The organism is Empedobacter brevis NBRC 14943 = ATCC 43319 (genome assembly GCF_000382425.1).
Classification (GTDB): Bacteria; Bacteroidota; Bacteroidia; order Flavobacteriales; family Weeksellaceae; genus Empedobacter; species Empedobacter brevis.
This window is the reverse complement of record NZ_KB908299.1, coordinates 116838-164617: the sequence shown is the minus strand read 5'-3', so window position 1 is coordinate 164617 and position 47780 is coordinate 116838. Positions and strand designations below refer to the sequence as shown.

The window sequence follows — 47780 nt, the reverse complement described above, 5'->3', positions numbered from 1 at the left end:
AACCATTATTATAAAGGGTTTGAGAAGAAATTTAGAAATGAAAAAAAAAGTAAAATCCGATAGAAGTTGAGTTTTCTATCGGATTTTTTTATTCCTAAAATAATTCTAATTGTTGTGGACCTGTTGGTAAATCGGTTTCTTTTTTGGAGAAAAATATTTCCATTTGTCCAAATTGTTTATCTGTAATACAAATAATTCCTACTTTCCCAAATTCAGGTAATTTAGATTTGGTTCGTTTTATATGTACCTCAGCATTTTCTCTACTTGGACAATGTCTCAAATAAATCGAAAACTGAAACATAGTAAATCCATCGTCAATCAACTCTTTTCTAAAGCGAGTTGCCTGACTTCTTTGCTTTTTTGTTTCTGTTGGCAAATCAAACAAAACTAAAACCCACATAATACGATAAGCATTATAACGACTAAAACTCATGTCATTTCAGGAAAACGAATCACACGCTGCTCCCCTGTCATACACTTATACAAAGAACTTGTTGTAGAGCTTATCGCTACCAACAAAGGTCTTTTCAAACCATCTATTTTCACATCTTTTGTTGCTATTTGTAATAAATGTGCTTTAGCATCTTTACTCATTTCAGTCGGTCGAAAAGGCTTATTCATCCATTCTAATACCAATTCATCAACATAAGGTCAATATGGTTCCATTATATCATCAGCCAAGCAATACGGATTGTATTTATTACGATGAAAAATACCAATGGTAGGATTTAATCCAGAACTCACTAAAGCTCTTGCAACCATACTTCGAAGAATAGCATATCCAAAATTCAGAAAATTATTAGGAGCATCACCATCTCGTTCTCTCGTAAAATTGTCAAATAATTGTTTCCAATAATATTGCGCAGCAATTCCTTCCATATTCGTGGAATCTCCAGATTTTACATTCGTTAAATAATTCTGCATAGGCTCCTCTACAAAACCAAACTTACTCAACAATGCTTTCTGTTGATAAATTTTAGCTTCTATTGTTTGTTTCCACAACTGTTTGCGCAATGGTTCCGAAACATTAATCTGATGTTTCAATCGCTCACTATGCTCTACATGTCCATTCATTGGCAACATCAAGCCCAAAGGCATATGACTATCGTCGCAACTAATAATTGCCACATTATTTTGTTGTAATGTCACTATAAGTTGATGACTAATGGTTATTTGATAATGATCCAATACCAAAAAACCCAAATCTTCAATAGGTACAGAGCCTTTGATTTCTTTGGTTATCACATCTTCTATTTTTAATTGATTGTCTTTCAATTTCAAATAAGATGGATTGCCAATGTAAATGGTACGTTTTAGCATATTATTTAAATTTTAATGAGCCATCCATTTTCATTTCAAAATCAACTCCGTCAATTGCAAAATTCCATTCACCTTGTCTAATTCTTAAAAAGATACTTGGATTCTCAAAGTTAAAAGATGCCCCTTCCTTATTTTCTTTCTTTAAATCAGTGTCTATTCCTGCTGCCATATGATTTCTAAACTTCATACGACCATCACTTTCAAATTGATATACTTTATATAAACGTTTTGTTAAATCAGAATTATCTAATTCTTTTAGTTCTTCAATACTATCTTTATAAAACAATACTTTTTGCCCAGAACGTAAAACAGCATAAAGCGGTATTTCTTTTATTTTTTTTCCTTTTCCTATTGATTTTGTATTGTATTCTGGTTCTAAAAAATAAGAACGATCGTTCTTAAATTTTAATTGAGCAACATCAGAAATACTTAATATCTCCATTGCTTTTCCATCTTCGTTTTTATAAAATAAACAAAGTGCGTTTTCTCCACTTTTTGCTAATGTTGTTTTTTTATAATCGAATTTTGAAGTAAAAGCATGCGTATGCACTTTCAATGCTGTATTATATTTCATTGAACCTTTACAGCGTATTCTTCTTATTTTATTTACTTTGTTTCCTTGCTTATCAAACATCCAAACACCTTTTGTTAAAGCTTCTTTAAATCCGACAGCATCTTCCACTTGCATTTTTATCATTTCAAAAAGAGCTTTATCGACTATTACCTTTTCAACTTCTTCAAGCGTTTTAAATCCTGGAGAATCTGCATTTTGTTTATAAACTAAATCTTTTCGAATAACCAAAATTGGCTCTTCAGTAAGTTTCATTTTACCATTATCATCAAACAAAATTTTATTTTCTTCGTTTCTTAATGGTAATTTTATTGCTCCATACAAAGATTCATCATGTAATTGCCCCCTTATAGTATCTCCTTGAGCAATTCGTTTTTTATCAAGTGATTTATCTTCCCAAACGATTTTTCCTTTTTTGCGTACCACTTTATAAGTTGGAACAGTAGTTCTATTTTCAACTATATTGTTAATTAATATAACATTCTCGATTTCTTTAATATAACTTGGGGAGAAATCTTTCCAATCTTTAGGTTGTTCGTGATAAATTTTACCCGTATGATTGTCTTTTTCTTCGTTATAAAGTTTAAGAATTCTTTCGCGATCAAATGCTGATGGTATTAATGTCAAAATACTTGCATCACCAGCGTGATGACTATGAGTTGAACGATTTTTTTTATCACTTAATAATTTTACATTATATACTTCTTTAAAAACATTTACAACACTTGCTTTTTCTACTGACACTCTTTTAAATAAGGTTTTTAAATATGGCAGAGCATATTTTGTAATAATTTGAGTATCTCGCAACTGGCTATTTTTCCAGCCTGACTTATATTCTTCCAAAATAAATGTATTGTATTTGTAACTCCAATAATCTAAATCCATTTTTATGAAATGATAACGCTGAATACAATTATCCTTTATTTCCTTAGTAGATGCATACGAAGCTTTATTTTTCCATTCTTTATATAAATCTTCCAAATGCTCTATCTTTTCTTTCATAAACTGGATATTATTCAAAATATCTACATGATTATAAAGTTGTGACGGATATTGTTTCTTTTTTATATTTCTATTAAATTCCGTATCAGTTAAAGTCAAATTTCGTAACTCATTATCAAAACTTATACTTGCAGGAATAGTATGCTCTAAATCGTATTTATTTCCATCTAAAACATCACAAAGTTTAATCAATTTACCTGTGTAAAGACAAGTTTCATTTTGTTCTTCCCATAATCTTATCTTACGAAGAAGCGTTTTATCACTTGGATTAAAAGTGGTGTTGCATTCTTTATTTATTTCAATAATAGTTTCACTGAACTTTAGATTTTCTTTTTCTCGCTCGTTATTCCATTTTTCAATAGCTTTTCTTCTATTGGCATCGTTAAGTTCTCTTGCTATCTCAATCACAATTCGAGTGTCCTCATCTATTTTACCTTCTTGCAAAAGGAAATTGATAAGCTGCTTCATTTTGTGCATTGTTTTTAGAGCCATTGGGTTTTTTAATCCTTTGGTAACAGGTTCTGGACTACCTAATAACTTTAAACTTCTTCCTTGAAATTCAGCATCTTTATTATTTTTAATAAAATTCTCTCTATCAATTTGTTTAATATAAACAGGTTTACCATTTAGCGTAAAATAATCATATTCTTCGGCTTGGGTATAATTTTCTTGTTCTGATGGATGCCATAAAAATTTCTTCTTATCCTCTGGTATGTCATATTTTTCAGCAATTACATTGAAAATTTGATCATGAATTCTCTCATTCTCCATGAATAAATTAGTCTTTGACAGGACTGATTTTCTCAAAAACTCTTTGTAATATTTGGCTACATAATCATAAGATGCTGTTTTTTCATCATCAGATAATAAAAGCCAAGTTTTCTCTCCAAATATTTCAATTAGTTTAGCATTAATATTTTTCTTTTCAGAATCGTCTAAATCTCTGTCATTTTCAATTGAATAACGATATTTACTGTTTAACTCATCTAAAACCAAACTATTGACAACTGTATTTAACAATCTTGTTTGTTCGTTACTTTTTTCAACTTCTCTAAATTCCTCAATGAAATAATCGATCATCGTATCAGAAATAGTTTCCATTCCCAAAACTTTATAAAGATTTGCCAAGAAAACGGCATAATGATAAGGAATACCTTTTCGCAAAAAAGGAAGTATTTTCTTAATTGCAGACAAACTCATTGTTGCATAACCTTGATTTAGTTTGATTTTAGAAAACTTCTCAGCTTTCTCATCATCAAGATTTAATTTGTTCAAAGCAAAATCTTTTAAATTTTCTTGGCTATCAAAAGTTTTAAGAACGTGCCAAATTTCATCATAATTAAAAGATGAATTCTGTTTTTTAGATGGCTGACTATCTCTTTCATTAATATTATCCCAATGCAAAAGCTCTTTCCAATTATCTCCAAAAATATCTTGAAACGACTTTAATAGCTTAGCAGAAATTACTTTTGTTTTTTCTTTAAACTTTGAATCTATTTTACCGCCGTCTTTTTTAAGTTGATTAAGAATAGTTTTTAGTTCAAAATCATTTGATGACTTAAAAAATAAAGGATAAATTTTTTCTTGAATATAAGTCTGTTTATCAACTCCAATAGGAGGAATAATTTTTAAATTATTGATAAAAGTCCATGTTCTATACTCCTCGTACAATGGATGGCTTACCTGTACACGTTTTTTGTTTTTTTCATAAATACAATAACCAACTAAGCCTTTTTGCGTACGAAGAGGTCGTTGCCATATAATGGCTTTCCATAGTTTTTGATAATCCTCATCATTAATATCATATAGCTGACATAAAAGCTTTAATTCTGCTTCATAATCCTTTCTAAGATTGTATCGTTGTCTAATTCTTTCACCTGTTTCTTTTTGATAATAATATAAAGCAGCTCCTAACGTTTTATGATTTTCGATAAATTCGGCAATATCATCTCTTCCTTTAGTACCATTTTTATCACTACCTTGCAACATCGTCTTTGCTTCTTCTTCATCTCTTCCTTTAAAACCACGTCTTTGTACAAGTTGATAGAAAATTCTTCCAAGTAAATATGGATTAGTTTTATAAACAGAATGAAAATTAGGATCAACAGCTAAAGCTCTAAAAGCAAATAAACTATCATGTTTATTTTTTCCTATCAAATGAAAATCAGGTTTCCCATCACCGTCAAAATCAAATCGTAACCAATTTAAAAATAAATCATTTTGTGGATATTTACGTTTTGTTCCCTTTTTATAATTTTTCCATTTATTAAGCTCTTCATGTGAAAGTGGGCACATATTATTTTCAATTAAAAAATATAATAAATCCCATTTCCTATACTTTTCAGCTCGATAATTATTTCTTTTTCCTCTACTCTCTGTTCTTTTTTTAACTTTAGGAAATTCATTTCCTTTTTCAGAAGCAACTCCTTTTTCAAAAGTAAGAACCCCAAAATCTATGATTTGATTATTTATAAATTCTGTATCTCTAATGGACCAGCCAAGGCTATTCGTACCAGCGTCAATTCCTAATATTCTCATAGTAATTTATATTTCTTGGTTTTTGATATCTCAAAATTTTTTATTTTATTCTTAATTATATTGTAATTTAATAAAAATCCTTATATTTGACTTTGAAATCAATTCACAATAAGGCTTTAAGCCGAAGTAAAAACTTATATCCTGCGTACTCCGTGGGATTTTTATTTAACTCCTAATTACATCAAATATAAATAGTAAAGTATAAGATTAATTACGGAAAACCGTAAATTGATTTAAATTTTTTATCTTAATTATTTATAATGAAAGATATTTTTAGAAAATTTTCGCCTCGACTATCTTCGGGGCTTTTTTTATTTTTCTTATTTTGTAAACACAAAAAAACCTCTCTAAAAATGCTTTTAAAGAGGTTATTATTTATACTATTGTATCTTTGTGTCTAAAATAGGAGTTGTGCAACAATTACCTACCTACTGTATTATTCTCTAAATCCTGTTGCTCTAAAATCATTCCCTGTAATTTCGCTTGAAATTTCGTCAATGAATTGTAAAGGAGACTTATTTATGAATTCTGTTAATAACCAACTATGATTTTTTTCTAGATGTTTTAATAATGACTGTGGTTCATATCTAGCCATTTCACTTAATCTGTGCATAGTTGCAAAAATTAACACAAGATTACTTCTATCTATTATGTGTGTTGAAAGATTTGTTCTCTTTATATACCATAAATTATTAGGACCATATATCGTTCGTAATTGTTTTCTTATTTTAAAATGGTATTTATTTAATGCTATTAGGCTATCATCTGTTGGTTTATTTCTAAAGCAATCCCATTTAAAAGTTTTATTACGACGAATTACATAGTTTGTCTTATTTTCATAGTTCTTGTCTAAACCAAAACCAATAAGATTATTATTTGTCCTATTATTTGAATGTTCACATTCAAGTTGAGCTTCAAACCATCCAACTTTTCTATACTTATCAAAAACATATCTAGGGTTAATAATCGGTACAAAAAGCTCAGGATATGAGGGGCTTGGGAATGTTAATTGAAAAGCTCGATGTATAAAAGAAAGATTGTAAAAAATATCTTTTAAAGAATGGGCAGGTTCATTATTTTTGATTGGTTCACCTAAGTAAGCACATAGCCCAGAAAGTACTCCTTTCGCTTTTATGGTTAGTGTTTCATTTTGTAAAACATATTGGCCATCTTTACGTTTACCCGTTACACCGTGTTTTAAATTGAAATTTTGGCCTTTAAATCTTAATAAAGCTTTAGTTGCGTTTAAAAAGCAATAATATATTGTCAATGGAGATGATACTATTGATAAAGATTTTGAAGCTTCATAAAAGTTTTTAGCTTGTTCCCAATAAAATAATGCCTCTTCCGATTCTCTAGTTTTAAATTGTTTCAAATAAATTTCAACATAATTCCAAGTTGAATCAGTTAAAATCGTTTTAGATGTAAAATTTGGATTATGATGACACTTTTTTAAAACTATTTCATTTTTGCTAATTTGTAAGATTGGTCTTTCAATTCTTACTTTTAATTTTTCATTAAGTAGTTTTATTTTATCCTCAGACTTTTTTAATCGTTCTTTAATTTTATCTACTTGATTATTTTTTGTTGGCATTTTGCTTTTTTAGATTTAATATTGCAGGTAACATTGTTATTTACGAAACTACTATAGCTTTAGTTTCGTAAACAACAAATATATAAAACAATCTAATCTATATCCATTGTTGTGTAAAATACTATAGAATAACAAAAGGTTCTATATGAACCCCTTTCCTTATATTTATCTGAAGTATTTATTTATATAAAAAAACTCTGGAGTTAATCAAACCTTATAAATTAACTCCAGAGTACTATTACTAACTTTAACCATGCCTACTGGTTAATCTTACTAATTTAGGTATTTGATTTTAAACAAAACGTTTTTAATTACTTAATGTCTTATATTTTTTTAAACTAAAAATCAAGATTATTCTCTTTAATATGTAATGGTGATTAAATTATTTTTTTAAAGATTTTATTTCAGTTATTATAGATTGTTCTTCTAATTTGTTTAGTTTAACAAATAAATTATTTATATCAATCTCAAAATAATTACAAATTTTTACAAGAGTTTCAAGTGTAGGATTACTCTCAGCTCTTTCTATCCTACCTACTTGATTAGCAGATAAATCTATTTTAAGACCTAATTCAAATTGAGATAACCCTGCCTTTAATCTATTTAGTAAGACAATTCTACCCACTTGTATTTTTAAATACTCAACATTATTTTTAGCCATTAAGTAAAATTTGTAAAGTATTTTAAATTATTTCAACACATATATGTGTTGTGTTGATTTTTTTTATTATATTTGTTATCAGATAGATAAAAAATTAAAGTAGAAATACTTTTTTCTTGCATTAGAAAACTGCCAATTTTTTGAAACCACAAGAAAATAAGTAAATTTGCTCACGACCTAGGCGTGGGCTCTCTTATTGTGGTTATGGTATGGCAGTACCTCTAATGCTTTAAGATGAGTTCCATGCCTTTTTGTTTTGGTCGTTTCTTCCATTACAAATAGCACAGAACTTCATACAATAAATACACTTGGTTTTATTCCTCTACAAATCAAGTAAAATACAACTCTTTATAAATATGTATTTCTATAATAGAAATACACAGATGGTTATTCAATTCTTGTGGAATTGAAAAGTGATAGAAAGATATTTTGGAATATCATATTGGATGAGGTTCTGAAACGAGTTCAGAAAGACAGAAAAGAAAAGACATATAACATAAACAAATACTCACACAGTTATCCCCCGAAGACACCCCTAAGAAGAAAGTAAATGATCTTCATAAAGTGATTAGTGTTAATTTTTATTTCATTTATTAATGTAATTTTTAAAACTGTCGGAGGGGGATTTTTGCAGAAAAAAAACACCCCTACAGTCCCCTCAAGGGGACAATTCCCCTCTCGAGAGGGGTTGGGGAGTGTTACTGAAAAAAGCTTAGAATGACAGAAAAGATTTTTTACCACATAGGTACATAGAACTGGGTGGAGAAAATAAAGAGCAATAGAGAAGATAAATCTATTAAACAGAGTAAGAAGATTGCTATGGTTCAGTTTACTGAACTATAGAATCTCTAAAAAAAGTGACAAATAGATTCTTCGATAGGCTCAGAATGACAAAATCCGTTATAAAAAGTGGATCTGAATTAGAAAAAGGATGAAGAAAATGTCATATGATTTGGAGGCGAGTGTCAAAAAGTTGAAAGTCATGATTAAAATGTTTTACTGTTTGCGGAGCAAATGATTTAAAACATTGAATGTCTGAAACTTATTTTGACTGTCGAAAATCAAAGACTTGATGTTTTGTAACTTTTGCATTAAGGTAAAAGTTAGAAGAAAAAAATGAAAATAAAGAAAAGACATTTCGATACTATTTTCTTTTTCTATGAAACGAAAATCACTCAATGTGACAGTAAGTAAGAAAAATACGTAAAACGTTAAGCGTAGAACGTCAAACATAACAAAAAACCCCTTTCCCAAAAACAAAGTTGGCGCGATGTACTGGAAAAGGAGTGGCTTTTAAAACTAATGTTGAATTTTAAAAAACTTATGTAAAATTATGAAAATATTTTACTTTAAACTAAATAGGCATACAATAAGTGTGCTATTGGGATTGGTTTGTGCTACACCCCTATTTGCACAAACAGGAAAAACCGTGACTGGAAAGGTGAAAGATCATAACCATTTGCTCTCTGGTGTGGTAGTAACAGAAGAAGGTACACAGAATAGTGTGCGAACTGATGCGAATGGATACTATTCGTTGACCTTACAAAATGATGATGCTAAACTAATTTTCGAGCAATTGGATTTCCCTATTCGTGAAGAAGAGGTACTGAATAGAAGTGTGATCAATGTAAGTTTCGCAAAAGAAGATGACGAAATTCAGCTAAAAGATGTGGTGATAAATGCAGGGTACTATGCTGTAAAAGATAAAGAACGTACGGGTTCTATAGCACGTGTAACGGCTAAGGAAATAGAGAATCAGCCCGTGAATTCTGTTTTAGATGCTTTGCAAGGTCGTGTTCCCGGTTTAGAGATTACACCAACTTCTGGAACTCCTGGAGGTGGCTATACCATTCGGATAAGAGGCCAAAATAGTATTGCTGCGGGGAATAATCCTCTATTTATAGTAGATGGTGTTCCATTTGATACCAATTCGATGGGAGATACTTCAACCTCAGCACAAATCTTTTATGGGTCAACTATAAATCCTTTAAATTATATCGATCCACAATCTATCGAATCTATCGAAGTTTTGAAAGATGCTGATGCTACTGCTATTTATGGATCACGGGGAGCCAATGGAGTACTATTGATTACTACAAAGAAAGGAAAAGCGACTAAAACAAGTATTTCTATAGATGCTTCTACCACTGTTATTAACCCTACTAAGTTTCCTAAACTACTTAATACAGAACAATATCTAGAAATAAGGAAAAAAGCCTTTGCAAACGATGGTGTAACGACGTATCCTACGACAGCCTACGACATAAATGGAACATGGGATCAGACCAGATATACGGATTGGCAAAAACTACTTATTGGGAATACAGCTTTCAATCACAACATTCGTACGTCTATAAATGGTGGAAATGAGCAAACTAATTTTATGATAGGTGCCAATGTAATGAAAGAGTCTTCTGTTTTCTATGGTAATTATGCGTACAATAAATTCAGCTTTTTTTCGACACTAAACCATAAAACAGCGAATAACAAACTAAAATTGCAATGGACAACTAATTATGGACAGGATAATAACTATTTACCTGTACAAGATTTGACAAGAATTGCAAGAACACTTGTTCCAAATGCTCCGCGGTTGTTTAATGAAGATGGTAGCTTAAATTGGGAAAACAATACTTGGACCAATCCACTTGCGGCACTGAATGCTAGTTACCGCAATAATACACGTAATCTAAATACAAATCTAAATACAAATTATCTGTTGATGGACAATATTGTTTTACGATCTAATGTAGGATACAATCGATCAGATTTAGATGATATACAACTTAATCCACATACCATTCGCAATCCTTCTTTTGGTGCTACAAGTCAACAATCTAACATGACTAAAAATTCTGGGCAACATGAAGGGTGGTTAATAGAACCCCAATTGGATGCTAATTTTAATTTAACTGCTTCGAGTAAACTAAGTGTATTAATTGGTGGGACTTTGAATAGCCAAACAACAACTAAGTTGGTGATTATGGCAAGTGGTTTTACAGACAACCAGTTAATGAATGTATTAAGCGCTGCTAAAAATGTGACGATATACAAAGATACTGAAGAGCAATATAAATATGCTGCTCTGTATGGAAGAGTAAATTATAATCTGCACGAAAAATACTTTTTCAACTTAACAGGACGAAGAGATGGATCAAGCCGATTTGGTCCTAATCATCGGTTTGCAAATTTTGGTGCAGTTGGTGCCGCTTGGCTTTTTTCGAAAGAAAGTTTTCTACGTGAAGTATCATGGTTAAGTTTTGGGAAATTACGAGGAAGCTACGGGGTAACAGGAAATGATCAGATTGGAGATTATCAATACCTAAACACCTATAACATCAGTCAAAATGGATATGATGGGAATATACTATTGACAACAGCACGTTTGTATAATCATGATTTTTCGTGGGAGAAAAATAAAAAGTTGGAATTTGCCTTAGAAACAGCATTCCTAAAAAATAGAATTAACCTAACGCTGAATTATTATCAAAACCGATCAAATAACCAATTGGTTGGCTATAGTTTACCCGCTATAACAGGTTTTACCTCTATACAAGCAAATTTGAATGCTGTAGTAGAAAATAAAGGTTGGGAAATGGATTTGCAAGTTGTTCCTATAAAATCTGCTAAATTCAACTGGTCAACTTCTTTTAATCTTACTATACCTAAAAATAGATTGGTGGCATTTGATGGTTTAGAAAACACCTCCTATGCAAATATGTATGTGATTGGAAAATCATTGAACAGCAAGAAAATGTATCATCTGCAAGGGATAAATCCAACAACTGGTTTGTATGAGTTTACAGATTATAATGATGATGGAAAGATAACCGCAATAGAAGATAAACAACAAGTTGTATCATTAGATCCTTCTTTTTATGGTGGATTCTCCAATTCTGTTTCCTATGAAAACTTTAATATCGAGCTCTTTTTTCAATTTGTCAAGAAAAAAGGATTTAATGAATTCTATGGGACTACTATGCCGGGTACAATGAATAATCAGCCTGCTTCTGTATTAAATCTGTTTCCAAATGGGGTAATTCAGAATTATTCAAGTGGCTCTAATTCCGCAGCGACAGTTGCTTATTCTAACTTTAATAACAGTGATGCAATGGTAACCGATACGTCTTTTATTCGATTGAAAAACGTGTCATTGTCTTATAAACTTCCTCTAAGTAAAAATCAGTCCAATCAATATGTGATTTATGCTCAAGGTCAAAACCTATGGACATGGAGTAAGTATAAATACGGTGATCCAGAACAAACAACTGGTTTTCTTCCTCCTTTGAGAAGAATTTCGATAGGGTTTAAAGCTAATTTTTAATCACACAATTATGAAAAAATATCAAAACATAGTAAGCTATTCTTTATTCGTTTTCCTAATAGGAAATACGATAATAAGTTGTGAGAATTTTGTGGAATTGGATTCTCCAAAAGGACAAATGAATCAAACAGATGTATTTGAAAATAACCAAACAGCACAAGCCGCCGTTACCACTTTATATGCATTATTACGTGATAACAGCTTAATTGCTGGGAATTTATCTAGTGCTGGTTTTTACATGGGAATTTATTCAGACGAATTAGACAACTATACTACTGCTAACAGCGTGACGGATTTATTTTACAAACATCAAATTATCCCTACAAATAGTGGTGTGAAAGAGCTTTGGACAAGTTCCTATAAAGTAATATACGAATGCAATGCGGTAATAGAAGGAGTAGAAAAATCAAAAGGATTGACCAATGAGCAAAAGAAACAATACAAAGCTGAGGCACTATTTATCCGCTCGTTAACTTATTTCTATTTAACCAATTTATTTGGAGATATTCCATTTACTACGACAACAGATTATACGATTAATCAGAAGAGTTCAAAAACAAGTCATCAAAATATACTTCTTAAAATTGAGGAAGATCTTATTGAATCTAAACAACAATTAGGTGAGCTTACATCGGTTACAAGTAACCTTAGGGCGAACAAATATATCATTACCGCATTATTAGCACGTCTATACATCTACCAAGAGAAATGGGAAAAAGCTGAAAGCGAATCTACTGAATTGATCAATTCAGGTAAATATCAATTAGAGAATGATTTGAATAAAGAGTTTTTGAAAGAAAGTCGTTCTATATTATTTCAACTAAAAGCCAAAGTAGAAGGTGGAAATTCTAATGAAGGTGGTATTTATATTTTTGAGGCTGGCCCTCCACCTAATGCTTCTTTATCCCCTCACCTATTTGAATCTTTTGAGCCAACTGATTTGAGAAAACAACAGTGGACAAAACAAATTACTACTAATGGGAAAAATTGGGTAATGCCCTTCAAATACAAAGAGAAGTATGTGACAACAACAAGTAAAGAATATACCATTGTTTTTAGACTTGCTGAACAGGTTTTAATTCGAGCTGAAGCACGATTGAGATTAGGCAACTTGAATGGAGCAAAAGGGGATATAAATAGTATTCGAAATAGAGCTGGATTAACACCTATCACAACTTCATCTTCTCAAGATATTTTTGAAGCTATTGTAACGGAACGTCAACATGAATTGTTTACAGAGCATGGCCATCGTTGGTTTGATTTGAAACGATGGAAATTGGCAGATCAAGTCTTAAGTCCCATAAAAACAAATTGGAAAGCAACTGACGTATTATTACCAATTCCAGAAGCCGAACTCTTAATTAATCCAAATCTATTACCACAAAACCAAGGCTATTAAGAAGTTGTTCTACAAATACAACATCATAAAAAGGCATTTATACAAATATCAGAATTAGTACCAATGGAAAAAATAAGTAAAATAATATTCCTCATCCTATTGGGATTTGTTCTCTCGACCTACAACGTCTTTAGTCAAGAGATAAATAAGAAAAAATATACACATGATTTAGACAGTATATGGTCTACTAATACTACAATTAATAACATTAGCACTAACGGGAATTGGATTGAAACCTCTGAATCATTTTTAGGTAAAAATATCATTCGATTAATTCATTCTTCTACTTATAAAACTATAGAAAGAAAAAATACAAAAAAGAGTTTATTTTCTAATAACGAACATTTTGCAATCCTTTTAAGTGAAAGCAAACTTGAAATAATCGATTTAAGAAATTCGAAAAGCTTTCTTGTTTTGAATAAACCAATTAGAAAAGTAGAATTTGATTCGACCAATCAACAGCTTGCTTATTTATCAGCTGATGATGTTTTGACGTTATTCGATACCAGATCAGAAAAATTCGTTACAAAGCATAATGTTTCCAACTTTAGTTGGAGCCCTGCTTCATCTACATTGACAACTCTTTCTAAGGATGGAAAAACAGTTGGTTTTTATAGCTCAAAATTAGAGGCTATTGATCAGCTATCAAGTGATACAGGTACGTACATTTTTAATGATCGATCTCCTCTAAATAATTGGAGTAAAAATGGACAGTATTTTTCATTTCTTGAAAAAGAAAACGCAAAGAGAAAAATAGTTCGTTACGCATTTCAAACAAAAAGGGTGAATATTTTGAATCTAAAGGATTGGTTGAAAATAAATCCTTCTCATTATTTTATGGATGAATCTGTTCGTGTTTTAACGAATGGACAATTTATTGAATTTCAACTAAATGAAAAAATCACCGAAGATTCTTTAAAAGGAATTGAAAAGTGGTCTACCAACGATACGTGGATCTATCCCAAAGAACAATTAATGAAACAAAAAGATGGTTATAAACGGTTTATTTGGACTGTGAATGAATACGATTCTGTTACGGAAAGAAAAGGAAGCCAATTCGCACTTAATAGTAATATCCACTTTGCCTTGACATTTGATAGAAAACAGTATGAACCACAATATAGATATTTTGAAATTGCAGATGTTTATTTAAATGATTACCAATCAAAAAAATCATATAAAATAATTGATAGTCTATATACCAACCCTAATTTTATTTCTGTTTCACCAAATGGGGAGTACATTGCTTATTTTAAAACAAAACATTGGAATTTGTATGATGTAAAAAAGCAAACACATAAGAAGCTAACAACAGTTCTTTCTCAAGTTTTTTATGATAGAACTAAAGCAGAAACTGACAAACCGCCTTTTGATCAGCCCTATTGGTCAGAGGATGAAAAATCTATTCTACTAACGTCAACCTATGATTTGTGGCAGTTTAGTATAGATAAAAATGAAGTAAAGCAAATTACCTTTGGAGAACAAAAAGAAGAACACAATCGTTTGGCATCTATCAATTTAACGAACTCATCAAATCGTAGTATTGACATGAATAAACCACTGATTATTAAACTCCATAAAGATGATCAGTCGCATGGAATAGCGATCTTAAAAAAGGGAAAAGTGATACATTCTTTTAGAACTGATGCCGAAGTCAATCAAATTTACAGTGATAGCAACAAAAATAAATTGTATTATAGAAAAGCAAAGTACAATGAATCACCCTCTATTCATGAACTTTCCACTAATCATACAACGCGTATTATTTACCAAAGCAACTCTAAGCTAAGTGAATACGACTTAGGTTTTTCTAAAAATATAAACTATACATCTATAAATGGAAACGTGATGAATGGCTCTCTTTTATACCCTTCTCAATACGATTCAACTAAAACATATCCTATGGTTGTGTACATTTATGAAAAGAATTCGTTTAAAGTCAATGAATTTACTTTACCATCTAAAAATTCACCTATCGGATTTAATTTCATGGACTATGTATTAGATGGCTATTTTGTTTTGTTACCCGATATAGAATATGAAATTGGAAACCCAGGCAGATCTGCTTTGGTAAGTGTAGAAAATGCGGTAAAAAAAGCTGTAGAACTATCGACAATTGATCAAGAAAGAATTGGTTTAATTGGACATTCATTTGGTGGGTATGAAACAGCCTTTATTTCTACACAATCAACATTTTTCAAAACAACAGTTGTTGGTTCAGCTATAACCGATTTGATTAGTTATTACCATGATTATAATATAGACAATCAGTCAGATCAATTATGGCGATTAGAAAATTACCAATTAAGAATGGGTGATAGTTTATATAATTTAAAAGATCAATATTACAAAAACTCGCCTCTTTATCATGTCGAAAAATTACAAATACCAGTCTTAATATGGACAGGCAAAGAAGATTATAATGTAAATTGGTATCAAAGTGTGTATTTTTTTATGGGAATAAAACGATTAGGAAAAAAAGCCGAATTACTTTTATTTGATCATGAAGGACATGCCTTAAAAAATAAAACCAATCAACAATTTTTATCCACTAAAATAAAAAATTGGTTTGATACACATTTAAAATAAAAGAACGGAGCACATGATGCTCCGTTCCTATTTAAATTAAACTTAAATGCTTATTGACGATATAGTGGAATACTACACGAAGTTTCTGATACATCTCTCAATTCAAAAACATCTTTTTCAATTCCATTTTCATTCACAGTACATGGTAATCCAATTGTTGTTGAACAATCAACTTTTACGTCATCACAATGATTCGTAGCAGAATTATAAATATATCCTGTCATTAATACTTCTTCTTCATTATTTTGAGAAGTTTTACTTTCTGTGGCAAATGCAAAAGCAACAGCCATCATTCCTACCCCAATAGGTAGCGCTTTTTTTAGAAAATTTGTTTTCATTTTGTATAATTTTAATGTGGTGACTTACTCTATTGTACAGGTTTTCGGTCATCCCCTGTGTTGCGCAACGATTTATTTTCTTTTGTTATAGATATAAAGTTCATGATCTACAATTGCAAATATTTTGTTTTTGTAAATAGTGAAATTTCTTAGTTGATTTTTAGGCGAATAGTAGAGGTAAAAACTATGTGTATAGGTTTTGTTCACCAAATCATATTGATCTATGACACTTGTACCTTCTATTTTTTGTTCGAAATTACCTAGTCGGTCCGTCGATATATAGAGTTGGTTATCGTAAGTAGTTGCTAATTTGTTTACAAGTAAGGTTTGTGGACCTAATTTATATTGCTTTGTTTTTTTAAAATAGCCTACATCGATCTGAACTTTAGAAATAGTATCAATGGTGTGTCCTGTTTTCATTTCAGTTAACGCAGCATCAAATTCGAGGTACTGATTTTTGTAGTAATAGATGTAGATAAACTTTTCTAATTGGGAATTCCATAGTAATGTTCCGTCTGACTCAAATGTACCGTCAAGTTGTTTTTCTAGACTGTTATAGTTAAGCTGAAGTTGATGCTCCGATAACAATCCCAATACATTTGCCTTTACTTTGGTGCTATAAGTTGCTATCCCAAACTTCGAAGAATCTGCGACCACAAATTGATTATAATATACATCTCCTTTAGAAATGGTTTTTGCTTTCCAATCATCAATTTTACCTCGAAGTAAAATACCAACCGAACCGTCTCCTAAATAAAAATATGGTGTTTGTACTTTAGCAATCACTCTTTTATAAGGCAGCTTATATTGATCAATTTCTAGTTTTATATTCTTCATTTGATTAGCTAGATAATCATACCTTTTAAGAAATAAAGGTGTTTCTGTATTGGCTAAATAGAGATAACAACTATCAATACCTGCTATATAATAACCAGTTGATTCTAAATTGAGAGTAGTTTGTTTTTCTGCTAAATGCGGAATGTATTTACGCGTAAACGCATTGTTATACTGAGATTTCTTTTCTGATAAACCATATAAAATGGTTACACTAACAATTCCAATTAAAATAAGAAAGAATTGTTGAATAATATAGCGTTTCCATGTTTGAGAATTGTTTGCTATCCTAATGCCAATTAAAGCTAATCCTACAAAGACACCATTAAAAATCAGATGTTCCGTCCATCCCATCTTTTCTAAAACTCCACCACAAGAACAAGGTGTAAATGCCGTGAAATGTAGAATAATCACAATATAGGTGGTGAACATCACCATCATTAAAAGCGAAAGTTGTAAGGCAATTATTCGGAATCGATCAAACATCAAAAGAACCGCAGTTGTAAGTTCTATGGCAATAATACCATACGAAATAGGAATCGCATAACTGGCTAATAAGGGCGATTGTCCCAGCTGGGTTTGAAAGGTTTCAAAATCCATCAGCTTACTTACAGCCGCGTAAATAAACAACACAATAAATAGGTAGCAGATGAGTGTTTGTATAAATAGAAAATATCTTCTCATCTTGATGTGTTTTGGGTTTAAAGTATACTACTCCCCTCCTTCTTCAGTACGTTTGATATATGGATCTTTTTCCTTTGGAGGATCAGCTTCATTTACTTGTGTTTCTGAATAAATTGATATACTATCATTTGTTGAAATCGTATCTCTTCTCTGTAAAAGCGAAGTATTTATAGATTCAATTTGTTGTTCCTCTTCTTCAACACAGTTATAGAATAAACAGCTAACAACTACTATAATTAAAAAATAGATTTTTGTTTTCATATGACAAGTTTTAATGTTTGGTGTTTTAAAATTATGTCTTGTAGAAGAGAATTAATGCAAACAAGTACTACAAATACATAAATGGGATAACGGATTTATAAATTCGTTGTTTTTGTAAAATAATTAACTGAATTACAGTATTTTGAAAAATGAATTTTTATATTTTTTTAAAAAATTGAATAAAAAATATACTTTTGGGAATGACGAATTTATAAATACTTCATTTTGAGCATTTTTTTTACAAATTTTCTTTGTTTAAAAAAGCTATTATCTGTTATACTCTATTTGTTTAATTTATTAATTTGAAGTACCTTACCGATTATTCTGCTACTGTTTTCATTAAATTTTAAGCTTATGAAAACATATCTACAACTAATAATAGGATTAATATTGTTCAGTTTAAGCATAGAAAATGTTTTCGCAATTGATATTTTGAGTGCTCAAACCAATGAATATCTTGTTCAAAAAATTGATTCCTTTCAATATGATAAAAATAATCCCCAGGTATGGAAGTATATCAATGCCTATATCTTAAAAGCTAAAATTAGAAAGGATAACGAAACGTTATTTTATGGTTATAAAGAAGGTATTTTTTATTCAAATGATTATTCTAATAAGCTAAAATATGCAGATAGTACGATTGTTACTGCTCAGAAAACACAAAATAATGATTTTGTTATTCAAAGCTACCTTTCAAAGGGATTAATTCATTTTCAATTCAAAAAATTTCAACCAGCTTTAGAAAATTATTTAATTGCTGAAAGGAAATTAAATAACAAATCCTCAGAATATATCTCATATAAAGTAATTTTCAATCTTGCTTTAATTAAATTTCATTTAAAACAATTCAGTGAATCGGATGTATTGTTTCAAAAATGCACCTCCTATTTTGAGAAGAATAGTTCCGATGAAAATCATCATGCTTATTTTTTGAATTCAATTTATTACAGAACTCAAGTTCTTCAATTTCAACAAAAATATAAATTAGCAAGTCAACTTAATCGACATGGCTTGAGATTGAGTCAACAAAAAGAAAATATATATTTCATTCATTACTTTTGGATTTCTACAGCAATTGATTACTATTTCAATAAAAATTATGAAAAAGCGATCTACATATTAACTAAAGAAATTCATTATGTAAATAAACAAGAGGATTTTTATACATTAAGCAAAGCATATTTATATCTTGGAAAATCATTTGAGAAATTAAATCAATTTGAAAAATCCATTGAATATTTTGAAAAAATAGATCAACTTTTTAATCAATATGAATTTTTGGACAGTGAAGTTCGCCCTGCATATAAGGGTTTAATAGATAATTCTGCAAATAAAAATGATTTTCAAAATCAGCTTTATTATATCAATCAATTGCTTAGATTAGATAGTCTTACTCAACGAAATATCGTAAAAATAACTCCCATAATTCAAAAAGAATATGATGAAAAAGAATTATTGAAATTAAAGAAAAATGTAGAATACAAACTTCTTTTATATCCAGTTTTAAATGGAGTAATAATTTTAATAAGTTCAATTATGGCTTTTTGGATTTGTAAACGCCTTTTTAAGAAAACTTCTATAAAGAAAAAGATATCTGTTCCGCAACCAATAATAGATATTCCACCAGAAGTTGTAATGGATATTACAAGACAATTAGACGAATTTGAAGCCAATCAACTATTTCTACAACCTACTTTAACATTGGCACAATTATGCAGATCATTCAAAACTAATTCGGCTTATCTATCAAGAGTTATTAATTCACAAAAAGGAACAAATTTTTCAAATTATATCAATCAACTTAAAGTGAATTATATTCTCAACCTTCTTAATAATTCAAAGAAATATCATCAACATTCTCTTAGAGATTTGGCTGAATTAGGAGGATTTTCTTCTGCTAGGCATTTTTCGGATGCTTTTTTTCAAGTGACTTCGTTTCGTCCTTATGAATACATTAAACAATTGAAAAAATAAATTGAACACCAATAATTAGAATTATAGTAGGAATTAATATAATTGTTATTTCTTCTGTTCTATTACAAAAGAACTTTCACCCTGTTTGTTGAGTTTAATTATTGCATTAAACTTTTTACCTGATTTGAGTTGAAATCCTTTTATTAAGGTTGTAGTTCCATTATTGATTAAGTTTTCGGTATCTTTTATTGAAAGTTGCACACCGCAAATATTTCTATATTGCATCCAATTACATACTGGCTCTGTACATTTAATCATATTTTCATCGATTGCCAATTGAGCTTTTTTACATTTAGGGCAGATCAATATTGATAATAAGTTAGATTGTTCAATTTGAATAGGTAAATTATGATGATAAACTGAACCAAATAATTTTAATCCTTTTTCTGTAGGTATTAAGAATCTATTCTCTAATCTAACATAATTATTGATCACTAATTCTTCAATAACTTTTTCGTTTTGCTCATCTTTTCCTACAGCCTTCATTTCTAATAATAAACTTATGAAATCTAATAATTTTGGAGGTTTTGTTTTCTTTTCGTTTATCGAAAACTGTTTTATTTTTAGCTCATCACCCAATTTTAATGAGGGTAATTCTGGTAAAATAATTAAATCTCTAGAAAAGTTTCCCTGTATTGATCGCCAGCCACTACCTACAATTCTACAATATTCGGCCTTGAATTCATAGTGTAATATTTCCAAGTTAACTATTACAATTTCTTTTATAGATTCTTGTGATACTGCTTCTAAAAATCGAAATACAATCATATCATAAATGATTTTTTCTTTTACAGATAATGCAGATGGTATTTTATCTGTAATTAATATTCCATGCTGATCTTTTGCCTTTTCATCATTCACAACTCTTTTATTAAGGCCACCTTTCCTAAGTTCATTCGTAATCTTTTTATAGTTTTCTCTTTCATTTAAAGCATGGATGAGTTTCGGAAAAGTAGTCCAAAATTGATTGTTAATAAACGCACTCTCAGTTTGAGGATTTGTAATAAATTGGTTTTCGTAAAGTTTCTCGGTAATTCTTGATGTTTCCTCAAAAGATATATTATATTTTGAATATACTTCATCTTGTAAATCAATACGATTAAATAATAAAGGAGGTTCTTCTATACAATTACCTATCTTAATATCAACAACTTCAGCTTTTCCTATTCGTTGGATTGTTTTTAATACAGGTTTTATTTGCTTTTCATCTTCAAGTATTAATTGGCTTTTAAATTCAATAAAAGATTTGGTATGCAACAACTCCAACTCATAAATATTTTTTTCTTTACAATTAACCTGTTCCAAGTATCGTTGACAAATAAGCGTCAAAGCTGAAATGAAAACTTCTCTCCCTACTTTAACGCTATTTTCAGAGTTAATTTCATCTTTTACATTAGTTTGATTTTTCAACTCTTTTTTCATAATACATTTCTTTACATTACACTTTTCTACCCTTCGATTTGGCATTCTTAGGAAGGCTTTCAGTAGATTTTTTTGACTGTTTCTCTTTAGGCGATTGTTGTTTAGATTCCAAAGGTGTTTTAATTTGTTTTGTTGATTCATTCGTTTTTCCTTCAGAATTTACAGCAACTTGCGTTTTATGTTCTTCACTTGGTTGAGCAGCCTCTTTTAATTGATTTGGAAACATAAATTGAGTTTTTCCTAATTCTTTGTTGAAAGAAATGTAGCCTTGATAAGTCTGTCCTCTTTTATCTATTAAACCATCTATAAAGACTGTTTTTCCATCTTTAAGTTCATTATGCTGCTGTTCTGAAAGTTCTTTATTTCTAAAAATTTTAGGCGCTTCAAAATTCTTAAATTCTTCTCGATTTGATTTTATATTTTGTACCTTATTAATCTTATTATCAAATTGAAACTCTACATATCGTTTATCTGCATTAAATTGAACATTTGCTGAAAATTCTGTTCCTTTAACAGAAGTCATACCTTCTAAATACAACGATTTCCCTTCTTTTAAGGTTTGTTTTTGTTCTTTATTTAATAGAACTCCTTTTATTTCATCTGGAATTTTAATAAACTCTGTTTTCAATGCAATTAACTCATTGGTTAAACGGTCTACACTGATAATCGATGGAATATTTTCGCCTGTTTTAGTATTCGTTAAATCAACAACTCTTCCCATATTTCCTGTTTCTAACAAATTTTTCTTGTCCTCATCCGTAAATTTGTGACCAAAAAATTCATAGTTCAAATTGGGTTCTTTTCGAATTCCATGAAGTGCAGGAACAATTGTTCCATTTTCCGATTGTTGTAAAGAGAGTCGTATATCGGTACGAAGAACTGCTGAACCAAAATTGATACTGACAGGAATAAGCTGATTGGTTTTATAGCCTTTTAATAAAGGGTCTAATTGATTGATTTTTTCTAATCGTTCTTTGCTCAAACCTAAGTTATTCATCGTTTCCCAATCAATTTGTTCTGGATTGAAACGGTATTCTGTTTTTTCTGTTTCCATATTATTATTTTTTGAATGATTTTGCTGAAATGCGTTTGGTAGTATTTCATATTGAAAAACCTCTTTTTCATTTTCAGATATTGGATGATTAAAATGTTTTTGAAACTCTTTTGCTTTTTCAATTGCAACTGAATCTGGTACTTTGAAAAAAGCGAAATTGGTTGGATTCTTTAATTGATTGTAGAAGTTGGAGAAAAAATTGGAAAGAAAGTCTCCGTGTTTATTTATTTGCATAAATTTATTTTGGTTTTTCTTCGTTGGATCAACTGTTTCCATTTGACCATTTTTATCAAAACTTTTTATCGCTTGAATCTTCATCTTTTCTTTATCTAACACCAATAAGATATCTGATAATTGGGCAGTTTGTTCTGAATTTTGTGTTTGAATCTCACTCATTTTTCTATTATTTATAATTGAATTCGAAAATAAATGATTCGTAAAAAGTGTAGTAAAATTGACCTTTATTGGTCGATTTTGTCATTACTTGTCTCTTTTTCTTAAGGCTGAAGAATTAAAACTATTCCGAATAAATTGATGAACATCTGATAATTTATAATATAATTTCCCACTGATGGTATAATAAGGAAGCCGCCCATCTGAGCGATATCGCTGTAAGGAACGATTACTAATCTTCAACATTTGTAAAACGTCCTGATTATCCAATAATTCTTCGCCATCTACTGAAGTTTTATTTTTGTGAAAATCATTCATATTTTCACCCAATAAATCAAGACGATTCATTAAACGTTCCATCCACGCTAAAAATTCCATTCGGTCAATATTCATATCAAAAACTTTAAGATTAATAAATTTTGATACAAAAGTTCAATATAATAAAAGATTTGAAAGCCAAGTAATGCCAATTGGAAAGAGAGTTCTTTTTAGATAGTAGAGTAAAATATGCTGATTGATAGTAGAAAACTTTATTTAAATTGAGTTGTAAATCAATTATTAAAAGGTTTACCAATTGGCATAAATGGGTATTGAATTTACATTTCTCTATCCATATATTCCTCTAATGAGAGTTTGAGATAATCTAAGAAAATAGTGCGCGAACCGCTTCTAGATTTCATGCGGTGAAAAGAATGATGAACATCTCCCAATGGAATTTTAAAAAGTATTTGAAAGACAAGACTTAATTTTCTAATACCTATTTTACCATGAGAAATTGCTCCAGATGCGTAAAGTGCATAAATTAATTCGATAAGCGCATTTTTACTGTCTGTCCAGGATAAATCTTTTTGTGAATTTTCAGATTTTAATACTTCATTTTTAGAATCTTCATCTGGATTTATTTTGGTTATGAGGTAAGAATATAAGAGTTCGGAGGAAAGAATTCGAGCAATTTTATAATCGTAAAAGGTAGAGAATTCTGGATCAATTTCAAATACTATGCTATTGAGCCCTTCATGAAAATTAATATTTCCTCTCTTAAAATAGGTTTCATCTCGATCTTTTCTACCTGAGCGATAGTACCTATAAAAATCAGAGCTACATATATGTTCCATAAATTCGCGTTTGAGATTTACCAATTGCTTAGAAAAAAAATTGTAATACATTTTACCTTCTTGAAAAGGACAGTTTGTTTCAATTCGATAAATTTTATTGTAATAAATTAATTTACCCAGAATTTGAGGTTTAATTTTCTTGAAAAAGTATATTTCTTCTTCTTGATTGTTAAATCCTCTTTTTGATGAAGTGCTCCTTACTTCATACAATAAATTCTGTAAAAACGTAATCATTTGATATGAAGCATCAATTACATTTCCAGTTAATAAATCTACTTTTTTTTCTTCATTCTGTATTTGATCCAATACTTTGAAATAAAAACTTTGTTCCATAAAATAATACTTTAGTGTTAAGTTTACAATTTATATTATGTTTATCAGTAAACTATTATTGTTTTAATTAATACTTTTTAGTATTTTATAGAAAATATAGATTTACAATAGAATTCAAATTTTAAGAAAATCCTTATCTTTATTCCAAAGTAGATAGTATGTGTTTTCATGTTAAAGTTACTAACTCAATGGAACAAATTGAGAAGAAATCAAGATTGAAGTTCAAGCCTGAAGCCTCATTTACTCCAAATCCACATTTCAAAGGTTTTTGATCATCCCAAGTTACCAGTTATCACTCATAAACAAGATTACATTCATTTGCTGGAATCGTGTTTAGTTCCACATGGGGCAGGAAATGATTTTAATTCGAACAATACGTTAAATACTCGAATTGAAACACTTGATGAAAAACCATATTTTCGAGATGCCTTTACTAATCGTTGTTTGATATTGATAGATAGTTTTGACGAATGGCGACACGAAGGAAAATACAAAGCCAAATATTTATGTTAAATAAATAATATTGCTAATCAAACAAATTAAAGAAATTTATATAGTAAAAATATCCTCTTCCGTAAAAAAATAATAGCTTGAATTTTTGGGATGATTTTTTGTATCCAAACCTGTAAACGAACTAAAAGCTGGTAAAATTAGTTGGAAATTACTCACAATATAACACGGAAATTTAACAAATCTCCCAACTGGAGTTTTCATTCTAATTCCTGGATGAAGATGTCCAGAAATCACAACTTTTTCTTGCAATTCCACTTTTTCATGAGAAAAAATAAAATTCTCTTCTTCGTAAATTTCAAAAACTTCTGTAACACCAATATCCAAAAGTTTTTCTTTTGCAATTAGGTCGTGGTTACCTTTTATTAGGATAATTTTTAAATCAGAAAATTGAGATTTCCATTCAGCAAATAGGTTGAATTCAGAATTTTTTCCTGCATGAACAAAATCGCCTACAACAATCATTCTTTTAGGCTGGAAGTGAATGATTAAATCTGACAAACGTTTCAAATCGTTCTCAATAATTTCGGAAGGCAAAGAAATTCCATTTTTTCTGAAATGAGCTGTTTTTCCCAAATGTAGATCTGATAAAACTAAAGTCTCCGCTTCTTTCCAAAACAACGCTCGTTGATTGGTTAAAACTAAGTTGTGTTGCTTAATATTGATCGTCTTTTCTGCTAAAATCATTTTCGTCTTGCTTTTTTCTTCAAATTTGCCTCTTGCATTTTTCTAATTCTCGTACTCAAATCTTCGCTGGAAAGCGATTGTCTCAAACTGTCTACTTTTATCGGAAAACTTAAAGGTGTAAATCGATCCGATTTTACATAGATGATTTTACTTTCACTAATTCGATCAAATGCTGCAGTTAATCGTTGTTCTTCCAATTGCTGGTTAAAAACTTCCGTGTATGCCTGTCGTAACAATAAATTTTGCGGATCATAATCTTCCAAAACAGAAAATATAATTCCCGATGAAGCCTGCAAAGATTTGTTATTCACTTGTCTTCCAGGCATCGTTTGCACCACCATTCCAGAAATTACGGCAATATCTCTAAATTTTCTTCGTGCCATTTCAGTCGCATTTATACTGCTAATAACGTCTTGCATTAGGTTTACTTTAGAAAGAATTTGATTCAATTCCGTATCCATCAATTGTATTTCTCTGTCCGAAAAAAGTTCAAAACCATAGTCGTTCATCGCCATCGAGAAGCTGATAGGATACAATTTAGAGATTCGATATGCCAATAAAGTTGCCATCACTTCATGTACCAATCTTCCTTCAAAAGGGTAAAAAAACAAATGATAACCTTCTCTCGTTTTGATGCGCTCTACTAGAAATTCATCTTCTTTCGGAATGTGCGAATTTTCATTCTGATTCACCAACAAAGGATGCAAAAATCGAAGTTCTTTTTCACGAGCATTTGGTGAGAGCGATTCAGCTAATTTTTTACGTAAAAAATAACTTAAATTAGATGACAAAGGCAATCTACCTCCGAGCCAACTGGGAGTTATCGCTTTACCACTCGACAATTTTACAAAAACCGTCATATCTTTCAGCATAACGAATTCTAAAACACGTCCTGCCAAAACAAATTTATCACCTTTCCTCAATTTAGTAATAAAATATTCTTCAATCATCCCAATATAACCGCCGGACAAAAACTTCACTCGTAACATCGAATCGCTTACAATAGCTCCAATATTCATGCGGTGCAACATGCCTATTTTTCTTTTTTCAACAACTAGTTTTCCATCTTCTTTTTTCACCACTTTATGAAATTCTTCGTAATTTTCACCTATTTTTCCGCCTTGTGTGATAAAATAAATACACCATTGCCATTCCTCTTCCGTTATTTCAGAAAAAGCATAGGTATTTTTGATAATGGGATAAGTTTCTTTGGGATAGAAACCGCCGCCCAAAGCCAAAGTAACGAGAAATTGTACCAAGACATCGTACGCCAAAACAAAAGGTTCCCTATTTTCAATCACTTTATTTTTAACGGCTTCTTTTAACGCTGAAGCTTCAATAAATTCTAATGAATGAGTGGGAACAAAGTAAATTTTTGAAGTTTCAAAAGGCGAGTGTCCGCTTCGTCCTGCTCTTTGCATAAACCGTGCAACACCTTTACTGGAACCAATTTGAATCACCGTATCTACAGGTTTAAAATCGACACCCAAATCTAATGAAGACGTAGATACCACCGCCTTTAACAGTCCGGAACTCAAATTTTCTTCTACCCATTGACGCAAATTAGCATCAATGGAACTATGATGCAATGCAATTTGCCCAGCAAAATCGGGATACGCCTCCAATAAAAGTTGATACCATATTTCACTCTGGCTTCGCGTATTGGTGAAAATAAGTGTCGATTTACTTTTTAAAATAATGGGAACGACTTCCTGTACTAATTTTCCGCCTAAATGTCCTGCCCAAGGCAAAATTTCAACTTCAGGAGGATAAACGGAGAGAATTTCAATTTTCTTATGCTCTTTAGCGACAACTTTGGTTCTCTTTTTAGCATTTGGAATCAAAACATCAAAAGCCTGATCCAAATTACCGATGGTTGCAGTAATTCCCCAGATCTTGATGTTTACTTGCCGTAGTTTTAAAACAGCTAAAGCCAATTCTACCATCACACCACGTTTTGTACTCAACAATTCATGCCACTCGTCTACCGCAATTGCTTTGAGATGAGTAAAAAATCGTTCGTTATTTTTTTGAGCCAAAAGAAGATGTAAACTTTCGGGCGTTACCAAAAGAATATCAGGCATTTTCTTAGTTTGTCGGGCTTTCTGTTGTGCATCGGTATCACCATTTCGTACTTCCACCACCCAATCAAGTCCAATTTCGTCAATCGCTTCTTGCATGGCTTTTGCCAAATCTTTAGCTAAAGAACGGAGTGGTGTTATCCAAAGGAGTTTCAATCCATTTCCATATTTTTCGGGATGATTAAAAAAATCAATAACAACCGCTAAAAAAAGAGAATAAGTTTTCCCAAAGCCTGTGGGAGCAACAACCATCCCAGAATAGCCATTAGCAAAACGTTGCCAAGCATCCTTCTGAAAATTAAAAGCCTCCATATCTTTGGCTTGCATCCAATTTTTGATGAGTTGATAGCCATCGGATTGTTCAAATTTCTCGGTCACGTGATTAATTTTTTAATATCTTCAATATCGTCTATTTCATCCATTTTTTTATCGCGTCGCCAACGTAAAATTCTTGGAAAACGCAATGCTACACCCGATTTATGTCGACTACTAAATCCAATTCCTTCAAAAGCCAACTCAAAAACCAATTCGGGTTTTACCGTTCGGACAGGTCCAAATTTTTCCAACACATTTTTAGAAATAAATTTGCTAACTTCTTGTATTTCTTTATCTGTTAAACCTGAATAAGCTTTCGCAATCGTGACTAATTCCCCTTCTTTTTTGACTGCAAAAGTATAATCAGTATAATAACCGCTTCGTCTTCCACTTCCTTTTTGGGCGTAAATTAAAACTGCATCAATCGTCAGTGGATCGAGTTTCCATTTCCACCAATCGCCTTTTTTTCGACCGGTATGATAAGGAGAATGTACATTTTTTAACATCAAACCTTCACTATTAATTTCTCGAGCATTTTCTCGAATTGCGGGAAGTTGATTCCAATTTTCAAAAATAATTTTTTCTGAAAGATGTACTTTATCCGAAGGATTGTCTTCTAAAATTTGCTCTAATTTTAATCTTCTTTGCATCATCGATTTTTCGCGGTAATCATCTTGTTCCCACTCTAAAACGTCGTACGCATAAACAACAATGGGAATTTCGTTCAAAATTTTCTTCGTTAAATTTTTACGATTCAAGCGTTTTTGAAGTGCAGTAAAATTTAAAACTTGATCGTTTTTAAATGCTAGAATTTCACCATCCAAAACAAAATTACCTTTCCATTGCATCAATTCATCACGAATTTCAGGAAATTGATCCGTCACCAATTCTTCACCTCTCGACCAAATAAAAACTTCGCCATCTCGCTTAATAAATTGCCCTCGAATACCATCCCATTTATATTCTACCAACCACTCTTGCGTATCGCCTAAATCTTCAATTTCTTTTTCTAACGCATAAGCCAAACAAAACGGATAAGGTTTGGATAAATGGGTCGCAGTATAATCGCCTTTAATCAACTTTTCGAAATCGACTTCCTCTGCCGTCCAAGTACCCATAATACTGTGTGTAACAGCATTAGTGTCTAAACTATAATATTTTGCAAGCGTATTAATTAAAGTTTTACTGGAAACGCCGATTCTGAAACTGCCGCCCAAAAGCTTATTGAAAATAAACCGCTCTACATAATCTAAACCGTTCCACGCATCAAGAACAAAATCTTTTTTCTGATCTTCTGTTTTGTCCTTTAAATCAATGATTTTTTGCATCCATTCTGACAAAGAATAGTCGATGGTTTTGGTTGGTGGTGGTAAAATAAGAGAAATGGTTTCCCCTAAATCACCCACGCTGGAATAACTCTCTACAAAAAGCCATTCTGGAATTTCGGCAACTTCCATCGCCCACGTTTTCATTAAGGTAGAATTGACATTTCGTTTCGGTTTTCGCCCTGTAAATAGAGCTAGAAACCATAATTTATCATGCGAAGACGCCTCTTGCAGAAACTCGATAATTGCCTCTTGTTTTAAAGAGGTTTTGTTGGTGCTGTCGAGCGCATTAATTAAAGTTGCAAAATCGTTCATTGATGATTTAAAAATTTTAAAGCAATTTTAATATTTACTTCTTGTTTTGTTCATATTTCTCATCCGCTTTTATTTTTTCAGAATGACAATGCTGTATTGTCATTTCGACGACAGGAAAATCTCAAAAAATCTTTATGAAAATCTATTTCTCTTCCTCCATTTCCGTTCTTTCTTCATCGTCGCCATATTCGGTTTTTATTTCTTCGGAATAAATACCTATTTCGTTTAAATATTTAGAAAAAATAGCCGTTTGACCATGCGTTACATAAACTTTTTCGGCTTCCGTAGCTTTGATCGCACTTAACAATCCTTGCCAATCTGCGTGATCACTAATTGCAAAACCTGCATCTGCACTTCGCCATCTTCTAGCACCACGAATTTGCATCCATCCCGAACAAATGGCATACGCCATATTCGGTATTTTCTTCATTGCTGGATTATCCACCAAAGCGGGCGGCAACAAAATTATTTTTCCATCCAAATGCTTTTTGTCATCACGTAAATCTATGGTTTTGTACTCAGGTAATGTAACACCAACACTTTCGTACGCCTCATTCAATTTTGCAATGGAATAATGTACATTTAACTCTCCAATACCCTCCAATGCTTTCATAATACGCTGCGATTTCCCTAAAGAATAACCTATAAAAACCGAAGTTTTTCCTTTCGCTCTATTATGATCTACCCAATCACGCATTTTTTTTTCTTGTTCTGCCACAGAAAGCCAATTGTAAACAGGAAGACCGAAGGTACTTTCGGTAATGAATTCGTGGCATTTTACAGCTTCAAAAGCCGTAGAAAGCCCATCATCTTGCAATTTATAATCTCCAGAAATTACGCTTACATAACCTTTATACTCCATCCTAATTTGTGCTGAGCCGATAATGTGACCTGCAGGATGTAATGAAACTTTAACCCCATTTATAGTTAGTTGTTCGCCATAACCGATACTTTCGCATTCGATATTTCTACCAATTCTTGAAAATAAAATAGGTTTAGTGAAATGATGACACAAATATTTTTTCATTCCGCTTCGAGCGTGATCGGCATGTCCATGCGTGATAACTGCTAGATCTACAGGTCGCCAAGGATCAATATAAAACTTCCCTGGAATGCAATAAATACCTTTGGATGTGAATTTTAGCAGTTTCAAATTAATTCAGTTTTTTTGATTTATTTTTTAAATGTTTCGCTACAAAAAATCCTACAGCGAGTACTAGCGATGTTCCGATGATTTTTTGATTTCTTTTTGATGGTATTGGAATAGCCATCTGTCCATAAATAGCATGTGGATCCGTAGAAGGTTCTAAAACATTACCTTCATCAGCCTTTCCTTTTTTCACCTTCATCATCAGCCTTAAAACCCCAGTTGTTAAATTGGTAAAGGTTTCTGGAAAAGCTCCATGTGCAAGCTTTAACATAAATGATGTGGCATCTGGAAAGGTATCATTTTTAGGTTTGTATATTAAATTATAAATCGCCTTTGCGGTATCTTTAGGATCTGATGCAAACGGAGGTATTTTAAAATCTAAACCTGAGAATTTAGCGGAATGCATATTTCCTGTAGATTGTTGAACTTGTGGATAAACGTTGCAAATATGAATTTCGGGATACACACTATACTCACTTTGTAAACCACTCATCAACCCTTTTATTCCTGTTTTAGTTGCCGAATATACCGAACTAAATGGAGCTGGCATATATCCTCCAATGGAAACATTATTAATTAAAATGCCTTGATTTTGTTCTTTAAAAACGGGTAAAACGTAGTACGCTCCGTGCATATACCCCATTAAATTGGTTTTGATTACTTGTTCGTTTATGTCCATAGGAATTTCCTCAAATTTTCCACTTGCCATAACGCCTGCATTATTCACCCACACATCTATGCGTCCAAATTCTTTCAGAGCAAATTCAACTAAATCTTTTACTTCATTTCTATTAGACACATCGGTAGATTTATAAACCGCTTTTCCACCGAAAGCATTGCATTCTGAAACCGCTTTTTCTAAACCTTCTACACCTCGTGCTGCCAAAACCAATTGATAGCCATTTTGAGCAAATAAGTGTGCTGTAGCTAAGCCAACACCACTGGAAGCGCCAGTAATTACGGCTGTTTTAGTAATTAATTCAATGGCTGTATTTTTCATAATTATAAATAGTAATATTAAACAAAAAGTCTCAGAGCTCTGAGACTTTACAATATTTTAATCGTTAATTAGACAGTCTATTTTTTCGATATCATTCTGTACACTGCTAGACACAAAACTGCTCCAGCAATTGCAACTAAAAAACTAGAAATATTAAATCCGCTTACATCAACACCTAAAAGCATCGATCCAAGCCAACCTCCAACTACCGCACCTATAATCCCAATAATTATTGTTACTATCCAACCACCTGGATCGTTACCAGGGTGTATTGCTTTTGCTATTGCTCCGGCTATAAGGCCGAAAATAATCCATGTTAAAATTCCCATAATATATATTTTAATGTTAATAAATAGATGTAATAATTTCTTGTTGAAAGATCAATAATTAATCAAGCTTATATACTTAACTCACCTTCTACACCTCCATCTTCAACTGGACTTCCCGTAACGGCGGCAAAAAGCATTTTCGACATGGCAATAAATTTATTGTCTTTGGTTTCGTAATAATAGCCATCGTTCGGCGAAACTTTTATTACACTGATATTAGGATCGTCTTTGCCATCAAACCAAGAATTTGCAAAATTGGTCCAATATTTTTCAATTAAGGTTTTATCTTGTGAAGCACTGGCTTTTCCTTTAATAAAGATGTATTCGTATTTAGAATTATTCATAAAATACAGTTCTACATTAGGATTGGCTTCAATTTCATCATTTTTCAGTGAACGAACGTCACTCAAGAACCAGAGATTACCAACCTCATCTACTTCTTGAAGAGCCATTGGTCTGCTCGTAGTATTACCGCCAATATTGGTGGTAAAAAAGCAAGTTCGGGCAGTTTCAGCAATAGATTTTATCTTTTCAATGGCTTTATTTCCGCTCAAATTTTCTGTCGGTGACTGTGCATTTCCCATAATTTTATTTTTTTATTTCTAGATTGTGATTAAAACAATTTTTCTCCTCATTGATATGAAAAGTAAAATTTGTACAAACTATAATGTCATTGCTATCAAAATGTTTTACAATACCATTTTTTTCCATCGTCACAACCCAACACGAATTTTGATGCATTCCATAATCAATTATAAAAATAGTATGACCTCTACCAATAGGGGTATCAACAAGTATTGTAGGACTAAGTTGTAATATCATTCATCTAAATTTTAAAATTATATCACGTTATACATTTATTAAGAGGGAACCTTCCTTTTTTCTTCACGATCCCAAATACGATGTAATTTCATTGCCTCAATAAAATCTGCAATCCAATCCTCATTTTCATCTTCTAAAACTACTCCTCTATCAAGTCTTACAAATGAATTATTCATTAAAGAACCAGTTCCTTTTGCAAATAATAAGATTTTACAATGTCTGTAAGAATCATTAATAAATTCATAATAATCTGGATTCAATTTTAAAGATTCTATTGATTTACCTGATGGTGTATAAACGGCGTCATAACAAACAGATGGATCTGTACGATAGCTATGCGAAATCTTTTCTTTACTTCCTTCTTCATAGGTTAATTCGCCCACTTTAGATGAAATTAATACCGCTTCAGCTCCTTCCTTTTCTAATACTTTTTTTAATTGATCTACACTTTTTTTAGAAACCCCATTATCCACTAAAAAGGCAACTTTTCTGGTTTTAATATTTCCTTCTCCTTCTTTTACCTTCATACTAAGCGCATCTGAAGATTTTAGTTCTTGTTTTTTAGACTTCAAGGGATAATTAGGGTGATTTTGCCTTACAAAACTTAATGTCAACTCATCCAATTCTTTTGGAGGTATTATACCAAGATTATCTCCTACTTTTTGAGCTAAAGTTTTATCAATTTGATAAAGTATCGCGGTTTGTCTTTCTCTAATTTTTGGATCAGAAACCTTACTCAGCTCAAAACTAAAAGCATCTACAATATGTTGCTTTTCTGGCTCCGATTGAGAATTAAAAAACAAAGTTGCTTGCGAGAAATGATCAGCAAAAGAATCAGATCTAGCCCTCACTTTCTTCCCTTCTACCTTTTGTTCATGAGATTGAAAACCTTCTTCTCCCTTTAACATTGCATGATAAGGACAACCAGAAGCTTTACTATTCGGAAAATAACTAACTCCTCCTTTCAGTATATCAATTCTCCCTGTTCCATCTTTTTGATTATTATGTTTTTGGTTTAATGATCTATTAATAGGAATTTCATGGAAGTTTCCTCCACCTAATCTATAATTCTGTGTATCCATATACGAAAAAATACGACCTTGCAATAAAGGATCATCAGATAAATCAATACCAGGAATGATTCTACCTGGATCAAAAGCTACTTGTTCAGTTTCAGCAAAAAAATTGTCGGGATTACGATTAAGTGTCATTGTGCCAATTATCTTTACAGGAACTAATTCTTCTGGAACCAATTTCGTAGCATCCAAAATATCAAAAGAATATTTTAATTCATCTTCTTCAGGTATTAGCTGAACACCTAAATCCCATTGCGGAAAATTTCCTTCATCAATAGCTTCCCATAAATCTTGACGATGAAAGTCAGAATTAAATCCTGATATTTTTTGAGCTTCATTCCATGCAACAGAATGCACTCCTAATTTAGGTTTCCAATGGAATTTAACAAAAGTTGCTTTACCTTCTTGATTAACCAACTTAAATGTATGTACTCCAAATCCCTCCATCATTCTCAGACTACGAGGAATTGCTCTATCAGACATTGCCCACATAATCATATGTGCTGATTCTGGCATCAATGAAATAAAATCCCAAAAAGTATCGTGCGCAGAAGCCGCTTGAGGAATTTCTTTATCAGGCTCTGGTTTAACTGCATGTATTAAATCAGGGAAATTCATAGCATCCTGAATAAAAAATACAGGTATATTATTTCCAACTAAATCATAATTACCATCTTCTGTATAGAACTTTACCGAAAAGCCTCTAACATCTCTTGCTAAATCTGTAGATCCCTTAAATCCTGCAACAGTTGAAAAACGTATAAATAGTGGTGTTGTTTTACCTTTTTGAAGAAATTTTGCACATGTATATTCACTTATATCCTCATTAATTTCCAATATTCCATGAGCTCCACTACCTCGTGCATGTACAACACGTTCAGGTATTCTTTCTCGGTCAAAATGACCCAACTTGTCAAAATAAATATGGTCTTGCTGTAGGGAAGGTCCTCTATCTCCGACTTTTAATGTATTATTATTATCGTGTATAGAAACTCCATCATTGGTTGTTAATTTTTGATTGGAGTTATCAACTGTAAACTGACTCAATTGTTCAGTTTTAAGATCTGGATTTTTAGATTTTTTCATATGCAATTTATTAATTAGTAAATGTTAATGAATAAGAATTGACAACAACACGATAAGGAAACTCAAAAAATAAAATCGACATAAAAGTAATTACCCTACTGAGATTTATTTGTTTTAAATATGATTTCATTAAAACATCAATCAATTAAAATGCCATTTTTTTTAATAATTGATAAACATACACAAATAACGATAAATGATTTTATAAAACATATTTTATACTTAGATAGAAATGTTTACAAAAAACCTTCGTATAGATTAACATATTAGTTAAATGAAACCTTTATTTTCTTTTGATTTAAAACTATTTTGAATTATTGTCTTATTAAATAATTGTGAGGCTGACAATGAAGAAAAATAAATTTTAAGCCTATTTTTAAAAAAAAAAACATTTTACTGCTCGAAATCAACGTGTTATAAACATGAAGTTAGTTTTATTAATTACAAATAATATTTAAATACAAATTTTTAATTAATACTAAATAGTATAAACATTAGTAGTTTACTAAAAATTAAAACAATAAGTTCTTTGAATAATTGAAAGAGAGAGATCAAACTTTCAAATGTTGTAAGAGTTTTAATCATTGAAAAATTACTTGAATTAGTATTATTATTTTCATAACTAAATTCAAAATTTGTTGATGACTCTTTAATAACATTTCCATGGTCAAAAGTACATGTAATTTGTTTTTTACTGTTGAATTTAATCTTCATAATCTATATTGTTTTTGATTAAATTCAACTAGTTTTTAAATTTAAAAACGTAACTTTATTAAGTTGCAAAAAATCTAGCTAATTATCTAAATTTTGTTATTCTTATATCATTTTGTATTTAAGCTATTTGTTTATTTAGATTATTTTATTGTGGTTCGGAGATTTCCTAAATCAATTGATTTAACAAGTGACTCTAAATTAGTTATACTTGATAAAAAATATTTATGCAACTTTTATAAACTTTTATTTTATATTATGAGATTTTAGATGATACTATTGATTAGAATAATACCCCATTCTTTCTGTAGTTTATTATTATCTAACTCTTTTGCTCTTAAATAGTTTTTCAACTTGATTAAAAGTTTTATTATCTTGTACAATTAGACAAATTGAAAAACAGAAATCATCTTTAACTATATAAGAAAAAGTTTTTATTAGGGTAAATAAAAACAATAAATGATTTACAAGGACTACTTACACTTGTAGCTCCATATTCTTTGAGATTTTCAAGGATATGTAATCTTGTTTCTTTACTTTCAAAATTTGAATCAATTGCATCCTAAGACAAATAATATTTTCCATAATAGGAGTAGCTTATAAATGTTCAGTTAATGTTTTCATTTTTAAAGAAACCATGAAAAGATTTAAAATAATTCTTACGGAAAACGTAACCTTTTTAAAGAAAAATCACTTGGTACATTCACTAATGTATTTATATTAGTGAAGCATTTTAAAACACTTTTATGAAAAAACAAGCTGTATTCATTTTCTTATTGCCATTATAGTTTAAAATTTTTGTTTTACACAAGACTATTCACAGTTAGCAAAATCTGATATAATAACGATTCACTCTAAAATCTTTGAAACAGAATGGAAAATAATTGTCACAAAATCTTTAAAAGTAAAAGACGAAGCCCGTGGCAACAATTGTATTGTATATATGGATGCGGATGACAAAAATATTAACGGGATATTCTTGCAATCTGCCAACAATTTAATGGTTTTCAAAGAAATACCTCAAAGCTATTTAGCTGGAATAATGCAGGAAGATAGAAATAAAGAACTTCTTGAAAAAGATAAATTATATAAATTCCTTACAGAAGAAGTTATTCCTATGCTTAGGTACAGTAGTTCCCAAAAAAAAACGATAGCTAGACATTCTTTTGGAGGTTATTTTGCAACCTATTCCTTTCTAAAAAATAATGCGTTATTTAATTCGTGCATTGCTATCAGTCCCGCTTACTGGCCTAATGAAAAAGATATGCTTCTTATTATGCATGACAAAATTAATACGGTTTCAGGTCATTTTTATTTGGCTGTAGGAGATAAAAGATGGAATGAAATTTCTCTGAGAGATTATATTTTTGATGCCCGAAAATTATGGAGCAACTCAAAGACAACCTGATTCCGTTTTATGGATTTGGAAAGATTCAGCCACAACGCAACACCTAAAGTCGGTTTTGGATTGGGACTTAACCATATATATGATGAATGGGAGTGGCGAAATATCTTGGAAGAACAAGAAAAAAGATTAAAATCATTTCCTGGTTTTTGGGGACATCTTGAAGTTAAAGGAGATGCTTTATTCCATTTAAACCGTACATCAGAAGCAAAAACTGTCTATCGTGAAGCTTTAAAAAGTGTATCAAACGATGAAAAATTAACCATAGTAAAAAGTACTGAATTAACAAAAAGGCTGACTAATAAAATACAAAACTGCTTGTAATAAACGAAACACCATAACACTACTCTAAAACATATTCATCATATCCAAATCATCATGAAATTGAATATATAAGTAAATTCTGTAAACATTTTGAGAATATCAAAACTAAAATATATTTGTTGGATATATGAAATATATCAAATAGAACTATTAGGTACATTCAAGTATATAGTTATCTAATTTAAATATTCGTAATAAAAAGAATAACCAATATTATACTACTATAAAAGTAATATTAAATCTTTTATACAGGAATCTTTTCTCATAAATTTTATAATTTTTGACATTGTTTTGGATATATTCAGTATTTTTTTTTTAGAACTAAATAAATACTTTCTTCCATTTAGCAACAGTATTTCTACTTAAATTAAAATGATTCGCTAATTGAGAGTTATTTAATTGATTTTTTCTCTGATAATCCAATATCAATAAAATATCTTGTCTTGAATAAGATTTGAATTTTTGATTTACTTCGATGTTATTTTTATACTCATCTCCAAAAATTAATTTATTTAATTCTAAAATATCTAAAATATTTAAAACTTGCTTATCTAGAATTTCTTGACATTGTAATAATTTATTTGGATAAATATCATTTATTATATCTGTATAAAGTGTTTTGTAGTTTATTTTGGTTTTCATTGATTTGAGTTTTAAAAAGCCACTAATCACTATAAAATGATTAGCAGCTAATGGTTAATTAGAATAGGTTATAATTAGTAATTAGAGAGTACATTCTATTTTGTTGAATTATTATATTTACTAATCCATTTATACAAAGTTGTTTTTGGAATATTATAGCGTTCTATTATTTCAGATTTTTTCATTTCACCTGTTTTTATTTTATTTAAAATATAATCTATGACTTCTTTTGTGTAAACATTTTTACGAAACCTAGGTAGAGAAGAAGAATTATTTCTATTTTCTTCTTCTTCTGTATAAATCTTTTTACCTATTGGTGCATATAAAATCAAGTGTTGCGAATAAAGACGAAAGAAATCATACTCTAAAAGCTTACTCCACTTTAGTAAAACCTCTGTATCTAAGCTTTTCATTTTATACATTTCTTCGACTTCTTTCTCTGTGCATTTCATAAAATTACACACACGAGCAATAGATATTTCTTGTTCAGTTACAAGTTGATTTAATAGCTTTCCTATATCTATTTCTTTAAAATTTAGCATCATATCTAATCTGCAGGAAAAGCTAATATTGATGTCTCTCCCCATCCACCACCAAGTGTATTCCAAGAAGAATTTTGATCATAATTTCCAAAAAAAGTAGGCTTCTTTGTTACTAGATAGTAAGTTTTAGGGAATGGGGAGGTATTATTAATTAATGTTGCCCCTTCAGCAATTCCAAATCTTAACACATATAAACCTCCAAATTCATTACCATATATAATGTCATTAGAAACAAAATAATCTGTGCCATTAAATTCTGCCCATGCTAATTTTGCATAAAAACCATTATTAATCGTTCCATTATTTGAGGCTAGTAAAAGTATATTTGTTCGTATTAACCATTTACCAGGTTCTAAAGTTATTTTTCTTGAAACATATTGCATATCAGCATCTACTCTTCCACTAAATCCACTCCCATCCTGATTTACAATTTTGACTGTCTTTCTATCTTTCCAAGCTATATCTCCTTGTATATTTAAGCTTTGTAATAATTTCCCTTCTCCTTGAGTTCCATCAGACAATCTAAATCCATTTCGAAAAGAGGAGTTAATAGAGAATTTTGTTATTGGAGTAATATCCCCTATTCCAACATTCCCTGTAGAAGTAATTGCAAAATCATTTGCTTGGTGAACAACAGAAGGCGCTTCTGTAGTTGGATTATCTTTCCCTCCATCAACATGAAATATCACTTGCGGATTTTCTGTATTGACACCGACTTGCGAAAATGAAAATACAGTCGATACAAGAAGACATGAACATAAATATTTTTTCATATTATTTCAATTTAATTGGCTGGATATGCTATAATTGAATTTTCACCCCATTTTTTTGCTCCTAAATCATCCCAGTTCCCTGAATAACCTCCAAATAAATCAGTACCTGATAAATTAAGATAAAACGTTACATCACTTGAACTTGAGTTATTAATTAAAGTACTACCAGAAGCTTTACCATATGGAGCAACAAAAATTCCTGAATTGAGTGATCCTATTATTCCAGAAGAACTTGAGCTCCCCTGACTTCTACTCCACTGTAATCTAACCCAAGCTCCATTACCGCCATTAGGAGATGTATCTGCTTTTAACATTATATTAGTTAATACCAACCATCTTCCAGGAGGAAGTGTTAAAGAAATTCCTGTATAAGCTTGATTGCTTGAACTTGTCGCTACAGAACCGTTATAGCCTGTTGTAGGAAATGTTCCAACAATAGATGTTGTTAGAGATTTCCATGAACCATTTCCATTTATGTCAGAAACCATATAGTAACCAGGTTGTTGAGAACCATCATTCAATCTAAATACAGGACTTATAGTCGATACAATTTCTAATTTTTTAGTAGGATTTGTTATACCTATTCCAACATTTCCTGAAGAAGTAATGACAAAATCATTTGCTTGTTGAACAATAGAAGGAGTTCCTATACTTGGATTATCTTTTCCTCCATCAACATGAAATACTCCTTGCGGATTTTCTGTATTAACACCGACTTGTGAAAATAAAGATGCAGTCGGAAATAATGACATCAGAATGATTAAATGCTTTTTCATAATTTAAAAAGTTTAAGTATTTTAATAAATAGTCCTTGCTAGACTATTCGTCCATTAAATTGATTTATAATACAATACATTATAATTTTGATTTACAATCAAGTAAACATTTAATAAGCATTTTAAAAATTATATAACTTTTAAAAAATCAATAAAATCATCTTTAAAACATTATTTTTCAACTATTTGCTTTTTTAAAGAAAAAGAATAACTTTGCATAAAAGTAGTCTAGCAAGGACTACTTTTTTTTGTTAAATTTATTCATTATGAGCATCTTAAATTTTCAGAAAAAACATTAATTAATATCTTTTTATTCTTTTTTCAGAAAAAGCCACTAATCACTAAAAAATGATTAGCAGCTAATGGTTAATTAGAATAGGTTATAATTAGTAACTAGAGAGTTTATTTTATTGAATTATACTTGTTAATCCACTTATATAAAGTAGTTTTTGGTATCTGATAACGTTCTATAATCTCTGACTTAGTCATTTCTCCTCTATTGATTTTACTCAACACATAATCTATCACCTCTTTCGTATAAAGATTTTTACGAAATTGAGATGAAATTGATTTTTGTTTTATAGATGATTCATTATTATTCTTTACAGGTGCATATAAAATCAAGTGCTGTGAATAAAGTCGAAAGAAATCATACTCTAATAATTTACTCCATTTTAAAAGTAATTCTGAATCGATACTTTCCTTATTATACGTATCCTCCACTTCTTCTTTAGTTAATTTCATAAAATTACAGATTCGTGATAGTTCTATTCCTCTCTCTATAACTGTTTGTTTAATTAAAGCTCCTATGTGAATAGATTTGTAATTCATTTATACTTTATTTTTCATAAAGGAAAAACGAAACATCTTTAACTGAAGTAGTCATCACAGTTGCATTACCTGTTGCAAAATTTCCTTCTGCTGTACCAGCGTTTGATTTTATTAAACTTCTCGTAGGTATTAATTTTATCTGTAACGTATTATTTGTTGGATTTATAGTTATACCTGTTAAATTAATTGTGAAAATTTTATTACCATCAAATGTTGTACTTGCTCCAGAAGGTATACTATAATTTGCAGAGTAAATTTTAGCTCTAGTTCCGTTTATAAGAATTTCAATATCATAATTTACCCAAAAACTCTTACTTGGAACAACATTACCTATCGTAGGTGTTCTTAAAGAATAATCTATTGATAAAAAAATGTATTTATCATTACTTGTACTAGCTTTATTGAAAGTAGTTGAATAAGAAGGGTTAACACTTAATCCTGAAGTCGTATAACACATTGTAGAGTTAGCATTTGGTGTCCCATCTGCATTATGACAGTTTGTACTTACAATTTGATTATAAGTATAATTTCTTGAAGTAGCATTTGATGATACATACTCTTGCATTCCTGTTAAATTATATCCATCATAAGCTCCAGGAGGTAATCCATTTAAAACCCCTACTACTCCATTATTATTTGCAACTAATGTTCTAGTTGCTGTAAAACCTCCTGTTCCATTAACAGGTAGATCATTAATTTTTGTTTTACCATTGACTTCAAGTTTTTCAGTTGGTGCAATAGTTCCTATACCTATTCTACCTTGATTGGTAATGACAACATCATCTACTTGTTGTGCAACAGTAGGGGTTCCAGTAGTTGGATTTGTTGTAGCTGCAGATGACTTTCCATCTGTATGGAAAAGTTGTTGCGGATTTTCTGTATTAATTCCTACCTGAGAAAATAGAGAAACCGATGAAAATAAGCTCATCAAAATGATTAAATGTTTTTTCATAATTTTAAATTGTTTGGTGATCGTTTTATAAATAGTCCTTCATAGACTATTTAAACATTACACTGATATCCAATACAATAAACTAGATTTTTGATTTACAGGAAAATAAACACTTAATAAGTGACTAAACCTATATAGCTTTAAAATAAAAGACGTAAAAAATGATTCTTAAAGCAGTATTTTTCAACTATTTGCTTTTTTAAAGAAAAAGAATATCTTTGCATAAAAAGTAGTCTATGAAGGACTACTTTTTTTTGTTAAATTCGTTCATTATTAATTTATTAAATCTGATTGAATGACATTTAATTTTTTCTTGCCGGATAATGGAGATGTAAAAAATATCCATCTTTCATTAATTGATCAATCCCAAAATAAAAAGTACACTTTTAGAACTTCTCTTCGCATTACTTCTGATCAGTGGGATGCTCAAAAACAACGTCCTTGTAATATTTATTTGAAAAAATTTAAGAGATTAAATAGGAAATTGGATAAAATTAAATTGCAGGTTACAGAGCATATTCTATTTAAACGAGATCTTAATAAAATTCCACTTCAAAGAGAACTTTCAAAAGAAATAAAAGAAGTTTGCATTAACAAGGAAAAACAATTGCCTGAGAATGCGCTTTTACGCTTTATGGAAAATTATATTTCTTTCAGAAAGGATATTATTTGTCATTCTACCTATAAACGATATAATGTTTTTTTAAGGTTATTAGAACGTTTTGAAGGATATGCTACTCAAAGACTTTACGTTGACACCATCAACAGTCATTTTATTACTGAATTTATAAAATTTGGAAGAGAAGAAAAGTACAGCGATAATACCTTATATCGTACCATTCATTTTGTCAAGACTATTTTAAATTTTGCAGAAAGAAGAGGTATCAGAACCAACATCAGGGAGATTGAAATTCGACGCGAAAAGCAACAGAAAACCATGACAACTCTCAATGAAGAGGAAATCTCGACGATTAAAAAAACAAAGGTTCCGAACGATTTGCAAGCTGCAAAAGACTGGTTACTAATCAGCTGTTATACCGGACAACGTTTTTCTGATTTTATTACCTTCGACCAGGAAAAATTAATCACAATTAACGAAAAGACCTGCGTTAAATTTACCCAGCAAAAAACAAAAAAAGAGATTATTCTACCTTTGCATCCTATTGTAATGAACATTCTCAAAAGAAATCAAAATTCTTTCCCAAAAACAATGGATATTCAGCAATACAACAAAGAGATAAGGCTGGTTGCAAAAGTGGCTGAGTTAAACTGTACAATAAAAGGAAAAAAACGAATAGGACATCGTGTAGAAGAACTAATACTGGAAAAATGGCAACTGCTCAGCAGTCATATCGGAAGAAGAAGTTTTGCAAGTAATTTTTACGGAAAAATTCCAACACCCCTATTAATGGAGGCCACCGGACATAGTAGCGAACACATGTTCCTGAAATACATTAACCCGGCAAATAACGAACGTATTATGAGTTTATCGTCCTATTTTGAGAGCAAGTAGGTATTTGAAGTCAATTATGTAAAACCATAAAAATATTACACTCCTATTTTCTAAATTTATGTATCTAAAACTTTAAACTACATAAATTGGAAGCATTGGCTATATTTTTAACTTTAATACTATAAACCATATATAAGGCTTTTTCAAGATACTCGAAACAATTGCTGTCAAACTTATTTAAATTGTCAAAGTTTAGACACTTAATAAGTTTTTGTTTGTCTTTGTCTTCTACAGCTTTTCTAAGTTTTTCTTTCATTGTTGCTTCTGTTTTTCAAATGGCATATAACATTCTTTTTCGCGAAGCAAAATATAGCTTTTTTTCGTTATATTATTCCAAACATACAACAACCATCTCACAATAAATTACGATTTTCACGTAAAAGCAAAAAACCGCTCTCAAAAAATATAAATTTCAACTTTTATTGAAAAAGAGAATCAAAAAACAACTACCGTTTCATTATTACCTTCCAGATGAATGTATTTTTTAATTTCCTTTACGACAGAATGAATTTCTTTTCCATTTATTTTAAGATATTTGTAATATGGATGGTAAAACAAGAGCAAATATAAAACCTGGTATGCTGGTTAATATTGTATTGAAAAAGGATCAACGAACTGGTGAATTGACCGAAGGCATCGTGAAAGATTTATTGACTTCTGCGCCTTATCATCATCATGGTATAAAAGTTCGTTTGATGGATGGACAAATTGGGCGTGTGCAGGAAATTATTGAAGACTATTTTTAGAACGAATCAAATTATAAATTAAAAGCTCTTATTCGTATTGATAAGAGCTTTTTATATTTTTTTATTCTTTTTAATAACATATATTTGCAACTCAAATTATTTATTAAGAGATGTTTTTCTATTTAAAAATTAGTTGATAAAACCCTTATTTAAGCTCACATTTCGAGCCTAAATTTTATTATTCGGATGCTTTTATTGCATTCGACAGGGTTTATATTATCTAATTTTTATAAAAATGAAAAATCAAAATAAGTCATTTATTTGGCTAATTATATTCTTAGTTGGGTTTCCACAGATTAGTGAAACCATTTATACTCCTTCTCTTACATTTTTGTCTACAGCTTATGGAGTTTCTAATCATCAAATACAAAAAACACTTAGCATTTATTTTATAGGCTTTGCAATAGGTGTTTTACTTTGGGGAATACTCTCTGATATCATTGGTAGAAAATCCTCTATGCTAACGGGAATAGTCTTGTATATCATTGGTTCATATCTTTGCTTACAATCTCCTAATTTTGTCGCTCTCCTATTTGCGCGTTTTGTTCAAGCCGTAGGAGCTGCTGCTGGTTCTAATGTAAGTCAAACCATTTTAAGAGATACTTTTAATAACAAAGAGCGAACTGCTGTTTTCAGCACTATATCAGCTGTTTTAGCTTTTTCTCCCGCAATTGGTCCACTATTGGGAAGTATTGTAGCTTCTATATGGGATGTTTACATGGTATTTGTCTTGTTGATTTTATTGGGAACGGTTGCATTATTTTGGTCATCTTTCGGTTTAAGAGAGACATTACAACAAGATAAGAAGCTTAAACTAAGTTTTAGACAAATCACAAAAAAGATTATAAATGATAAAGTTTTTTGGATTTATGGAGGATTTATAGGTATTCTAAATGGAATTATTTTTAGTTACTATGGTGAGGCTCCATTTATTTTTATGGAGTATTTTAAATTTAGCATGATTCAATATGGCTGTTTAGGTTGTATTGTTGCTTTAGCTAGTTTTTTTGGTGCTAAATATTGCAAAAAGATGAGTATAAAGAAAACAAATCAACAAATCCTTTTCACAGGCAATTTAATCTTCTTATTAGGGATAATTCTGTATATGATTTCAATTTCATTCCTTTTATCTTATTCTACCTTAGTCATCAGTTTCCTATTAATGTCTGTATTTGTTATCTTCTTTGGTCTATCTTGTATGCTACCAGTATGCTTGAGTAATGCTTTAATAAACCATACCGATCATTTAGGAATTTCAGGAGCTATATTAGGACTCTATTATTATTCCATTGTAGGAATCATAACATTTATTATGAGTTATATAGACAGTTCACTCTTGTTATATTATCCACTCTTTTTAATGTTTTGGTTTATAATAATTCTACTATTATTCAAATTGTATTACGCCAAATCTTAATTTGTTTTTGCAAAACATCTATCCTAAAATTTTAGGATAGATGTTTTTTATATTTTCAACTACCATTTTAAATAAAAACCTCACAGTTTTTTCTCTACTTCTACCCTATTTTGTTAAACAAAATACTTTTATTGTTTTTAAAATAAAACTTAAGCCAAATATGCATTTAAAATAAACTATTCTATAATCGATTAACTTTTAAATAAAGTAAGAAACATTAAACATAATTTAAAATTTTCATTTTAAACATTTAATGTCATGTAAACAGATTTAGGGATTGTAATTTATAGAATGATAATTTAATTTACGATCATTATTTTGCATTAATGTTATATATATGTTATAATTAAAGATAAAAGAGATAGTGTAATAATAATAGTGTACCTTTTCCAAAAACATAAATTATGACAAGTGGAAGAATTAATGAAGAATTAGATAATCTAATATATTATATTGACGAATATCAAAAAGCAAAAATTGAGTTGGATAAAGCAATAAACAAAACTCAAATAGAAGATGCTAATTATATAGTAGAGATTAATTTATTAGCAATAGAAAATGTTTTTCTATTAAACCATGAATTAAAAGATATTGTATTACCTAAGGAGACAAGTAAAAAAGAATATATAAATGACTCATTTCTAACAACTGATTTTATAACTGATGTAAAAAGTTACATTAGAAAAGTTGAGAATTATGCTTAATTTTTTTCAAATCATTTAAAACTAAAAAGATATTAACCAATTTAAGACATTAAATAACACTATTTATTACTTTTATGTGAATAAATAGTGTTACTTAATGTTAAATTTTTGATAAAATTCGATACACCAAAACTACACCTCTCTCCCCTACACCCCTTATAAATAGAGATTTTATCACTTTCTGTATCGGGAAATAACAGACAAATACAACCTTTGAATACCACATTATTAATTAGTTGAAATTTTGATTATATATTTAAAATTTTACATTTTTTTAAGTCAGACATTCTATAGATTACAAAGTTCTTTAATTTATACTTTCAATTAAAATATTTCACTTAACATAAACATTATTATACATAAAAAAAATCCATACATATTAGCATGAATTTTATATTTTAATCATAATGAAAACGACATTTAGCAATAAGTATTTGTTCGTCTTCATATTTGTATATTAAACGATGTTCATCATCTATTCTTCGTGACCAGAAACCCGAATACTTATGTTTTAAAGGCTCTGGCTTCCCTATTCCTGTAAAAGGTGTTCTAGAGATGTCTTTTAATAGATCATTGATTCGTTTTACTTTTTTCTTGTCTGTTTTTTGCCAAAACAAATAATCTTCCCAAGATTCATCTACGAATATATATTTCATTTATTCTTCGATTAATTCTTTTTCGAAAGATTGATTACTTTTTAATTTTTCAATGGCTGAATCAAGTCTTGATTCATTGATACGAGAAGATAATTCATAGTTTGTCGCCATCAATGAATTGTATTCTTCAAGAGACATTACAACAATACCAGAATCCTTTCCTCTGTTGATAATTAAAGTTTCAAAATTTTTTGAAACTCTATCTAAATAAGATTTTATATCTTTTCTAAAATCTGAAACACTTGCTATTAACATAATTATGTATTTTATTACGTACAAATATATGTACAAATTTTGAAATATAAAAACTTACATAACCTCTGTTATAGTTTTTTATCGACCCGAAGTTATTATATGCAGTAATATTACTCAGTTATCAGATAACCGAAATCTCCACTTTCAGGAATATCTATAATTTCTTTTTTCTGCAATCTATTATTAGTTTGCGTGTAGATAAAATGATACCACCAAATAAAAAATTTTATAAATTCAGGCTATAAATGAAAAAAAACGGGAACAATGATCAGATTCAAACTCGATTTGAGTTTTAGATAATGTTAAAATTATACGACGAACCAATTGAGTTGTGAATTCCTTTCACTTTTAGTAATTTTACGTAAGTAGTTACAACTGTTGATTCGATATATCAATTGTTAGAAGAGTTGTGAGTTCCTTTCACTTTTAGT

The 47780-nt window shown here is 30.2% G+C and carries 39 protein-coding genes and 1 pseudogene; 11 read left to right on the top strand and 29 right to left on the bottom strand.

The annotated features are described in order from the left end of the window. Positions 1-94: 94 nt before the first annotated feature. The 5 genes and pseudogenes from cas2 to H277_RS19155 all read right to left on the bottom strand — a co-directional run bounded on the left by cas2 (position 95) and on the right by H277_RS19155 (position 7686). Positions 95-433 (bottom strand): CRISPR-associated endonuclease Cas2, encoded by a 339-nt coding sequence (gene cas2, locus H277_RS0113890; RefSeq protein WP_019976220.1) that lies wholly within the window; start codon positions 431-433, stop codon positions 95-97. After that, positions 430-1320 (bottom strand): annotated as a pseudogene (cas1, locus tag H277_RS19490) (type II CRISPR-associated endonuclease Cas1). Before cas1 ends, cas2 begins: the two are co-directional and overlap by 4 nt. Position 1321: 1 nt before the next feature. Beyond that, the gene (cas9, locus tag H277_RS0113880) at positions 1322-5431 is read right to left on the bottom strand and encodes a type II CRISPR RNA-guided endonuclease Cas9 (protein WP_019976217.1); all 4110 of its coding nucleotides are present in this window, start codon (positions 5429-5431) and stop codon (positions 1322-1324) included. Between the two features lie 436 nt (positions 5432-5867). Beyond that, the gene (locus H277_RS0113875; protein WP_019976216.1) at positions 5868-7025 is read right to left on the bottom strand and encodes a YaaC family protein; all 1158 of its coding nucleotides are present in this window, start codon (positions 7023-7025) and stop codon (positions 5868-5870) included. A 382-nt stretch (positions 7026-7407) separates the two neighbouring features. After that, positions 7408-7686 carry a helix-turn-helix domain-containing protein gene (locus tag H277_RS19155; RefSeq protein WP_019976215.1) on the bottom strand — a complete coding sequence of 93 codons (279 nt, stop codon included), beginning with the start codon at positions 7684-7686 and terminating at the stop codon, positions 7408-7410. Between the two features lie 1333 nt (positions 7687-9019). Here H277_RS19155 and H277_RS0113865 point away from each other — a divergent pair. The 3 genes from H277_RS0113865 (at position 9020) to H277_RS0113855 (ending at position 15998) form a co-directional block, all read left to right on the top strand. Beyond that, the gene (locus tag H277_RS0113865; protein WP_026357614.1) at positions 9020-12010 is read left to right on the top strand and encodes a SusC/RagA family TonB-linked outer membrane protein; all 2991 of its coding nucleotides are present in this window, start codon (positions 9020-9022) and stop codon (positions 12008-12010) included. A 10-nt stretch (positions 12011-12020) separates the two neighbouring features. Beyond that, complete coding sequence (locus H277_RS0113860) at positions 12021-13409, top strand: RagB/SusD family nutrient uptake outer membrane protein (protein WP_019976213.1); 1389 nt, start codon at positions 12021-12023, stop codon at positions 13407-13409. Positions 13410-13472: 63 nt separating this feature from the next. Continuing rightward, complete coding sequence (locus tag H277_RS0113855; protein ID WP_019976212.1) at positions 13473-15998, top strand: prolyl oligopeptidase family serine peptidase; 2526 nt, start codon at positions 13473-13475, stop codon at positions 15996-15998. Between the two features lie 50 nt (positions 15999-16048). Here the strand turns inward: H277_RS0113855 and H277_RS0113850 are convergent, their stop codons facing one another. From H277_RS0113850 to H277_RS0113840, 3 genes are all read right to left on the bottom strand, one after another. Beyond that, on the bottom strand, positions 16049-16336 hold the full coding sequence (locus H277_RS0113850; protein WP_019976211.1) for a DUF6520 family protein: 288 nt from the start codon (positions 16334-16336) through the stop codon (positions 16049-16051). A 72-nt stretch (positions 16337-16408) separates the two neighbouring features. Next, the gene (locus H277_RS19150; protein ID WP_146810802.1) at positions 16409-17854 is read right to left on the bottom strand and encodes a DoxX family protein; all 1446 of its coding nucleotides are present in this window, start codon (positions 17852-17854) and stop codon (positions 16409-16411) included. Between the two features lie 27 nt (positions 17855-17881). Then, positions 17882-18115, bottom strand: coding sequence for a hypothetical protein (locus tag H277_RS0113840; protein WP_019976209.1), 234 nt, complete (start codon positions 18113-18115; stop codon positions 17882-17884). A 354-nt stretch (positions 18116-18469) separates the two neighbouring features. Between H277_RS0113840 and H277_RS0113835 the strand changes: the two genes are divergently transcribed. Next, entirely contained in the window at positions 18470-20089 is a 1620-nt protein-coding gene (locus H277_RS0113835) for a helix-turn-helix domain-containing protein (RefSeq protein ID WP_019976208.1), read from the top strand. A gap of 45 nt (positions 20090-20134) precedes the next feature. On the opposite strand, the gene H277_RS19145 is transcribed toward H277_RS0113835, so the two are convergent. From H277_RS19145 to H277_RS0113815, 4 genes are all read right to left on the bottom strand, one after another. Next, on the bottom strand, positions 20135-21511 hold the full coding sequence (locus tag H277_RS19145; RefSeq protein ID WP_019976207.1) for a DNA topoisomerase: 1377 nt from the start codon (positions 21509-21511) through the stop codon (positions 20135-20137). Between the two features lie 16 nt (positions 21512-21527). Beyond that, entirely contained in the window at positions 21528-22961 is a 1434-nt protein-coding gene (locus H277_RS0113825; protein WP_019976206.1) for a DUF3945 domain-containing protein, read from the bottom strand. A gap of 84 nt (positions 22962-23045) precedes the next feature. Further along, positions 23046-23351 carry a helix-turn-helix domain-containing protein gene (locus tag H277_RS0113820; RefSeq protein WP_019976205.1) on the bottom strand — a complete coding sequence of 102 codons (306 nt, stop codon included), beginning with the start codon at positions 23349-23351 and terminating at the stop codon, positions 23046-23048. 203 nt (positions 23352-23554) lie between these two features. Further along, on the bottom strand, positions 23555-24406 hold the full coding sequence (locus H277_RS0113815; RefSeq protein ID WP_019976204.1) for an RteC domain-containing protein: 852 nt from the start codon (positions 24404-24406) through the stop codon (positions 23555-23557). 228 nt (positions 24407-24634) lie between these two features. On the opposite strand from H277_RS0113815, the gene H277_RS20045 reads away from it, so the two are divergent. Then, on the top strand, positions 24635-24919 hold the full coding sequence (locus tag H277_RS20045; RefSeq protein WP_081623232.1) for an SOS response-associated peptidase family protein: 285 nt from the start codon (positions 24635-24637) through the stop codon (positions 24917-24919). Between the two features lie 36 nt (positions 24920-24955). On the opposite strand, the gene pdeM is transcribed toward H277_RS20045, so the two are convergent. From pdeM to H277_RS0113770, 9 genes are all read right to left on the bottom strand, one after another. Continuing rightward, positions 24956-25603, bottom strand: a complete 648-nt coding sequence (gene pdeM, locus H277_RS0113810) for a ligase-associated DNA damage response endonuclease PdeM (RefSeq protein ID WP_019976203.1) — start codon at positions 25601-25603, stop codon at positions 24956-24958. After that, positions 25600-28062, bottom strand: coding sequence for a ligase-associated DNA damage response DEXH box helicase (locus tag H277_RS0113805; protein WP_026357613.1), 2463 nt, complete (start codon positions 28060-28062; stop codon positions 25600-25602). The genes pdeM and H277_RS0113805 overlap by 4 nt, the downstream gene beginning before the upstream one ends. Beyond that, on the bottom strand, positions 28059-29639 hold the full coding sequence (locus H277_RS0113800; protein WP_019976201.1) for an ATP-dependent DNA ligase: 1581 nt from the start codon (positions 29637-29639) through the stop codon (positions 28059-28061). The genes H277_RS0113805 and H277_RS0113800 overlap by 4 nt, the downstream gene beginning before the upstream one ends. 142 nt (positions 29640-29781) lie before the next feature. Beyond that, positions 29782-30792 carry a ligase-associated DNA damage response exonuclease gene (locus H277_RS0113795; protein WP_019976200.1) on the bottom strand — a complete coding sequence of 337 codons (1011 nt, stop codon included), beginning with the start codon at positions 30790-30792 and terminating at the stop codon, positions 29782-29784. A gap of 1 nt (position 30793) precedes the next feature. Next, positions 30794-31789: an SDR family NAD(P)-dependent oxidoreductase gene (locus tag H277_RS0113790; RefSeq protein WP_019976199.1), complete on the bottom strand. Its 996-nt coding sequence runs from the start codon at positions 31787-31789 to the stop codon at positions 30794-30796. A gap of 77 nt (positions 31790-31866) precedes the next feature. After that, positions 31867-32118 carry a GlsB/YeaQ/YmgE family stress response membrane protein gene (locus H277_RS0113785; protein ID WP_019976198.1) on the bottom strand — a complete coding sequence of 84 codons (252 nt, stop codon included), beginning with the start codon at positions 32116-32118 and terminating at the stop codon, positions 31867-31869. Between the two features lie 68 nt (positions 32119-32186). Beyond that, positions 32187-32702 (bottom strand): pyridoxamine 5'-phosphate oxidase family protein, encoded by a 516-nt coding sequence (locus H277_RS0113780; protein ID WP_019976197.1) that lies wholly within the window; start codon positions 32700-32702, stop codon positions 32187-32189. A gap of 4 nt (positions 32703-32706) precedes the next feature. Next, complete coding sequence (locus H277_RS0113775) at positions 32707-32940, bottom strand: hypothetical protein (protein WP_019976196.1); 234 nt, start codon at positions 32938-32940, stop codon at positions 32707-32709. Between the two features lie 38 nt (positions 32941-32978). Further along, a complete protein-coding gene (locus H277_RS0113770) occupies positions 32979-35102 on the bottom strand; it encodes a catalase (RefSeq protein ID WP_019976195.1) in 2124 nt (707 codons plus the stop codon). Positions 35103-36756: 1654 nt separating this feature from the next. Between H277_RS0113770 and H277_RS20435 the strand changes: the two genes are divergently transcribed. Next, a complete protein-coding gene (locus tag H277_RS20435) occupies positions 36757-37221 on the top strand; it encodes an alpha/beta hydrolase-fold protein (RefSeq protein WP_019976193.1) in 465 nt (154 codons plus the stop codon). Between the two features lie 9 nt (positions 37222-37230). Continuing rightward, positions 37231-37542 carry a hypothetical protein gene (locus H277_RS20430; protein ID WP_019976192.1) on the top strand — a complete coding sequence of 104 codons (312 nt, stop codon included), beginning with the start codon at positions 37231-37233 and terminating at the stop codon, positions 37540-37542. Between the two features lie 321 nt (positions 37543-37863). On the opposite strand, the gene H277_RS0113755 is transcribed toward H277_RS20430, so the two are convergent. The 6 genes from H277_RS0113755 to H277_RS19805 form a co-directional block, all read right to left on the bottom strand. Then, positions 37864-38184 (bottom strand): hypothetical protein, encoded by a 321-nt coding sequence (locus H277_RS0113755; RefSeq protein ID WP_019976191.1) that lies wholly within the window; start codon positions 38182-38184, stop codon positions 37864-37866. A gap of 95 nt (positions 38185-38279) precedes the next feature. Beyond that, positions 38280-38726: a hypothetical protein gene (locus H277_RS0113750; RefSeq protein ID WP_019976190.1), complete on the bottom strand. Its 447-nt coding sequence runs from the start codon at positions 38724-38726 to the stop codon at positions 38280-38282. 5 nt (positions 38727-38731) lie between these two features. Further along, positions 38732-39415, bottom strand: a complete 684-nt coding sequence (locus H277_RS19815; RefSeq protein ID WP_244874898.1) for a hypothetical protein — start codon at positions 39413-39415, stop codon at positions 38732-38734. Positions 39416-39510: 95 nt separating this feature from the next. Then, on the bottom strand, positions 39511-40275 hold the full coding sequence (locus tag H277_RS19810; protein ID WP_019976188.1) for a hypothetical protein: 765 nt from the start codon (positions 40273-40275) through the stop codon (positions 39511-39513). Between the two features lie 402 nt (positions 40276-40677). Then, on the bottom strand, positions 40678-41106 hold the full coding sequence (locus H277_RS0113735; RefSeq protein ID WP_019976187.1) for a hypothetical protein: 429 nt from the start codon (positions 41104-41106) through the stop codon (positions 40678-40680). Positions 41107-41113: 7 nt separating this feature from the next. After that, a complete protein-coding gene (locus tag H277_RS19805; protein WP_019976186.1) occupies positions 41114-42058 on the bottom strand; it encodes a hypothetical protein in 945 nt (314 codons plus the stop codon). Between the two features lie 295 nt (positions 42059-42353). Between H277_RS19805 and H277_RS0113725 the strand changes: the two genes are divergently transcribed. The 4 genes from H277_RS0113725 to H277_RS0113705 all read left to right on the top strand — a co-directional run bounded on the left by H277_RS0113725 (position 42354) and on the right by H277_RS0113705 (position 46438). Beyond that, complete coding sequence (locus H277_RS0113725; protein WP_019976185.1) at positions 42354-43571, top strand: phage integrase SAM-like domain-containing protein; 1218 nt, start codon at positions 42354-42356, stop codon at positions 43569-43571. 542 nt (positions 43572-44113) lie between these two features. Then, positions 44114-44317 (top strand): YwbE family protein, encoded by a 204-nt coding sequence (locus H277_RS0113715; protein ID WP_019976183.1) that lies wholly within the window; start codon positions 44114-44116, stop codon positions 44315-44317. A gap of 235 nt (positions 44318-44552) precedes the next feature. Further along, positions 44553-45734: a multidrug effflux MFS transporter gene (locus H277_RS0113710; RefSeq protein ID WP_019976182.1), complete on the top strand. Its 1182-nt coding sequence runs from the start codon at positions 44553-44555 to the stop codon at positions 45732-45734. A gap of 404 nt (positions 45735-46138) precedes the next feature. Beyond that, entirely contained in the window at positions 46139-46438 is a 300-nt protein-coding gene (locus tag H277_RS0113705; protein ID WP_019976181.1) for a hypothetical protein, read from the top strand. A 398-nt stretch (positions 46439-46836) separates the two neighbouring features. On the opposite strand, the gene H277_RS0113700 is transcribed toward H277_RS0113705, so the two are convergent. Together H277_RS0113700 and H277_RS0113695 are read right to left on the bottom strand one after the other, a co-directional pair. Continuing rightward, complete coding sequence (locus H277_RS0113700) at positions 46837-47094, bottom strand: Txe/YoeB family addiction module toxin (protein ID WP_019976180.1); 258 nt, start codon at positions 47092-47094, stop codon at positions 46837-46839. After that, a complete protein-coding gene (locus H277_RS0113695) occupies positions 47095-47349 on the bottom strand; it encodes a type II toxin-antitoxin system Phd/YefM family antitoxin (protein WP_019976179.1) in 255 nt (84 codons plus the stop codon). Positions 47350-47780: the final 431 nt, after the last annotated feature.

Excerpts from the sequence above, each read along its gene's own strand:
- cas2 (WP_019976220.1), bottom strand. The coding sequence starts at position 433 with ATGAGTTTTAGTCGTTATAATGCTTATCGTATTATGTGGGTTTTAGTT.
- cas9 (WP_019976217.1), bottom strand. The coding sequence starts at position 5,431 with ATGAGAATATTAGGAATTGACGCTGGTACGAATAGCCTTGGCTGGTCC.
- H277_RS0113875 (WP_019976216.1), bottom strand. The coding sequence starts at position 7,025 with ATGCCAACAAAAAATAATCAAGTAGATAAAATTAAAGAACGATTAAAA.
- H277_RS19155 (WP_019976215.1), bottom strand. The coding sequence starts at position 7,686 with ATGGCTAAAAATAATGTTGAGTATTTAAAAATACAAGTGGGTAGAATT.
- H277_RS0113865 (WP_026357614.1), top strand. The coding sequence starts at position 9,020 with ATGAAAATATTTTACTTTAAACTAAATAGGCATACAATAAGTGTGCTA.
- H277_RS0113860 (WP_019976213.1), top strand. The coding sequence starts at position 12,021 with ATGAAAAAATATCAAAACATAGTAAGCTATTCTTTATTCGTTTTCCTA.
- H277_RS0113855 (WP_019976212.1), top strand. The coding sequence starts at position 13,473 with ATGGAAAAAATAAGTAAAATAATATTCCTCATCCTATTGGGATTTGTT.
- H277_RS0113850 (WP_019976211.1), bottom strand. The coding sequence starts at position 16,336 with ATGAAAACAAATTTTCTAAAAAAAGCGCTACCTATTGGGGTAGGAATG.
- H277_RS19150 (WP_146810802.1), bottom strand. The coding sequence starts at position 17,854 with ATGAGAAGATATTTTCTATTTATACAAACACTCATCTGCTACCTATTT.
- H277_RS0113840 (WP_019976209.1), bottom strand. The coding sequence starts at position 18,115 with ATGAAAACAAAAATCTATTTTTTAATTATAGTAGTTGTTAGCTGTTTA.
- H277_RS0113835 (WP_019976208.1), top strand. The coding sequence starts at position 18,470 with ATGAAAACATATCTACAACTAATAATAGGATTAATATTGTTCAGTTTA.
- H277_RS19145 (WP_019976207.1), bottom strand. The coding sequence starts at position 21,511 with ATGAAAAAAGAGTTGAAAAATCAAACTAATGTAAAAGATGAAATTAAC.
- H277_RS0113825 (WP_019976206.1), bottom strand. The coding sequence starts at position 22,961 with ATGAGTGAGATTCAAACACAAAATTCAGAACAAACTGCCCAATTATCA.
- H277_RS0113820 (WP_019976205.1), bottom strand. The coding sequence starts at position 23,351 with ATGAATATTGACCGAATGGAATTTTTAGCGTGGATGGAACGTTTAATG.
- H277_RS0113815 (WP_019976204.1), bottom strand. The coding sequence starts at position 24,406 with ATGGAACAAAGTTTTTATTTCAAAGTATTGGATCAAATACAGAATGAA.
- pdeM (WP_019976203.1), bottom strand. The coding sequence starts at position 25,603 with ATGATTTTAGCAGAAAAGACGATCAATATTAAGCAACACAACTTAGTT.
- H277_RS0113800 (WP_019976201.1), bottom strand. The coding sequence starts at position 29,639 with ATGAACGATTTTGCAACTTTAATTAATGCGCTCGACAGCACCAACAAA.
- H277_RS0113790 (WP_019976199.1), bottom strand. The coding sequence starts at position 31,789 with ATGAAAAATACAGCCATTGAATTAATTACTAAAACAGCCGTAATTACT.
- H277_RS0113785 (WP_019976198.1), bottom strand. The coding sequence starts at position 32,118 with ATGGGAATTTTAACATGGATTATTTTCGGCCTTATAGCCGGAGCAATA.
- H277_RS0113780 (WP_019976197.1), bottom strand. The coding sequence starts at position 32,702 with ATGGGAAATGCACAGTCACCGACAGAAAATTTGAGCGGAAATAAAGCC.
- H277_RS0113775 (WP_019976196.1), bottom strand. The coding sequence starts at position 32,940 with ATGATATTACAACTTAGTCCTACAATACTTGTTGATACCCCTATTGGT.
- H277_RS0113770 (WP_019976195.1), bottom strand. The coding sequence starts at position 35,102 with ATGAAAAAATCTAAAAATCCAGATCTTAAAACTGAACAATTGAGTCAG.
- H277_RS20435 (WP_019976193.1), top strand. The coding sequence starts at position 36,757 with ATGGATGCGGATGACAAAAATATTAACGGGATATTCTTGCAATCTGCC.
- H277_RS20430 (WP_019976192.1), top strand. The coding sequence starts at position 37,231 with ATGGATTTGGAAAGATTCAGCCACAACGCAACACCTAAAGTCGGTTTT.
- H277_RS0113755 (WP_019976191.1), bottom strand. The coding sequence starts at position 38,184 with ATGAAAACCAAAATAAACTACAAAACACTTTATACAGATATAATAAAT.
- H277_RS0113750 (WP_019976190.1), bottom strand. The coding sequence starts at position 38,726 with ATGCTAAATTTTAAAGAAATAGATATAGGAAAGCTATTAAATCAACTT.
- H277_RS19810 (WP_019976188.1), bottom strand. The coding sequence starts at position 40,275 with ATGAAAAAGCATTTAATCATTCTGATGTCATTATTTCCGACTGCATCT.
- H277_RS0113735 (WP_019976187.1), bottom strand. The coding sequence starts at position 41,106 with ATGAATTACAAATCTATTCACATAGGAGCTTTAATTAAACAAACAGTT.
- H277_RS19805 (WP_019976186.1), bottom strand. The coding sequence starts at position 42,058 with ATGAAAAAACATTTAATCATTTTGATGAGCTTATTTTCATCGGTTTCT.
- H277_RS0113725 (WP_019976185.1), top strand. The coding sequence starts at position 42,354 with ATGACATTTAATTTTTTCTTGCCGGATAATGGAGATGTAAAAAATATC.
- H277_RS0113715 (WP_019976183.1), top strand. The coding sequence starts at position 44,114 with ATGGATGGTAAAACAAGAGCAAATATAAAACCTGGTATGCTGGTTAAT.
- H277_RS0113710 (WP_019976182.1), top strand. The coding sequence starts at position 44,553 with ATGAAAAATCAAAATAAGTCATTTATTTGGCTAATTATATTCTTAGTT.
- H277_RS0113705 (WP_019976181.1), top strand. The coding sequence starts at position 46,139 with ATGACAAGTGGAAGAATTAATGAAGAATTAGATAATCTAATATATTAT.
- H277_RS0113700 (WP_019976180.1), bottom strand. The coding sequence starts at position 47,094 with ATGAAATATATATTCGTAGATGAATCTTGGGAAGATTATTTGTTTTGG.
- H277_RS0113695 (WP_019976179.1), bottom strand. The coding sequence starts at position 47,349 with ATGTTAATAGCAAGTGTTTCAGATTTTAGAAAAGATATAAAATCTTAT.